Origin of the sequence: Flavobacterium sp., assembly GCF_027484705.1 — a bacterium.
In the GTDB taxonomy this organism is placed as follows: Bacteria; Bacteroidota; Bacteroidia; order Flavobacteriales; family Flavobacteriaceae; genus Flavobacterium.
Window position 1 is genome coordinate 461373 of the sequence record NZ_JAIXSL010000007.1, and the last position, 57671, is coordinate 519043.

52 protein-coding genes (2 of these 52 cut by a window edge) are annotated in these 57671 nt (G+C 41.4%); 17 read left to right on the forward strand and 35 right to left on the reverse strand.

The features are described from left to right. The 3 genes from Q0058_RS04095 to Q0058_RS04105 all read right to left on the reverse strand — a co-directional run. On the reverse strand, positions 1 to 341 hold the 5' portion of the coding sequence (locus tag Q0058_RS04095) for a PfkB family carbohydrate kinase (RefSeq protein WP_298221461.1). The gene continues 583 nt to the left of window position 1, outside the view; only the first 341 of its 924 coding nucleotides appear in the window; it begins with the start codon at positions 339 to 341; its stop codon lies beyond the left edge, outside the window. Between the two features lie 72 nt (positions 342 to 413). Further along, positions 414 to 893 (reverse strand): ribonuclease HI, encoded by a 480-nt coding sequence (rnhA, locus tag Q0058_RS04100; RefSeq protein WP_298221462.1) that lies wholly within the window; start codon positions 891 to 893, stop codon positions 414 to 416. 5 nt (positions 894 to 898) lie between these two features. Beyond that, a complete protein-coding gene (locus Q0058_RS04105) occupies positions 899 to 1468 on the reverse strand; it encodes a phosphoribosylglycinamide formyltransferase (protein ID WP_298221463.1) in 570 nt (189 codons plus the stop codon). 173 nt (positions 1469 to 1641) lie between these two features. On the opposite strand from Q0058_RS04105, the gene Q0058_RS04110 reads away from it, so the two are divergent. From Q0058_RS04110 to pyk, 5 genes are all read left to right on the forward strand, one after another. Continuing rightward, positions 1642 to 1878 (forward strand): acyl carrier protein, encoded by a 237-nt coding sequence (locus tag Q0058_RS04110; protein ID WP_007137004.1) that lies wholly within the window; start codon positions 1642 to 1644, stop codon positions 1876 to 1878. A gap of 173 nt (positions 1879 to 2051) precedes the next feature. Next, positions 2052 to 3305, forward strand: a complete 1254-nt coding sequence (gene fabF / locus Q0058_RS04115) for a beta-ketoacyl-ACP synthase II (protein WP_298221464.1) — start codon at positions 2052 to 2054, stop codon at positions 3303 to 3305. A gap of 2 nt (positions 3306 to 3307) precedes the next feature. After that, positions 3308 to 4051: a ribonuclease III gene (rnc, locus tag Q0058_RS04120; RefSeq protein ID WP_298221465.1), complete on the forward strand. Its 744-nt coding sequence runs from the start codon at positions 3308 to 3310 to the stop codon at positions 4049 to 4051. 115 nt (positions 4052 to 4166) lie between these two features. Next, positions 4167 to 4655, forward strand: a complete 489-nt coding sequence (locus Q0058_RS04125) for an IPExxxVDY family protein (protein ID WP_298221466.1) — start codon at positions 4167 to 4169, stop codon at positions 4653 to 4655. A gap of 5 nt (positions 4656 to 4660) precedes the next feature. Beyond that, positions 4661 to 6094 (forward strand): pyruvate kinase, encoded by a 1434-nt coding sequence (pyk, locus tag Q0058_RS04130; RefSeq protein ID WP_298221467.1) that lies wholly within the window; start codon positions 4661 to 4663, stop codon positions 6092 to 6094. Between the two features lie 55 nt (positions 6095 to 6149). On the opposite strand, the gene dinB is transcribed toward pyk, so the two are convergent. Then, on the reverse strand, positions 6150 to 7232 hold the full coding sequence (dinB, locus tag Q0058_RS04135; protein ID WP_298221468.1) for a DNA polymerase IV: 1083 nt from the start codon (positions 7230 to 7232) through the stop codon (positions 6150 to 6152). Between the two features lie 93 nt (positions 7233 to 7325). On the opposite strand from dinB, the gene Q0058_RS04140 reads away from it, so the two are divergent. Beyond that, positions 7326 to 7796, forward strand: a complete 471-nt coding sequence (locus Q0058_RS04140) for a CYTH domain-containing protein (protein ID WP_298221469.1) — start codon at positions 7326 to 7328, stop codon at positions 7794 to 7796. Here the strand turns inward: Q0058_RS04140 and Q0058_RS04145 are convergent, their stop codons facing one another. From Q0058_RS04145 to uvrC, 11 genes are all read right to left on the reverse strand, one after another. Then, entirely contained in the window at positions 7797 to 8309 is a 513-nt protein-coding gene (locus Q0058_RS04145; protein ID WP_298221470.1) for a septal ring lytic transglycosylase RlpA family protein, read from the reverse strand. It lies immediately after the preceding gene. Positions 8310 to 8383: 74 nt separating this feature from the next. Continuing rightward, positions 8384 to 8806, reverse strand: coding sequence for a hypothetical protein (locus Q0058_RS04150; protein WP_298221471.1), 423 nt, complete (start codon positions 8804 to 8806; stop codon positions 8384 to 8386). 78 nt (positions 8807 to 8884) lie between these two features. After that, positions 8885 to 10528 (reverse strand): glucose-6-phosphate isomerase, encoded by a 1644-nt coding sequence (gene pgi, locus Q0058_RS04155; RefSeq protein WP_298221472.1) that lies wholly within the window; start codon positions 10526 to 10528, stop codon positions 8885 to 8887. Between the two features lie 208 nt (positions 10529 to 10736). Continuing rightward, on the reverse strand, positions 10737 to 11966 hold the full coding sequence (locus Q0058_RS04160) for a peptidoglycan DD-metalloendopeptidase family protein (protein WP_298221473.1): 1230 nt from the start codon (positions 11964 to 11966) through the stop codon (positions 10737 to 10739). A 22-nt stretch (positions 11967 to 11988) separates the two neighbouring features. Continuing rightward, positions 11989 to 12918, reverse strand: coding sequence for a tryptophan 2,3-dioxygenase family protein (locus Q0058_RS04165; protein ID WP_298221474.1), 930 nt, complete (start codon positions 12916 to 12918; stop codon positions 11989 to 11991). After that, positions 12918 to 13694 (reverse strand): DUF3108 domain-containing protein, encoded by a 777-nt coding sequence (locus Q0058_RS04170; RefSeq protein WP_298221475.1) that lies wholly within the window; start codon positions 13692 to 13694, stop codon positions 12918 to 12920. The genes Q0058_RS04165 and Q0058_RS04170 overlap by 1 nt, the downstream gene beginning before the upstream one ends. Positions 13695 to 13989: 295 nt before the next feature. After that, on the reverse strand, positions 13990 to 15150 hold the full coding sequence (gene hppD / locus Q0058_RS04175; RefSeq protein ID WP_298221476.1) for a 4-hydroxyphenylpyruvate dioxygenase: 1161 nt from the start codon (positions 15148 to 15150) through the stop codon (positions 13990 to 13992). Positions 15151 to 15344: 194 nt separating this feature from the next. Next, positions 15345 to 16502: a homogentisate 1,2-dioxygenase gene (locus tag Q0058_RS04180; protein WP_298221477.1), complete on the reverse strand. Its 1158-nt coding sequence runs from the start codon at positions 16500 to 16502 to the stop codon at positions 15345 to 15347. A gap of 311 nt (positions 16503 to 16813) precedes the next feature. Further along, the gene (locus Q0058_RS04185; RefSeq protein ID WP_298221478.1) at positions 16814 to 18292 is read right to left on the reverse strand and encodes an amino acid permease; all 1479 of its coding nucleotides are present in this window, start codon (positions 18290 to 18292) and stop codon (positions 16814 to 16816) included. Between the two features lie 82 nt (positions 18293 to 18374). Beyond that, positions 18375 to 20585 carry a patatin-like phospholipase family protein gene (locus Q0058_RS04190; protein ID WP_298221479.1) on the reverse strand — a complete coding sequence of 737 codons (2211 nt, stop codon included), beginning with the start codon at positions 20583 to 20585 and terminating at the stop codon, positions 18375 to 18377. Positions 20586 to 20592: 7 nt separating this feature from the next. Next, positions 20593 to 22392, reverse strand: coding sequence for an excinuclease ABC subunit UvrC (gene uvrC, locus Q0058_RS04195; RefSeq protein ID WP_298221480.1), 1800 nt, complete (start codon positions 22390 to 22392; stop codon positions 20593 to 20595). Positions 22393 to 22489: 97 nt separating this feature from the next. Between uvrC and Q0058_RS04200 the strand changes: the two genes are divergently transcribed. Beyond that, complete coding sequence (locus Q0058_RS04200; protein WP_298221481.1) at positions 22490 to 23737, forward strand: pyridoxal-dependent decarboxylase; 1248 nt, start codon at positions 22490 to 22492, stop codon at positions 23735 to 23737. Beyond that, positions 23719 to 24282 carry a 5-formyltetrahydrofolate cyclo-ligase gene (locus Q0058_RS04205; RefSeq protein ID WP_298221482.1) on the forward strand — a complete coding sequence of 188 codons (564 nt, stop codon included), beginning with the start codon at positions 23719 to 23721 and terminating at the stop codon, positions 24280 to 24282. The genes Q0058_RS04200 and Q0058_RS04205 overlap by 19 nt, the downstream gene beginning before the upstream one ends. A 138-nt stretch (positions 24283 to 24420) precedes the next feature. Here the strand turns inward: Q0058_RS04205 and Q0058_RS04210 are convergent, their stop codons facing one another. The 9 genes from Q0058_RS04210 to gdhA form a co-directional block, all read right to left on the reverse strand. Continuing rightward, positions 24421 to 25017, reverse strand: a complete 597-nt coding sequence (locus Q0058_RS04210; protein WP_298221483.1) for a lipoprotein signal peptidase — start codon at positions 25015 to 25017, stop codon at positions 24421 to 24423. A gap of 85 nt (positions 25018 to 25102) precedes the next feature. Beyond that, on the reverse strand, positions 25103 to 25483 hold the full coding sequence (locus tag Q0058_RS04215; protein WP_298221484.1) for a TraR/DksA C4-type zinc finger protein: 381 nt from the start codon (positions 25481 to 25483) through the stop codon (positions 25103 to 25105). A gap of 7 nt (positions 25484 to 25490) precedes the next feature. Then, complete coding sequence (ileS, locus tag Q0058_RS04220) at positions 25491 to 28892, reverse strand: isoleucine--tRNA ligase (protein ID WP_298221485.1); 3402 nt, start codon at positions 28890 to 28892, stop codon at positions 25491 to 25493. Positions 28893 to 28972: 80 nt separating this feature from the next. Continuing rightward, the gene (locus tag Q0058_RS04225; protein WP_298221486.1) at positions 28973 to 30871 is read right to left on the reverse strand and encodes a DUF3857 domain-containing protein; all 1899 of its coding nucleotides are present in this window, start codon (positions 30869 to 30871) and stop codon (positions 28973 to 28975) included. Beyond that, complete coding sequence (locus tag Q0058_RS04230; protein ID WP_298221487.1) at positions 30868 to 32760, reverse strand: DUF3857 domain-containing protein; 1893 nt, start codon at positions 32758 to 32760, stop codon at positions 30868 to 30870. Before Q0058_RS04230 ends, Q0058_RS04225 begins: the two co-directional genes overlap by 4 nt. A 335-nt stretch (positions 32761 to 33095) precedes the next feature. Continuing rightward, complete coding sequence (locus Q0058_RS04235) at positions 33096 to 35765, reverse strand: T9SS type A sorting domain-containing protein (RefSeq protein WP_298221488.1); 2670 nt, start codon at positions 35763 to 35765, stop codon at positions 33096 to 33098. A 125-nt stretch (positions 35766 to 35890) separates the two neighbouring features. Next, positions 35891 to 36604 carry a DNA repair protein RecO gene (recO, locus tag Q0058_RS04240; RefSeq protein ID WP_298221489.1) on the reverse strand — a complete coding sequence of 238 codons (714 nt, stop codon included), beginning with the start codon at positions 36602 to 36604 and terminating at the stop codon, positions 35891 to 35893. A gap of 47 nt (positions 36605 to 36651) precedes the next feature. Then, on the reverse strand, positions 36652 to 38955 hold the full coding sequence (locus tag Q0058_RS04245) for a T9SS type A sorting domain-containing protein (protein ID WP_298221490.1): 2304 nt from the start codon (positions 38953 to 38955) through the stop codon (positions 36652 to 36654). 130 nt (positions 38956 to 39085) lie between these two features. Then, positions 39086 to 40429, reverse strand: a complete 1344-nt coding sequence (gene gdhA, locus Q0058_RS04250) for an NADP-specific glutamate dehydrogenase (RefSeq protein ID WP_298221491.1) — start codon at positions 40427 to 40429, stop codon at positions 39086 to 39088. A 267-nt stretch (positions 40430 to 40696) separates the two neighbouring features. Between gdhA and Q0058_RS04255 the strand changes: the two genes are divergently transcribed. Next, positions 40697 to 41479 (forward strand): glutamate dehydrogenase, encoded by a 783-nt coding sequence (locus Q0058_RS04255; protein WP_298221492.1) that lies wholly within the window; start codon positions 40697 to 40699, stop codon positions 41477 to 41479. A gap of 59 nt (positions 41480 to 41538) precedes the next feature. Here the strand turns inward: Q0058_RS04255 and Q0058_RS04260 are convergent, their stop codons facing one another. Both Q0058_RS04260 and Q0058_RS04265 read right to left on the reverse strand, forming a co-directional pair. Continuing rightward, complete coding sequence (locus Q0058_RS04260; protein ID WP_298221538.1) at positions 41539 to 42729, reverse strand: cystathionine gamma-synthase; 1191 nt, start codon at positions 42727 to 42729, stop codon at positions 41539 to 41541. 132 nt (positions 42730 to 42861) lie between these two features. After that, positions 42862 to 43317 (reverse strand): DinB family protein, encoded by a 456-nt coding sequence (locus tag Q0058_RS04265; protein ID WP_298221493.1) that lies wholly within the window; start codon positions 43315 to 43317, stop codon positions 42862 to 42864. A 66-nt stretch (positions 43318 to 43383) separates the two neighbouring features. Between Q0058_RS04265 and Q0058_RS04270 the strand changes: the two genes are divergently transcribed. From Q0058_RS04270 to Q0058_RS04300, 7 genes are all read left to right on the forward strand, one after another. Then, positions 43384 to 43734, forward strand: a complete 351-nt coding sequence (locus Q0058_RS04270) for an ArsC/Spx/MgsR family protein (protein WP_298221494.1) — start codon at positions 43384 to 43386, stop codon at positions 43732 to 43734. Then, complete coding sequence (locus tag Q0058_RS04275; RefSeq protein WP_298221495.1) at positions 43734 to 44630, forward strand: DMT family transporter; 897 nt, start codon at positions 43734 to 43736, stop codon at positions 44628 to 44630. Before Q0058_RS04270 ends, Q0058_RS04275 begins: the two co-directional genes overlap by 1 nt. 45 nt (positions 44631 to 44675) lie before the next feature. After that, entirely contained in the window at positions 44676 to 45536 is an 861-nt protein-coding gene (locus Q0058_RS04280; protein ID WP_298221496.1) for a YicC/YloC family endoribonuclease, read from the forward strand. A gap of 10 nt (positions 45537 to 45546) precedes the next feature. Next, positions 45547 to 46119, forward strand: a complete 573-nt coding sequence (gmk, locus tag Q0058_RS04285) for a guanylate kinase (RefSeq protein ID WP_298221497.1) — start codon at positions 45547 to 45549, stop codon at positions 46117 to 46119. A 4-nt stretch (positions 46120 to 46123) separates the two neighbouring features. Continuing rightward, positions 46124 to 46705, forward strand: coding sequence for a nicotinate (nicotinamide) nucleotide adenylyltransferase (gene nadD, locus Q0058_RS04290; protein WP_298221498.1), 582 nt, complete (start codon positions 46124 to 46126; stop codon positions 46703 to 46705). A 399-nt stretch (positions 46706 to 47104) separates the two neighbouring features. Continuing rightward, a complete protein-coding gene (locus Q0058_RS04295) occupies positions 47105 to 48100 on the forward strand; it encodes an NAD(P)H-dependent glycerol-3-phosphate dehydrogenase (protein ID WP_298221499.1) in 996 nt (331 codons plus the stop codon). 9 nt (positions 48101 to 48109) lie between these two features. After that, the gene (locus Q0058_RS04300) at positions 48110 to 48433 is read left to right on the forward strand and encodes a DUF3784 domain-containing protein (protein WP_298221500.1); all 324 of its coding nucleotides are present in this window, start codon (positions 48110 to 48112) and stop codon (positions 48431 to 48433) included. A gap of 1 nt (position 48434) precedes the next feature. Here Q0058_RS04300 and Q0058_RS04305 read toward each other — a convergent pair whose 3' ends face one another. The 3 genes from Q0058_RS04305 to Q0058_RS04315 all read right to left on the reverse strand — a co-directional run bounded on the left by Q0058_RS04305 (position 48435) and on the right by Q0058_RS04315 (position 50518). Then, on the reverse strand, positions 48435 to 48842 hold the full coding sequence (locus Q0058_RS04305; RefSeq protein ID WP_298221501.1) for a hypothetical protein: 408 nt from the start codon (positions 48840 to 48842) through the stop codon (positions 48435 to 48437). Between the two features lie 149 nt (positions 48843 to 48991). Beyond that, a complete protein-coding gene (pheS, locus tag Q0058_RS04310) occupies positions 48992 to 50011 on the reverse strand; it encodes a phenylalanine--tRNA ligase subunit alpha (protein WP_298221502.1) in 1020 nt (339 codons plus the stop codon). A gap of 150 nt (positions 50012 to 50161) precedes the next feature. Beyond that, positions 50162 to 50518 (reverse strand): hypothetical protein, encoded by a 357-nt coding sequence (locus tag Q0058_RS04315; RefSeq protein ID WP_298221503.1) that lies wholly within the window; start codon positions 50516 to 50518, stop codon positions 50162 to 50164. Between the two features lie 138 nt (positions 50519 to 50656). Here Q0058_RS04315 and Q0058_RS04320 point away from each other — a divergent pair, with 138 nt between their 5' ends. Next, on the forward strand, positions 50657 to 51193 hold the full coding sequence (locus Q0058_RS04320) for a CvpA family protein (RefSeq protein ID WP_298221504.1): 537 nt from the start codon (positions 50657 to 50659) through the stop codon (positions 51191 to 51193). On the opposite strand, the gene Q0058_RS04325 is transcribed toward Q0058_RS04320, so the two are convergent. The 6 genes in view from Q0058_RS04325 to Q0058_RS04350 are tightly spaced (at most 28 nt apart) and all read right to left on the reverse strand, a layout consistent with a single transcriptional unit that may run on beyond the window. Then, entirely contained in the window at positions 51194 to 51937 is a 744-nt protein-coding gene (locus Q0058_RS04325; protein WP_298221505.1) for a tetratricopeptide repeat protein, read from the reverse strand. It abuts the gene before it with no gap. Between the two features lie 11 nt (positions 51938 to 51948). Continuing rightward, positions 51949 to 53709: a BatD family protein gene (locus Q0058_RS04330; protein ID WP_298221506.1), complete on the reverse strand. Its 1761-nt coding sequence runs from the start codon at positions 53707 to 53709 to the stop codon at positions 51949 to 51951. A gap of 28 nt (positions 53710 to 53737) precedes the next feature. Continuing rightward, positions 53738 to 54484: a tetratricopeptide repeat protein gene (locus Q0058_RS04335; protein WP_298221507.1), complete on the reverse strand. Its 747-nt coding sequence runs from the start codon at positions 54482 to 54484 to the stop codon at positions 53738 to 53740. Continuing rightward, positions 54484 to 55521, reverse strand: a complete 1038-nt coding sequence (locus Q0058_RS04340) for a VWA domain-containing protein (RefSeq protein WP_298221508.1) — start codon at positions 55519 to 55521, stop codon at positions 54484 to 54486. Before Q0058_RS04340 ends, Q0058_RS04335 begins: the two co-directional genes overlap by 1 nt. Next, entirely contained in the window at positions 55521 to 56522 is a 1002-nt protein-coding gene (locus Q0058_RS04345; RefSeq protein WP_298221509.1) for a VWA domain-containing protein, read from the reverse strand. Before Q0058_RS04345 ends, Q0058_RS04340 begins: the two co-directional genes overlap by 1 nt. Further along, a protein-coding gene (locus Q0058_RS04350) for a hypothetical protein (protein ID WP_298221510.1) crosses the window boundary here: on the reverse strand, positions 56522 to 57671 show its 3' portion. Its footprint extends 485 nt past the window's final position; the window shows 1150 of its 1635 coding nt (coding positions 486–1635); its start codon lies off the right edge, out of view — the gene reads right to left on this strand; it ends in the stop codon at positions 56522 to 56524. Before Q0058_RS04350 ends, Q0058_RS04345 begins: the two co-directional genes overlap by 1 nt.

Genomic DNA, 57671 nt, shown 5'->3' on the forward strand with positions numbered 1-57671 from the left:
TTCTCTGGCACCTTAGGTTGGAAGTCTGCTAGTGTATTGAGCTCTGTTACGAGTGTATCGCGTGAATTCAAATCGTTATGGTATCTTCCGCTCCAGAAAAAGGTCTTTCCGCCTTTAACGATTTCAAGTCCCGAAATGTCAATATTTCTCGCGGTCAATAAATCCAAATATTCTTGAGGAAAATCATCTCCGACTACGGAAACAATCGCAGATTGTAAGTTGAAATGAGAGGCAGACAATCCGATAAAAGTACCGGCGCCACCTAATATTTTATCTGTTTTCCCAAATGGGGTTTCAATAGCGTCGAAAGCAACGGTTCCAACAATCAATAGTTTATTCATCTGATGCGTTTGAAATTAAGGCGCAAAGGTAGTTGATAAGTTGAAAGTTACAAAACGAATAAGTTCAATTTTTTATAAAAGTTTGGCTTCTTCTTTTTCGTAGAATTCATCAACGGAAAGCTGCTTTTGAAGGGAAGCCATGACGGCCAATTCATCACAACGTTCGTTCTGCCTATGATTGTTATGGCCTTTAATCCATTTGAAATCAACTTCATGCTTGCGGTAAATTTGTAAAAAACGTTTCCATAAATCCGGATTCTTCTTTCCTGCAAAACCTTTTTTCTCCCAACCGAAAACCCATTTTTTTTCAACAGGATCGACCACATATTTAGAATCGGAAATCACTAAAACTTTGGTGTTTGGGTTTTTCAGTTTCTCAAGTCCGACAATCACCGCCAACAATTCCATTCGGTTGTTGGTCGTCAATCGAAATCCTTCGGAAAACTCTTTCTGATAAGGTTTGCCAACCCATTCCATCACTACGCCGTAGCCTCCGTTTCCGGGATTTCCTTTGGCGGCACCATCGGTGTAAATATGTACTTGGTGAGACAATTGATTTAGGATTTAGGATTTAAGATTTTTTCGATGACGCTTGGAAAATGCTCCTGTTCTAATTGATGGATTTTTTCTGCTATAGCTTCCGGAGTTTGGCAATCTTCAATACCAACGGATTTCTGGAAGATGACGTTGCCTTCATCGTAATATTCGTTAACGTGATGAATGGTAATGCCGGTTTCAAGTTCTTTATTTTCTAAAACTGCAGCGTGTACATTCATACCATACATGCCTTTTCCTCCATACTTCGGAAGTAATGCAGGATGAATATTGATGATTCTATCAGGATATTTTCCGATGATTGATGTCGGAAACTGCAATAAAAACCCGGCCAATACAATCAAATCGGGATTGAATTCCTGTAATTTTTCGAGCACAAAACCGTCATGAAGCTCTGCCTTGGAGAAAACAACCGTGGGAACCTGCAGTTTTTGCGAACGCTCCAGTACTTTAGCATTGGGATTGTTCGAAAAAACCGCCACCACTTTTGCAGTCTGCATCTGATTGAAATACAAAATGATATTTTCAGCATTTGTTCCCGAACCCGAAGCAAACAGTACAATCCTTTTCATAAGTCTTATTTATTACGGCACAAAAAAAAGAATAATAAATGATAATTAGCCGATTTAGAATCCCTTTGTGAAATTATTTTTTTAAATTCGTAAGCACATTTATTAACTAAATCGTGGATTTAAAATAAAGTTTTTTATTTTTGCCAACAAATTAAATTCTAAAATTAAAGATTATGTCAGACATTGCATCAAGAGTTAAAGCGATTATCGTAGACAAATTAGGCGTTGACGAAAACGAAGTTGTAACAGAAGCTAGCTTCACAAATGATTTAGGAGCAGATTCATTAGATACTGTTGAGCTTATCATGGAGTTCGAAAAAGAATTTGATATCCAAATTCCAGACGACCAAGCGGAAAACATCGCTACTGTTGGTCAAGCTATTTCTTACATCGAAGAAGCTAAAAAATAATAACCATTTCACCCGTAAATTCGTTTTTGCGGGTGTTATTGTTTTTTAAAGTAATTTCCAGATTGAATTTCAATCGACAAAATATTCTTAATACCCGTGTCTCTTTTATGAATCATACATGAAGAAATATATGGGTATTATTTGTTTAAAATCAAATCAACAAAAACGATATTATGGTATTAAAACGAGTTGTAGTAACAGGTTTAGGCGCTCTTACTCCTATTGGGAACAACATCCAGGAATATTGGGATGCTCTTGTCAGTGGTAAAAGCGGTGCTGCCCCGATTACATATTACGATACCGAAAAACATAAAACGAAATTTGCGTGTGAAGTCAAAAACTTCAACATTGAAGATTTCATGGACCGCAAGGAAGCCCGCAGAATGGACAAATTTGCCCAGTATGCCGTGGCTGCCAGTGAAGAAGCCATACAGGATGCCGGAATTACCAATGATAACGTCAACAAACAACGTGTAGGTGTGATTTGGGGCGCAGGAATTGGCGGACTCGAAACCTTTCAGGAAGAAGTGATCAGCTATGCCAATGGCGACGGAACACCACGTTTCAATCCTTTCTTTATCCCGAAAATGATTGCCGATATTGCTCCGGCGCACATTTCAATGCGAAATGGGTTCATGGGTCCAAATTACACTACGGTTTCTGCCTGCGCTTCTTCAGCGAATGCTTTGATTGATGCGTTCAACTATATCCGTTTGGGTATGTGTGACGTAATCATTTCAGGTGGTTCGGAAGCTGCCGTAACTATTGCAGGAATGGGCGGTTTTAATTCGATGCAGGCTTTATCGACAAGAAACGATAGTCCGGAAACGGCTTCAAGACCTTTCGATGCAACCCGTGACGGATTTGTTTTGGGCGAAGGTGCTGGCGCATTGGTTCTAGAAGAATATGAACACGCTAAAGCTCGTGGCGCGAAAATCTATTGTGAAATCGGTGGCGGCGGAATGTCATCGGATGCTTACCATTTGACTGCACCGCATCCCGAAGGAATTGGGGTTATCGCCGTCATGGAAAATACATTACGCGATGCCGGAATGAAACCCGAAGAAGTCGATCATATCAACACGCACGGAACTTCAACACCGCTTGGAGATGTTGCTGAATTGAAAGCGATTAGCGCTGTTTTCGGAGATCATGCGAAAAATATCAACATCAACTCTACCAAATCAATGACGGGTCATTTGTTAGGCGCGGCCGGAGCTATTGAAGCGATTGCTTCTATTTTAGCGATGAAACACGGTATCGTTCCTCCGACAATCAATCATGAAGTTATAGATGAAAATATTGATCCGAGTTTGAATTTGACTTTGAATAAAGCCCAAAAAAGAGACGTTCGCGTTGCGATGAGCAATACCTTCGGATTTGGCGGACACAACGCTTGTGTCTTGTTTAAAAAATTAGAGAATTAATTTTGAAAAAACTGATTCATAAAATATTTAAAAACTCCCGTTCTCCTGAAGACGGGATTTTTTTTACTGCGCTTGAAAAAATACTGGGATTCAAGCCGCTCAATGTTTCGTTTTACAAAAAAGCATTTACGCATCGTTCTTCGAATAAGCTTGATGAAAAGGGAAATGCCGTCAATTATGAGCGCCTCGAATTTCTGGGCGACGCCATGCTAAGTTCCGTTATTGCTGCACATTTATTCAATGAAGTGCCGACCGGAGACGAAGGATACCTGACCAAGATGCGTTCTAAAATCGTAAGTCGCGAGCATTTGAACGAATTGGGTCGCGATTTAAACCTCATCGAATTCATTGAAAGTAAAGTGCCTGCTTCGCATTTTGGGGAAAATATCCACGGGAATGTTTTTGAAGCCTTAGTCGGCGCAATCTACCTTGATCAAGGTTATGAGTATTGTGAAAAATTCATTCAGAAAAGAGTCGTCGTTCCTTATGTAGATATTGCCAAGCTTGAAGGCAAAGTCATCAGCTACAAAAGCCTGCTCATAGAATGGTGCCAAAAAGAGAAAAAATCATTTTATTATGATGTTTTCGAAGATAATGGCATTACCGGCGAGCGGCTTTTTGGTGTAAAATTGAGCATTGACCAGAAAGTGATTGCAAAAGCCCGGGCAACTTCCAAAAAGAAGGCCGAAGAAAAGGCATCTCAACGCGCTTATTTTGCACTCCAGAATAAGATAGATTCTAAGTAATTGAAACTTTCTTAAAACTATAACGTTTTCGTTGCCAAATTATCGTTAACAAGTACTTTTTAAATCTTTTTTCTCAATAACATATCTTATATTTACGGCTTATTTAATTTGAAAAATGGCTGTCTTAAAGTTGCATCTTGACGAATTTGATGAAGTGGATTATGACCTTATTGCCATTCATTCTTCTTTAGAAGATTTCCGTTTAGCTTATTTTATCAATCAAAATTTACCCATTATCTTAAGCAAAAACAAGGAAGAAGTTGGCGTCGTCGTAAAAGAAGGGGAAGCTTTTTTTACGAAGTTTACTTTTGATGATGCTAAGAATGATATGCTTTGGAGCCTGATTCAAAACAAGAACGATATCATCACCCAGCAAAAAAGCACGAAACAAAATCTGTTTTTGGATACTAACCTAGAAACCCTTAGAAAAGTACATCTGATTTCGGAGTTGAAAAAAGTAGATTATTTTCTTAAAATAGAAAACAACAACGGTGTTTTTCTAATGGAAGACCTTGTCAGTAAACTCCATAAAATCGAACGAATTTCTGCTGTATATGCCGTCATTCCTGAAAAAATAAAATCAAAAAACAATTTAATTTTTTAAACCCAATGCCAACAAACAAAAAAACTAAAATTGTAGCCACACTAGGACCGGCTTGTAGTACGAGAGCTGTCTTAAAAGACATGATTGATGCCGGTGTCAACGTATTCCGAGTCAATTTTTCGCATGCTGATTACGAGGATATCAAAGAAAAAATCGGCTTGATCCGCGGACTCAATGAAGAGTTTGGTTATACCACAGCCATTTTGGGCGATTTACAAGGCCCTAAACTACGTGTAGGCGTGATGAAAGAAGATGTTGTGGTCAATGACGGAGATCTGATCACTTTCCAGACCGCAGAAGATGTTCCCGGAACTGCCCAACGCGTGTACATGAATTACAAGGAATTCCCTAAAGACGTCAATCCCGGAGAAAGAATCCTACTCGATGACGGAAAACTTATCTTCGAAGCCGTCGAGACCAACAAAAAAACAGAAGTGGTTTGCCGCGTTGTTCAGGGCGGTCCATTAAAATCAAAAAAAGGGGTAAACCTCCCAAACACCACGGTTTCCTTGCCGGCTTTAACCAAAAAAGACGTTAAGGACGCTATCTTCGCCATTGAACAAAAAGTCGATTGGATTGCGCTTTCCTTCGTAAGAACAGCTGAAGACTTAATGGAATTGCAGGAACTCATTGCCAAACATTCCGATCATAAAATTCCAATTATCGCCAAAATCGAAAAGCCTGAAGGCGTTGCTAACATCGACAAAATCGTAGCATTCTGCGACGGATTGATGGTGGCCCGAGGCGATTTGGGTGTAGAAGTTCCGGCTCATGAAGTTCCGTTGATTCAAAAGAAACTCGTCAACCGAGCCAAAACTGCTAGAATTCCGGTAATCATTGCTACCCAAATGATGGAAACGATGATCTCAAGCTTAACGCCAACTCGTGCGGAAGTGAATGATGTTGCGAATTCCGTAATGGATGGAGCCGATGCCGTGATGCTTTCAGGCGAAACATCCGTTGGGAATTATCCTGTTCAGGTCATCGAAAAAATGACACAGATTATTGAAGCGGTTGAAGATTCTCCGCTGATTCAGGTGCCTCAAAACACGCCACAAGTCAGAACCAAACGTTTCATCACCAAATCGATCTGCCACCACGCAGCGATGATGGCCAACGTAATCAAAGCAAAAGCAATCTGTACCTTAACCAACAGCGGATATACAGCATTCCAGATTTCGGCCTGGAGACCATCAGCACATATTTTGGTGTTCACCTCGAACAAAAGAATCCTGACGCAACTCAATTTGCTTTGGGGCGTGAAATCGTTTTACTACGACAAATATGTGAGCACGGATGATACGGTGACCGACATCAATCAAATGGCGCGCGACCGCGGTTTTGTGGACAAAGGCGATTTCTTAATCAACCTGGCCGCAATGCCTGTAGCCGATAAAGGAATGGTCAATACGCTAAGGGTTTCTGAAATAGAAAAATAGATTTTCAACATAAGACAAATTAAAACCTTCATTTTACGTGAAGGTTTTTTTATGGCTAAAAGTCAAATTTCAATTGGACGACTACGGTTTTCTTGACTTCCGTATTGAGATTGTTAAGTGAAATACCGAGCAACCGCACCGAATTTTTCATCCGTTCCTGAAACAGTAATTCTTTGGTCGTTTCGAATAATAGCGCTTTATCGGAAATGAAATAAGGCAAGGTTTTGCTTCGGGTCTGCAACGTAAAATCGCTGTATTTGATTTTTAAAGTCACTGTTTTTCCTGCAATCTTGTGCTTCTTTAAACGCCGTTCGAGTTCTGCTGCGATGATTTCGAGTTTTTCGAGCATGAAAATCTCGGAAGATAAATTTTCATTGAAAGTGTGTTCGGCGGCTACAGATTTGGCAACACGTTGGGCTTTGACTTCGCTGTTGTGAATGCCACGAACTACATTATAATAGAACCTTCCAGATTTTCCGAAATGCTTTTCCAAAAAATCCAACGGTTTGTTTTTTAAATCCAGACCGGTAAAAATTCCCAATTGATACATTTTTTCTGTAGTTACTTTTCCGACGCCGTAAAATTTACGAATCGGTAAATCTTCTAAGAACGGAATGACCTCATCCGGATTGACCGTTTTTTGTCCGTTGGGTTTGTTATAATCCGAAGCGATTTTAGCTACAAATTTATTCACCGAAATGCCTGCAGAAGCCGTAAGCCCGATTTCGTCAAAAATGCGCTTACGAATCTCCTGTGCGATTAGCGTGGCGCTTGGATTTCCTTTTTTGTTTTGCGTGACGTCGAGATAGGCTTCGTCTAAAGAAAGTGGCTCAACCAAATCGGTGTAATCATGAAATATTTTTCGGATTTTATTGGAGATTTCCTTGTAGCGATCAAATCGTGGGCGTACAAAAATGAGCTCGGGGCAATTTTTCTTCGCCAGATAGCCGCTCATCGCCGAACGAACACCAAATTTCCGGGCTTCATAACTCGCCGCTGAAACTACGCCACGGGTTTCCCCGCCACCAACTGCCAATGGCTTTCCACGTAAATCGGGATGGTCCATTTGCTCTACGGAAGCGTAAAAAGCGTCCATATCGACGTGAATGATTTTCCGGTTTGGGCGCAATTCTTCCATTCAACCTAATTAAAAAGCAGCTTCTGTGATTGTTTTTGAACCCATAAAGATAAATGTAATATCTTTGAAAATAAAGCCATTCAAAATTAAAAAATGATAGAAATAGAACGAAAATTTCTCGTGGTTTCCGAAGCGTTTAAATCGCTTGCACACTCGAAACATCTGATTGCGCAAGGCTATTTGAATTCCAACCCCGAACGTACGGTACGCGTGCGTATTTTAGGCGAGAGCGGCTTCCTGACCATCAAAGGAAAAGGCAACCAAACCGGCATGACCCGCTTTGAATGGGAAACGGAAATTTCATTGCTCGAAGCAAAGCCATTATTGGCGCTTTGTGAGCAAGGCGTCATCCATAAGACGCGTTATGAAGTGCATGTCGGAAAACACACTTATGAAGTGGATGTCTTTTCAGAAGACAATGAAGGTTTGATCATTGCTGAAATTGAATTGAATTCCGAAGATGAAGCCTTTGAAAAACCCGACTGGCTTGGGCTTGAAGTAACCAATGATCCTTGTTATTACAACGCTTATTTAAGTCAAAATCCTTTTAAAAGCTGGAAATAACTAATTCATCTGTTCAATCTTGACGATAAGGGCTCCGCTGTTCTTATTGTGGGCAATTTCCATGAAAGCCCTTTTGGAAAGGTCGATTTCCCTGCCACGAGAGAAAGGACCGCGATCGGTTACTTCAACCAAGACACATTGTCCGTTGGTTTCGTTGGTAATTCTCAAAATCGTTCCGAAGGGTAGTTTACGATGTGCGGCGGTATATTTGCTGTTGCTGAATCTTTTGCCACTGGCTGTTTTCTTACCGTTGAATTTATTGGCATAATACGAAGCGTGTGCCGATTTCTTGTAAAGACTGAATTTTCCGGTAACGGCTATAACCGTATCATTGAAAATGATTTCGGGCTGCACAATAGCTACTTTCTCCGGTGCTGTTTTTTCTGTTCCTGATTTTGTAACCGAGATGGTGTCTTTTAAAACCGTTTTTTTGGTCTTGCTTTTAGAAACGGATTGCGCGTTGGCCCATGTTCCTAGAAGCAATAACAATAATATAGGGATTATTTTTTTCATTTAAAATGTATTTGATGTACTGCTTTTCAGGCGCACCAATGGATGAAAAAAGTCCGTTGTAGACTTCTATACATTTAGAACCATAATGACCACGGAATTCTTGATAGGATCAATAATAATCCGAGCCCGTAGAAAAGCGCAATCGATTTGAATTTGGCCTGACTGTCGGCGGCTTTCTTATGTTTTGACCAACCAATAGTAATGAGCGCAATCGCTATGATATTGATCAATGGATGCTCAAGTGAAGTCAACCTTAAAGTCTTATCGCTCATCTGCCCGAAAGCAATGGAACCGTAAGGCGAAACGAAATACAGGATAAAACCAAATACTAATTGAATGTGGGTAGCAATCAGCGCCAGCAAAGCTAGCTTTCTGTCATGGGGCATGAACTCTTTCTGTGATGATCGTTTTATAAGAGCATTAGCGAATGCAATCAATAAAGAAATCAAGACTAAATAGGCCCAGCCCGAGTGTGCTTTCTGAATAATTTCGTACATGTTTTTTTGTTTTGGATTTCAAATATACACAAAAAGTATAAAAAAACCCTACATTGCTGTAAGGCTTTTTGTGTGTGTTTATTTGTTTTGTAAAAAATGTCTCAATAAAAATTCTGTTGAACTGTCGTGGGTTTTGACCGTTTTGGTGTGGATTTCTTCTAAAATAGAATTCGCTAGTTGTTTTCCGAGTTCGACGCCCCATTGGTCATAACTGAAGATATTCCAGATCACACCTTGCACAAATATTTTATGTTCGTATAAAGCAACTAATGAACCCAAAGTTTCAGGTGTAAGCTTTTGGATTAGGATTGTATTGGTTGGCTTGTTTCCCGCAAACACTTTGAACGGGCGCAGAAAATCAGCAGTTTCATGAACCATCTTTTGTTTGTCAAATTCTGCCTGAACCTGCTCTTGCGTTTTTCCATTAAGTAAAGCTTCTGTTTGTGCAAAAAAATTCGACATCAATTTGTCGTGATGATCCTGGTCGCCATAAAGCGACTCTACAAAGCCAATAAAATCTGTCGGAATCAGTTTGGTCCCTTGATGAATTAACTGGAAAAAAGCATGCTGCGAATTCGTTCCGGGTTCGCCCCAGATGATGGTTCCGGTTTGGTAATTGACCGGCTTTCCATCGCGCCCTACACTTTTTCCGTTACTTTCCATTATGCCTTGTTGTAAATAAGGCGCGAGTTTTTGGAGGTATTGCGTATAAGGAATCAACGCTTCACTTTCAGCACCAAAAAAGTTGTTGTACCAAATGCTCAGCAAAGCCAGAACAACAGGAATGTTCTTATCGAAATCTGCCGTTTTGAAATGCTCGTCCATTTGATGGGCGCCTTTCAATAGTTTGTCGAAATTGTCAAATCCGACCGCCAGACTGATTGACAAACCTACCGCACTCCAAAGGGAAAATCTTCCGCCAACCCAATCCCACATTGGGAACACATTATCGGCGTCAATTCCAAATGCCGTAACGTTTTTAAGGTTTGTAGAAACAGCCACGAAATGCTTCGCCACATCTTCTTGTTTCGTGGATTGTAAAAACCATTTTCGAATTGTTTCGGAATTGGTTAACGTTTCCTGTGTTGTAAATGTTTTGGAAACAATCACAAAAAGGGTAGTTTCAGGATTTAACTTTTTAATAATTTCATTCACATGATCGCCATCGACGTTGGAAACAAAATGCAGGTTGAGATGGTTTTTGTAGAATTGTAAAGCTTCTACAACCATTGCTGGCCCGAGATCAGAACCTCCAATTCCAATGTTCACAACATCGGTAAATGCTTTTCCGGTATATCCTTTTCTATCGCCATTGACGATTTCATGCGTGAATTTTTTGATCTTGTTTTTAACTTCAAAAACTTCGGGCATGACGTTGATTCCATCGACTTTTATGATGGCGGATTCCGGCGAACGTAAAGCGGTATGAAGTACAGCCCTGTTTTCGGTTTGGTTGATGCTGTCGCCACCAAAATATTTTGAAATCGCATCTTTAAGCTGGGCTTCATTGGCAAGTTCACCAAGCAATTGCATCGTTTCTGAAGTGATATTGTTTTTGGAAAAATCGACTAGGAAATCATTCCATTGGATGTGAAATTTTGAAGCCCTGTTATTGTCTTGCTCAAACATTTCTTTGATGCCATTGTCTTTCATGGATTCGAAATGCTTGGCTAAGTTTTGCCAGGATTTTGTTTGGGTTGGATTGGTATTTTGTAAAGCCATGCTGGTGTGATTTTATTTTGAAATTTTGAGTTGCAAAGATAATAAAGTTATGGAACGCGGAGGACACGGTTTATAAGGATTTACACAGATTTAATATCAATTCTATTTGGGTTGAGAAGCCCTAGCCCCGATAGAAGAGAAAATCCTTTTGTGCTGGGGTTCAGCACAAAAGATTGCAACGGATAGCGGGAACCAGCTCCTAAAAAAATTACTTCTTAAATTTCGAATGGGCTACACTGTCCAGTTCGCGCTTCAGGGGTTTCATTTGTGCTAAGAATCGAGGCAGGTTGCGCTTGTCCATCGGTTCAGAATTCGGAAGTTTTAGTTTGAGCGCATCGACCTGAACACCGTTTTTCCAGAAACGGTAACATACGTGTGGGCCAGTAGCCAGTCCGGTGCTTCCAACCTTTCCGATAATGTCGCCTTGGTTGACGTGTTGTCCGCGGCGCGCCAGAATTTTGGACATGTGCAAATATTGTGTCGAATACGTGCGGTCATGTTTTACCTTGACGAAGTTTCCGTTTCCGGCTGTAAACCCCGTTTGTTCAACGACTCCTGAGGCTGTAGTCATAATCGGAGTTCCTGTTGGAGCTGCGTAATCGGTGCCTTTGTGGGCTTTCCAGATCAGCTGTACCGGATGGAACCTGTTTTTGGTAAAGTGTGAAGTAATATTGACATATTTGAGCGGCGCTTTGAGGAAGAAATTTTTGAGTGCTTTTCCTTCGTCATCGAAATAATCGAGTTTGCCGGAACCTTCATTTTGTTCGAACGGAAAGGCGTAAATAGTTTTGCCTTTGTATTCGAAGAACGCGGCTTTAAGACTGTCGACGCCGTCGTAAATCGTGTCGTCAATAAAGCGTTCGGTGAAAGTAATGCCGAATTTATCACCTTTTTTAAGTTTGAAGAAGTCGATTGACCAAGCGTAAATCTTGGTAATTTTACTGGCTAAGGCAATATCAACACCTTCTTTTTGTATGGCTTCGGAAAGAGAGCCGTCGAGACTTCCGGCAATAGTTCTTTGCTTGATTCGTATTGGGCGGATTTTTTTGGAAACGTGAACGGAATCCCTGAAATCTATTACATAATAAGTTCCTCTGTCAGGCTGATAAACGAACGCTTGTAATTTCTTTTTGCGGTCTTTGGATCTGAAAAGCGTGAATGGTTTGCCGATACGCATTATTCTGACATCGAAACTGTCCTTGACTTTTTCGATGATGTCGTATACTTTTTGGTCTCCAAGATTTTGTTTGTCGAGGATGCTACCGAAAGTATCGCCGCTTTTGATGGTGTCGTTGGCAACATTGAAGTCGTTGTATTTGAATCCGAATTGTTCGACGATGGGAATGGGTTGGTTTTCAGCATATAGGATTTCATCTTCCTGATTTTTACAGGAAAACAATGCCAATAAAATGATAGTGACTGTGATTACTTTTTTCAAAGTTTTTTGATTTGTGCGATGATTATTCTGCTCCCCAGTTTTTGAGTTCTTCTTCGGTCCACAATTCGGGGAAGAAAATCCTGCGTTGGTATTTGGGGTGCATGTATTTTTTCCAGTCGCTTCCGCCGGTAGCTTCACCGCTGCCCTGCCCGCTTTCAATGTACTTTCTCGCGGCATTTAAATGGCCCATCACCCAAGTGATATTGACAGTATGGTCGTAATGTCGCATGGCTTTGATGAGTTCAGGATTTTTTTGATCGACTTCGGGAAGTTGTTTGAATTTCTGCCAAAGGTTGATGGTATTGTATTCTTCCATTTCCCTTAAAAACAAAGCTTTGTATTTGCGTTCGAACTCTAAGATCAGGAATGATTTTTCGCCTGTTTGATGGTCTTTGCCCGCGGCCTGCCAATACAGATGCTCGAAAGCATGTTCGTAGGGTGTATTTCTGTTAATAGTCGCTCTGAAACGATAATCAATAAGGTTGATCAGATCGGTGGACGCAAATTCGATGAGGCGGTATTGCGCGCTTTGGAAACCACTTGCCGGAGTCAGCGTATTTCTGAATTTCATGTATTGTTCTACTTCCATGCCGTCACCCATGATGTCAAAAGATTGCGTCAGCATATCGAAGTAACGGCTGATGCGCATGAGTCTTTCTGTAAAAAAATCTGTAGCCGGTTTTGGATTGTGTGATAATTGGTGAATTTCCCAAAGAATCATTTTGAATAGCAATTCATTAACCTGATGGTACATGATGAATACCATTTCGTCAGGTAACGTGGTTCTTTGGATTTGTAGATTTAGCAAGGCGTCGGTCTGGATGTAATCCCAATAAGTGATAGGTTTCGCCCAAAGTAAACCTTCAAGATGGGTTTCTGTTTTTTGGTTGATGGCTTGAAATTTATCTTCAAGATGTACTAAAATTTCATGAGTATTATTGGTGATCTCCATTAGGGTTTTACTTTTACTTTAAAAGAATATTTTAAACCTTTAAACGCATCCAAATCAGCTTTTATGGAACCAACTGCTAAGGCGGCCTTGATACGGATAGGTAGTTTATTGTCATCATTTGAAATCCAGACGGTCAAACTTTCCTCTTCTTTGAAAACTCGGCCAGATTGCACTAATGGTCTGAAAATCATCGTAGGCACAATACCAAATTTGGTGTCGAGGTCTTCGTATCCAAGGAATTTTAATTTGAATTTTGTGATTTCATCGTCGAAAAACATGTCAATGACAACAGATTCGCCGACTTTAAGTTTATCGATGTTGGGATGGTTTCTCAGATAATAAAACGTGGAAACCATATCCTGAATATTGTCGGTAACAACTATGGTTTTCTCAGTGTTGTTTTTATAATCCTTCACCAGAACTTTGTTACTGTTCTGATTGAAAAATCCTTCTTGGTCCTTTCTATAGCCGCCTTCGTCAATTTTTCTGACGAATTGGTATGGACTTCCGGTTTCTCTGTCAAAATAGCTTTCGTAAAGATCATCTACCTTGAAAAAAAACCGCGACATTCCTGTGGTATATCCTTTGCCAACCGCATGATAGACTTTTTTGTTGTTTCTGACCGCTTCGCCTACTTCGAGTGTTGCGTAACCAGCATTCACCAGTCCGTAATGGATTCTGAATTTAAACCATTCGCCGACATCAAACGCTCTTTCTTTTTGTGAACTAAAACCGAAAGTGGATATAATTAATACAAATGCTAGGATTCTTTTCATCTTTTTTTGAATTGATTTCTGCCGAGAACTCAATATCTGTTCCAAATGTATTAAAACAAAAAAACCCAGTCAAATTAATGACTGAGTTTTTATGCTATTAACCAACCAAAAACTATAAATTATAAAAAATTTATATAAAAAGATCCGGAAACCACTCCTTTGCTTTTTGTTGGTACAAAGATAGATTCATTTTTATTATATTCTTAATTAAAAATCAACTTTAACACGTTATACTTAAAAAACTCAGACGAACGACGCGCTGTTTTAATGAATTCTCAATTATTTCATATTTTTATTAAAGAGTCCCTCGTTTTTCCTGTTCTCTCTCAATAGATTCGAAAAGCGCTTTGAAATTTCCTGCTCCGAAACCTTTGGCACCCATTCTTTGAATGATTTCAAAAAATAATGTAGGTCTGTCTTCAACAGGTTTGGTGAAGATTTGCAACAGATATCCGTCTTCATCGGCATCAACCATAATGGCTAATTTTTCAATCTCGGCAATGTCTTCGTTCATCATTTTCATATGATCTCCCAAGCGATTAGGAATATCTTCATAATAAGCCTTTGGCGGAGCTGATAAAAATTCTATGCCACGTTGTCGCAATTTGGTTACGGTTGTGATGATATCGTCGGTGGCAATCGCAATGTGTTGTACGCCTGAACCTTCATAAAAATCCAAATATTCTTCGATTTGGGAGCGCTTGTTTCCTTTTGCAGGTTCGTTGATCGGGAATTTGATTCTACCGTTACCATTGCTCATCACTTTGCTCATCAAGGCTGAATATTCGGTATGGATTTGTTTGTCATCAAACGAAAGGAAATTTACGAATCCCATCACTTCCTCGTACCATTTTACCCAAACATTCATTTGGTTCCAGCCTACATTGCCTACCATATGATCGATATATTTCAATCCAATCGGCTCTGGATTATAATCTGATTTCCATTCCACATAACCCGGTAAAAAAGTACCTGTGTAGTTTTTGCGCTCTACGAACATATGCACGGTTTCGCCATAAGTGTAGATTCCGGCACGGACGACTTCTCCGAATTCGTCTTTTTCAACTATCGGTTCCATATAGACTTTGGCGCCGCGTTTTGTAGTTTCTTCAAATGATTTTCTGGCGTCTTCCACCCAAAGCGCAACCACTTTTACGCCATCTCCATGTTTTTTGACGTGTTCCCCGATTGGCGAATCGCTCGTTAACGCCGTGGTCAGTACCAATCGGATTTTGTCTTGTTTTAACACATAAGATGCTCTGTCTCTGACGCCAGTTTCCAACCCTGCATAGGCTAACGATTGGAATCCGAAGGCGGTTTTGTAGAAATGAGCCGCTTGCTTGGCATTCCCGACGTAGAATTCTACGTAATCGGTACCCATTAAAGGAAGGAAATCTTGTGCTCCTTCGAATATTTTTTCTAGTCCGTAATCGACGGAGGTGACTTGTTTTGACATGATTTTTATTTTTTTTATCGTAAACTGTTTGGGAACGCGGATGAAGCGGATTGGACAGGTTTACGCTGATTTTATATTTATTGTAAAAGTTGTTTTTGATACTATAGCCTAGCCCCGATAGCAGTGGAAATCCTTTTGTGGCGGGGTTCGCCATAAAAGATTGAGAACGTATAGCGGGAAATAGCTTCTAAAAACTATTCCGTCCAAGATTTGTAATACTTCCTGTCATCGATTCGCATGGCGTCTTCTGTAACCATTAACGGTCTGAATGTATCAACCATCACCGCCAACTCGTGGGTTTCGGTCTGACCGATGCTTCGCTCCATCGCGCCCGGTGCCGGTCCGTGTGGGATGCCTTTCGGATGCAGCGTGATGTGGCCTTGTTCAATATTATTTCTACTCATGAAGTCTCCGTCGACATAATATAAAACCTCATCGCTGTCGATATTGCTGTGGTTGTAAGGCGCGGGAATCGCTTTCGGGTGGTAATCGTAAAGCCTTGGACAGAACGAGCAAACTACAAAAGAGGCGGTTTCAAAAGTCTGGTGCACCGGTGGCGGTTGGTGCACGCGGCCTGTAATCGGTTCGAAATTGTGAATGCTGAACGCATAAGGGAAATTATAACCATCCCAACCCACAACATCAAATGGATGTGTAGCGTATACCATTTCGTGAATCATGCCTTCTTTTTTGACCTTGATCAGAAAATCGCCTTTCTCGTCATGGGTTTCGAGTTCAGTCGGCAATTTGAAATCACGTTCGCAAAATGGGGAATGTTCGAGATGTTGGCCCGATTCGTTTTTGTATCGTTTTGGCGTGTAGAAGGGCGTGAAAGATTCTACATAAAACAAACGGTTGTCGTTAGTTTCAAATTCAATCTGATAAATCATACCGCGCGGAATGATCAGGTAATCGCCATATTCGAATGGAATATTTCCGAGCATTGTGCGCAGTGTTCCTTTGCCTTTGTGGATGAAGATCATTTCATCGGCATCAGCGTTTTTATAAAAATAGGACGTTAATGATTGTTGCGGTGCGGCCAGTCCAATCGTGCAGTCTTTATTGACGAGCATGGGTTTTCGGCTGTCGAGGAAATCGGCCTGTGGTTGCACTTCAAATCCTTTAAGCAATAAAGATTTAATGTTTTTTCCGATGGCGATTTTAGGCTCTACGGAATAGGATTTAATAATTTCTTTGACTTGCGTCGGACGATGAACATGGTACAAAAGCGAAGAATGTCCGTGGAATCCTTCGGTTCCGAAAAGCTGTTCGTAATACAATCCGCCGTTTGGTTTTTCGAAGATCACGTGACGCTTTTGAGGGAAGTCTCCTAGTTTGTGATATATTGGCATAACTTTTTAATTAATAATGAATAATAAAAATATCTAATTCATAATTAAAAAATTCATTCAGGATTCCTTTTGATGAGGAATTTGAGGTGTGCTAATAAACCAATCCAGGTTGTTTTCATAGGTGTGAATGCTGTTTATTATAAGTCACGTTTGGCATCGCCCAATACTATAAAAATAAATTTCAAGGCGATTCTACAATAACAAATATCGTAAAAAATCATTTTGGAACAGCAGTTCTTGTGAAATATTTAAACGCAAAAAAGGCATTGATGTATAATTTTCAATGCCTTTTGATATTAAATAAATCCTGATTATTTATCGGGATGGTTGAGCCTGCTGCGTTTTCTACTGTAAGTAAAATAAATCACCAATCCGATGGCCAACCAAACAATAAGTCGCAACCAGTTGGTCCAGCCTAAACCGTAAATCATTGCCATACAAACGATGATGCCTAAAATTGGAACCAAAGGAACGAATGGTGTTTTGAATTCTCGTTTCATATCTGGCTCCGTTTTTCTCAATACAATCACTGAAAAACACACAAGAATAAAAGCGAAAAGCGTCCCAATACTAGTCATATCGCCGACAATATCTCCTGGAATAAAGGCTGCGAACAAACCAACAATAACCAAAATCACAAGGTTTGCTTTATAAGGTGTTTTGTATTTAGTATGCAAATCTCCGAAGGCTTTCGGTAGCAATCCGTCTTTACCCATAGAATAAAACACTCTTGATTGTCCTAATAACATTACTAGAATAACAGAAGTAAATCCGAATAAAATCGCAACGGTTACAAATTGTGCCAACCATTGGTATGAAGTTCCCATGGCTGAAGTGATGGCATTCGCTACAGAAGCTTCTTTTCCGCCGGTTCTGAAGAACTCCACCGATTCAAGCCCAGTCAGCACGTGTGCGAATAATATATATAAAACGGTACAAATAGCCAACGATCCTAATATTCCAATCGGCATATCGCGTTTTGGATTTTTGGTTTCCTGAGCCGCAGTACTTACCGCATCAAATCCAATAAAGGCAAAGAAAACGGTTCCGGCGGCGCCAAGGATTCCCATGATGCCTCCGAAATGGTGGCCGACGCCATGCTCATCCACAAAAACAGAATCCTGCGGAATGTATGGCGTATGGTTCGCCGGGTTGATGAATGACCAGCCCAAAACAATAATCAATACCACAATAGTCACTTTCACCACGACAATTAATCCGTTGACGAATGCAGATTCCTGAGTTCCTTTAATCAAGAGCAAACTAATCACCGCAACAATAAACAATGCCGGCAGATTGATCAAACCTTGTTCGCCTATAGCGGAAGTCTGGAAAGGCGAATGGCACAACGAATACGGAATCGGACTCGTATGCAGCACATTGACCAGCAGGTTGTTGAGATATTCACTCCACGCAATCCCAACCGTGGCTGCTCCTACGGCATATTCAAGGATCAAATCCCAACCGATAATCCAAGCGAGCAATTCGCCCATGGTTGCGTAAGTATAGGTATAGGCACTTCCGGAAATCGGAATAGACGAAGACAATTCAGCATAACACAATCCCGCCAAAGCACAACCGATCGCGGCTACGATAAAACCAAGTGTTACTGACGGCCCTGCATTTTGGGCGGCAGCAGTCGCGGTTCTTACAAAAAGACCGGCTCCGATAATAGCTCCGATTCCGAGCGCGATCAATGACCAAGCGGTCAGGGTTCGTTTCATTCCTTTTTCGGATTCCGAAGCTTCGCTTAATAATAGTGCTAGAGGTTTTTTCTTCCAAATTGACATGGTGATGCTTTTAATGGGTTATTGAAGCCAAATATATTATTTTTTCGACAACATCAAACATAAAATTTAGACTACCCAAGGCTTAGAACCAAAATCCGACGCTAAACCAGGCAAATCCTTTTTGCAATTCAGGCGACCATGAATATTTAAACTCAACTGGTCCGAGAATCGATTCCAATCCGTAACCCAAAGCGTAACCGCTGTATTTTACTTGGGAAATCCATTTTGAAGTTTCGAAAAGATGGTCTTCGATATTGGCGTAATTCGCAGCAAAATTGATGTGGTTTTTCTTGAAAATCTCGTAATCGAACGTAAAACTGCTCTTAATATAACTGTCGCCATTGAGGCTTAAAAAATCGTAGCCATAAAAAGGTCTGAAATTGTTGACAGGCGCAAATCCGTAGCCGCCTAAAGAAAAATCAAAAAAATGAACGCTTTCCTCGCCCAAAGCAAAACCCATTTCAGATTGTATTTTTAGGGTGGCTTTTTTGAATAAAGTCTGCGCCACGCCAATCTCGCCTTTGGCAATGGAAAATTGGTTGAATTGGTTGGTGTAATCCGACGAAAACAAATACGACTGGTAATCACCGAAAAAATACCAGCCTTTTTTGGGAAAATATTTATTGTCTAAAGCATCGTATTTTACATAACCAAAAACACTTCCGTAGTTGCTTTTCTCAAAATAAGGCGTCGCGCTGTCGAGCGTTTTCGACTTGATGCTCAGAAATTGATGCTCAATCCCGGCACCAATCAAAAACTTCTGAATAAAGATTGTCTGGACGTAAGCCTGATTGATGACATTCGAAAAATCGATATTGATGGAACGGATGCCAAGCTCGTCGAATAATGCGCCATCTTTAAAATCCGTGGACACATTGCGGTTGAATTTATTGAATTTAGAACGCAGACCGAAACTCCAGTAAAAACCATTATCGATATAATAATCCAGGTTATACCTTAGGTTATCGCCTAAAATCAGATCGAACGAAGTTACGTCATTTCTGAACAACGTCTTCTTTTGTGTGGCGTTGAGCAAAATCCCGCTTTTGTACAAGCCGTCGTAATGTATCGCAAATCTCAGGAAGGTTTTGTTTGGGTTTTCAGTAAGATTGAGCACCAAATCGTCCTTGTCGTTGTTCTTTTCCAAAGAATAATTGATCGTGCTGAAATTTTGTGTCGCCGCGATATTATCCATTCCGTTTTTGATGTCGTTGTATGTGATGTTCGAGTTTTGCTTAAACCTTAATTTCCCAATCACATAAGATCTAGTGTAATTTTTTAAAGTATTGATTGCGATGTTTTTGATTTTGAGACTATCTGCATTCACGGAATAAGGATGTTTGGGAACCACTCTTGTCGAATCGCCCAAAACCTTGATTTTTTCATACATTGCAAAAGCAGCTTCTTCACCTTTTTTGACGATTTCCTGACCTTCATTAAAAGAAATGACGCCATAATTGGAAATATCCGGTTTGATGTAAATGTCGGTTTCTTTCAATTTCTCCTTCATCTTCTCGATCATCTGCAAATTCGAAATCTGCACGAGAATCCGCGTCGCATCTTTAAGTGAATTTCGGTCTTTCAAATCGTCCTGCACATCTACACCAATGATGATATCGGCACCTAATTTCTTAATTTCATCCACCGGGAAATTATTCGTGACGCCGCCATCCACAAGCAATCTTCCGTTAATTTCCACCGGGAAAAACAAAGTCGGGAAAGCGCCACTGGCCGCCATCGCTTCAGCCAAATAACCTTTGTTAAGCAGCACTTCTTCGCCAGTTTCTATATCGGTAGCCATGCATAAAAACGGAATCGGAAGTTTGTTGAAATCGCGCACATGACGCACATTATAAGTTAAGCGGTTCAATAAATTGTAATTGTACATGCCTCGTGACAAAGCGGTTGGAATACCGATTTTCATTTTTTTGAACGGTAAAGTGAACGCGTAAATCTCATCGTTCTTTTTCTCGAAAAAAGTCTTGGAAGCTCTGGGCGTGTAATCACTCAGCAAAGCATCGAAATCAGTCGCGCGAAATATCGAATCAATCTGATGCGCATTATAACCCGAAGCATACAAACCGCCAACCACCGCGCCCATACTGGTTCCACCGATATAATCGATCTTGACGCCGGCCTGTTCTAATACTTTCAAAACGCCGATGTGCGCAAAACCTTTAGCCCCGCCGCCGCTGAGTACCAATCCGATTTTGGGTTTCTTTTTTGGCTGCTCCTGAGAGTAAGCTTGAAGTAAGGTGAAAAATGCCAGAATAAGCAATGCCAGTCTTTTCATGGAGCCTTTACGGGTTAGAAGTTTTGTAAAAGTCGGTAATTTTTTTTGCTTTTGAAACACCCACCACGGCAGAAATTTCGTTTTCGGTGGCCAATTTCAATCTTTTAACACTTTTGAAATGCTGAATTAACGTCAGCATTGTTTTCTCTCCGATGCCGGGAATACTTTCAATCGATGAATTTAGCGCCGATTTACTGCGTTTGTCACGGTGAAAAGTAATGCCAAAACGGTGCGCTTCGTTGCGCAAATACTGGATCACTTTTAGAGTTTCCGATTTTTTGTCGAGATATAACGGAGCCGAATCGCCCGGATAATACAGTTCCTCAAGGCGTTTCGCAATGCCTACAATTGCTATTTTTCCTCGCAATCCAAGCGCGTCGATACTTTTCAAAGCCGAAGACAATTGCCCTTTTCCACCGTCAATGATAATCAGTTGCGGCAAAGGTTCGTTTTCGTCAAGCATGCGTTTGTAACGGCGGAACACGACTTCTTCCATCGAGGCGAAATCATCAGGCCCGACAACGGTTTTAATGTTGAAATGACGGTAATCTTTCTTGCTCGGTTTGCCGTCTTTAAAAACCACGCAAGCGGCTACCGGATTGGTTCCTTGTATATTGGAGTTGTCAAAACATTCGATATGACGCGGCTCGACCGACAAGCGCAAATCTTTCTGCATCTGCGCCATAATGCGGTTCGTGTGACGGTCGGGATCAACAATTTGTAGTTGTTTCAATTGTTCAATCCTGTAAAATTTAGCGTTGCGCTCAGACAAATCGAGAATCTGTTTTTTATCGCCAAGCTGCGGAATCGTGACTTTAATATTTTCTCCAACAACAACCGCAAACGGAACTATGATTTCTTTCGATAACAAATGGAATCGCTCTCTCAATTCGACAATCGCGAGTTCCAAAAGCTCTTCGTCAGTTTCGTCGAGTTTTTTCTTGATTTCGAGTGTGTGTGAGCGAATGATCGAGCCGTGCGCAATCTGCAGGAAATTGACATAGGCGGCGCCTTCATCGGAAACAATCGAGAACACATCGATGTTCGTGATTTTCGGATTGATGATCGTCGAGCGCGATTGGTAATTCTCAAGCACTTCTATTTTCTCTTTGATTTTCTGTGCTTCCTCGAACTGCATATTCGCGGCATATTCGGTCATTTTCTTTTTGAAATCCTTAAGGCTTTCCTTGAAGTTTCCCTTAAGAATCTGTCGAATCGCATTGACTTGTTCGTCGTAGTTTTCTTTTGATTCAAATCCTTCGCACGGGCCTTTGCAGTTGCCGATATGGTATTCTAAACAAACTTTGAACTTGTGGTTTGCTATATTTTTTTCATTGAGATCATAATTGCAGGTGCGCAACGGATACAATTCCTTGATCAGGTCTAAAATCGTCCAGACGGTTTTGAAACTAGTATACGGGCCAAAATACTCCGAACCGTCCTTGATCATTCTTCTCGTAGAAAACACACGCGGGAAAGGTTCCTTCTTGATGCAAAGCCACGGATAGGTTTTGTCGTCACGCAACAATACATTATAACGCGGCTGGAGTTTTTTAATCAGATTATTCTCCAACAACAGCGCATCGGATTCGGTCGGCACCACAATGTGTTTGATGTTGACGATTTTCTTAACCAGCACGTTGGTTTTGGCGGTATCGTGTACTTTATTGAAATACGAGGAAACCCTTTTTTTGAGGTTTTTGGCTTTGCCCACATACAGAATCTTGTCTTCCTTATCGTAATACTGGTACACGCCCGGACCGTCGGGAAGCGATTGTATCTGGAGTTCAAGCGATGGGTTTTGCATGAAACAAAGTTAATTTTAAATGCATCAAAATACAAGCCTAACATTTGTCATGTTTTGTGTTGTCGAAACGATTTAGTTTTGACGAAAATTTAGCCTTATGTGGTATTGGAAAAAACTTTCGCAGGAAGAACGCAAAACGAGAATACAGGAAGCTTTGCTCGAAAACATCAATTTTATTGAAGACATTTCTTTGGGTTATCCGGCCTCAAAATTAGACGGACAAGTGTTTTACGACGCGCCGTTTTTGAAAGAAGCACCAACTTTGCAAACCTTTGTAGCGAACCCAAATCACATCGGTTGCCATACGCTCGGAGCTTCTGAAAATGTTTTTAGTGGTACACATGAACTCGAACGTGAAGTGTTGAATGTCTTAGCTGTAGATGTTTTCAAAGCCAAACCGCATTCTTTTGATGGTTACATTTCACCCGGCGGCACCGAAGCCAACATTCAGGCACTTTGGATGTACCGCAATTATTTCAGGTATAAAAAAGAAGCGGAATTGCATGAAATAGCCATCCTCGCTTCTGAAGACACGCATTACTCGATTCCGAAAGGCGCGAATCTTTTGCATCTCGATTGGATTAAAGTTCCGGTGGCAACCGACACAAGAGCCATCGACAAAAACGCTTTGGAAAAACTCGTGATCGAAGCGAAACAAAACGGCAAAAAATATTTCATTGTGGTTTCCAATTTAGGGACGACAATGTTTGGCTCGGTGGACCATCCTGAAGATTACATTTCGGTGTTGGAGAAACATCATTTAGATTACAAACTTCATATTGACGGTGCTTACGGCGGTTTTGTGTATCCTTTCAGCAACGAATCTTCTACAATCAATTTCAGCAATCCCAACATCAGTTCGATTACGATTGATGCGCACAAAATGCTGCAGGCGCCCTATGGAACCGGCGTTTTTATTTGCAGAAAAGGGCTTATTGAAAACGTGCTTACCAAAGAAGCAGCTTATGTAGAAGGCATGGATTTGACGTTATGTGGCAGTCGCTCCGGCGCCAATGCCATCGCAGTTTGGATGATCCTTTTTACTTACGGTCCGAATGGTTGGTTTGAAAAAGTGAGCGTGTTGCAAATGCGCACCCAGTTTTTGTGTAAGGAACTCGATCGTTTAGGCATTGTATATTTCCGCGAACCGCACATGAATATTGTGACTTTAGACGCTACTTATATTCCAAAATCGCTTGCGGCAAAATACCATCTGGTTCCTGAAAACCATCATGGCGACAATCTGTGGTATAAAATTGTGCTGATGCATCACGTGGAAGTGGAGCATTTGACTACTTTTATAGCAGATTTGAAAGCCGCACTTTTATGCTTAAAAACGAATTAAGGAAAAAATACCAACTGTTGCGTTCCCAACTTTCGGAACATGCTGTTGAGGAAATGAGCCTCGATATTGCGAACCAATTGGTGACATTGCCGCTTTGGGAATTGAAATACTTTCATGTTTTTCTGCCAATTTTAGAGAAGAAAGAAGTCGATACGGAGTTTATCCTGCATGTACTTGCCGGAAAAGACAAAGATATCGTAGTGTCTAAAAGCGATTTCAGCCGAATGGATATGACGCATTTCTTATTGACCGATTCGACGAAGTTTGCGAAAAACAGGTACGGTATATCGGAACCCGTTGATGGTTTGGAAGTTCCGGTGGCTAAAATCGATGTGGTTTTTGTGCCGCTGTTGGCTTTTGACAAACTCGGACACCGCGTAGGTTATGGCAAAGGTTTTTACGATACTTTCTTAATGGAATGCAAGCCGGAAACCCTCAAAATTGGTTTGTCGTTTTTTGAAGCGGAAGATTCAATTGAAGATGTTTGGGAAGGTGATCAGAAACTTGATTATTGCATTACACCTAAAACGGTCTATAAGTTCTAAAGCCCTAGCCCTGATAGCAATGAAAATCCTTTTGTGACGGCGTTCGGCACAAAAGATTGCAATGGATAGCAGGTTCCCGGCTACTGAAAACAAATAAAATGGAACACGGATGCCGCTGATTTGACTGATTAACGCAGATTAGTTTTTGTGAAATGCTTTTTTGTTGAAAACGATCAAAATTCCGACGCCTGTAGAAATGGCCATATCGGCGATGTTGAAAATCGCATTGAAAAACTTGAATTCCTTGCCGCCCCAGATTGGGAACCATTGTGGGAAATGCCCGTCAACTATTGGAAAATAGAGCATATCGACCACTTTGCCATGAAGCACCTGACCATAAGGTTTGTCTGAAAACAAAGTCGCCAAATGGTTGTGGCTGTTGTCGAAAATGATGCCGTAGAATACCGAATCGATGATGTTTCCGAAAGCGCCTGCGAGAATGAGTGCAATAGCTACAATCAAATATGTTGAGCTGTTTTTCTGTACGGAATCCCAGAGCCAATAACCGATTGCGGTAACTGCAACCAATCTAAAAAGCGTTAAAAACAATTTGCCATACGTTCCCGGAATTTCAGTTCCCCACGCCATGCCTTCGTTTTCGATGAACAGGATTTTGAACCAGCTGAACACACTAACTTCTTCTCCGAGAACAAAATTGGTTTTGATGTAAATCTTGCTGACCTGATCTACTAATAAAATAATGAAAATCAGGAAATAAGCGTTTCGTAATGACATTTTTATGTTTTTAATGCGCCAAAAATAATACTATTTCTAAAAAAAACGCTCCGGTTGGAGCGTTAATTATAAGGTAATTTTATGCTTATCGTTGCATGTTTTTGGCTTCGATGCTCATCGTCGCGTGCGGAACAATCATCAAGCGTTCTTTGCTGATGAGTTTTCCGGTTACTTTGCAGACGCCGTAAGTTTTATTTTCGACACGGAAAAGCGCGTTTTTTAAGTCGCGGATGAATTTTTCCTGACGGATCGCCAATTGAGAATTCGCTTCTTTAGACATCGTTTCGCTGCCTTCTTCGAAAGCCTTGAAGGTTGGCGAGGTATCGTCGGTTCCGTTGTTTAAGTCATTCATATAGGCGCTCTTGATCAGATCAAGATCTGCTTGGGCTTTGCTGATTTTTTTTAGGATTAGTTCTTTGAACTCCGCCAAGTCGCTGTCGGAGTATCTTGCAATTTCATCTACCATGGTCTTGTTATTTTGTAATTAGTATTCTTGTTTTAATGTCGTCGAATTCGATGTCGATTCCGTCTGTTATTGTGCCTTCAAAAACGAGCGTTTCGGTTAGTGTTTCAGATTTGATGTACGTTACGTTAGCGTGGACGGCTTTTTCGAGTTCGTCGTTGTTTTGCAGCTGCACTTTAATCTTGTCGGTCACTTCAAAACCGGAATCTTTTCTGATGTTCTGGATGCGGTTGACCAATTCTCTCGCGATTCCTTCCTGTTTCAATTCCTCGGATATCGTGATGTCAAGCGCTACGGTGATTCCGTTGGAATTCGCAACGAGCCAGCCTTCAATATCTTGGGAGGAAATCTCCACATCATCTTGTGATAAAGTTATAGTATTTCCTGAGATTTCAATATTTAGGATACCTAACGTATCAAGCTGGTTGATTTGCTCTTGTGTAAACTCTTGTATCTTCTTGGAAATCAAACCCATATCTTTTCCGAAACGCGGGCCTAAAGTCTTGAAATTCGGCTTGATTTGTTTCACTAAAATACCTGAACCGTCGTCTAAAATCTCGACTTCTTTAACGTTGACTTCCGCTTTTATGAGGTCTGAAATGGCCTCGATTTCAGCACGTTGATGTTTGTCAAGTACTGGTATCATTACCTTTTGCAACGGTTGACGTACCTTGATCATCTCTTTCTTTCTGAGCGATAAAACCAGTGAGGAAATGGTCTGTGCTTTCTGCATTTTACTCTCGAGAGATTTATCAACAAAGTTTTCAACGTATACGGGGAATTCCGCGAGGTGAACGCTGTCAAATTTTTCTGACTTTGTGTTTTGCGTCAGGTCTCGGTAAAGCTTGTCCATAAAGAACGGAGCGATTGGCGCGCCCAATTTACTGATCGTCAAAAGACACGTATACAAAGTTTGGTAAGCGGCAATCTTATCCTGCGCATAATCACCTTTCCAGAAACGGCGGCGGCACAAACGCACGTACCAGTTGCTCAGGTTTTCCTGAACAAAATCAGAAATCGCACGGGCGGCTTTTGTCGGTTCATAATCGGCGTAATAAGCATCGACGTCTTTAATTAACGTGTTGAGTTCTGAAATGATCCATTGGTCAATTTCCGGACGTTCGTGCAGCGGCACTTCGGCTTCTTCGTACTTGAATTGATCGATGTTTGCATACAACGCAAAGAATGAATACGTATTGTATAAAGTCCCGAAGAACTTGCGGCGCACCTCAGCAATGCCCTCGATGTCGAACTTGAGGTTGTCCCACGGGTTCGCATTGGAGATCATATACCAACGCGTCGCATCCGGGCCGTATTCTTCAATGGTTTTGAACGGATCTGTCGCGTTCCCCAAACGTTTGGACATTTTCTGTCCGTTCTTGTCGAGCACCAAACCATTCGAAACTACATTCTTATAAGCGATTTTATCGAAAACCAACGTTCCGATAGCGTGCAAAGTATAGAACCAACCGCGCGTCTGGTCTACACCTTCTGCGATAAAGTCGGCTGGAAAATCTTTGTTTTCGTCAATCTTGTCTTTGTTTTCAAACGGATAATGCCATTGTGCGTAAGGCATCGCGCCTGAATCGAACCAAACGTCGATTAAGTCAGATTCGCGTTTCATCGGTTTTCCTGAAGCGGAAACGAGCGTAATTTCATCGACTACATTTTTGTGTAAATCGACCAAATCGTAATTCGACTCTGCCATGTTTCCGATTTCGAATCCTTTGTACGGGTTTTCTTTTTGGAAACCTGCTTGAATTGATTTTTCGATTTCGGTGTAAAGTTCTTCTACCGAACCAATCAGTATTTCTTCTTTTTTATCCTCTGTTCTCCATATTGGCAAAGGAATTCCCCAATATCTGGAACGTGACAAATTCCAGTCGTTGGCATTTTTGAGCCAGTTTCCGAAACGGCCTTCGCCAGTGGCTTTGGGTTTCCAGTTGATGGTTTCATTGAGATCGAACATGCGGTCGCGCACTTCGGTGATTTTGATGAACCATGAATCGAGCGGATAATACAACAACGGCTCGTCGGTTCTCCAGCTATGTGGATAACTGTGTACGTATTTCTCTACTTTGAATGCTTTATTTTCTTCTTTAAGACGGATGGCGATTTCAACATCAACGGATCTTTCGGGCGCAGTGCCTTCATCGTAATATTCGTTTTTGACGTATTTGTCGGCAAACTCACCCATATGCGACGTGAATTTTCCTTGCAAATCTACCAAAGGAACTGGATTGCCATTGGCATCCAAGACCAACATCGGCGGGACTTCGGGAACAGCTTCTTTGGCTACTTTCGCATCATCGGCTCCGAATGTCGGGGCGGTGTGTACGATTCCGGTTCCGTCTTCTGTCGTAACGAAATCGCCTAAAATCACTCGAAAGGCGTTTTCAGGATTTTGGTATGGAAGTGTGTAAGGCAACAATTGCTCATACCGGATTCCAACCAAATCTTGTCCTTTACATTCAGCTAAAATTCTGTATGGGATTTTTTTATCACCGTCAGCAAAATTCTCGAAATCGGCATTATCATGGCTTTCGAAGAAGTTTTTCCCGAATTGTTTTCCCACTAAGTTTTTAGCGAGAACCACTTTAGCATGATGGAAAGTATATTGGTTGAAAGTTTCCACCAAAACGTAGTCGATTTTCGGACCAACGGTTAAAGCGGTATTTGACGGTAAAGTCCAAGGTGTGGTTGTCCATGCTAAAATGTGGATTTCACCAAAACCTTTTAAAAATTCAGGAAGTGTTTCGGATTTTGCTTTAAACTGCGCGACAATGGTCGTATCGGTTACATCGCGGTAACTTCCGGGCTGGTTGACTTCGTGCGAACTCAAACCTGTTCCTGCTTTGGGTGAATACGGTTGAATCGTGTAGCCTTTATACATTAAATCTTTATCGTAGATCTGTTTCAAAAGCCACCAGACACTTTCCATATATTTGGACTTATAAGTCACGTATGGATTTTCCATATCGACCCAATAACCCATTTTTTCCGTAAGATCGTTCCACACGTCGGTGTAACGCATGACGGTTCTTTTACAAGCTTCGTTGTATTCTTCAATCGAAATTTTGGTTCCGATGTCTTCTTTTGTAATTCCAAGTTCTTTTTCAGTGCCAAGTTCTACAGGCAAACCATGCGTATCCCAACCGGCTTTACGCTTCACCTGAAAGCCTTTCTGGGTTTTGTAACGGCAGAAAATATCTTTGATGGCGCGCGCCATGACGTGGTGAATTCCGGGCAAACCATTCGCTGATGGCGGGCCTTCAAAAAACACAAATGGGGTATTGCCTTCGCGCGTGGTGACGCTTTTTTCAAATATGTTTTCCTTTTTCCAAAAATCAAGAACTTCTGAGGCGACTGTAGGTAAGTCAAGTCCTTTGTATTCTGTAAACTTAGTGCTCATGGTATCCTTTTCTAAAATCGATTTGCGAAAGTAAGGAATTTTGGTTTATCCGCCACAAACTCCGCTTTTTTGCCTTAAAATCATTGTGGTGTTAAAATCAGTGAAGTCTTGTAGAAATCATACGACGCATTGATCAAATCGCGGTATTCGTTATATCGTTCCACTTCGAGATGGGTAAAATTGTAAAACTCAACAATGTCAATTTTGACCGCTTCGCCCTCAATGACTGCTGTCGACGAAAAACTGCCGATGACTTCGTTTTTATCGTTTTTGATTTCCTTTTTTATCGCCAGCGCATTGAGGTTCTTGACCGCATAACCCTTTGGAATTTTAAATGTAATGCTGTGACTATATTTATTCGGATAAGAAATATCGATCGGATGTTTTCGGTTGGTTTCCTGATACAAATCGGTTTGCTTTCCTAACACTCGACCGATGGAAATCAAGTAATTCTTGCCCGCATTTTCAATCCATGATTCGTTGATCTGCGCTTCGGTTTCAATCGTAAACGGCATTTGGTTGTCGTAATTGTACTTGTATTCCTTGTTGAGAAAATTAGATTTTTTAAGATCGACATCAAGCTCATTATAAACCATATTCTTGACAAATTCAGGGATTTTGTCTTCGGCGATATACTTCAGGTAACTTCTGTAATAATAAGAACGATAGCCTGTGAATTCGCTTTTCTTATTTACGGTTACTTTTTCCATAGCCTCATCGATGCTGATTTCGCTGGTAGTTTTTACGATGTTATCGTCCATGGAAACGCCATCGATTTTTAGAAACGAAACATTGATGTTTTTTTTGCTGACTTCAAAATAGGCGGCATCATTGTTAACGCAAACAGAATTCGGCGGGCCGTAAGGCATCCAGTAATAAAACGGCGACACGTATTTTTTGGTTTCAGGAATGTAGATCAGGATTTCTGTCAGCATCGCCGGAACGACATTATCCTTGTCGAGATGGTTGTCAAACTTGTCCGTTGAAGCTAAGAATTGATATGGGATTTTGAGATAATCCAAGACATCTTTATAGAGATAAAGCACCATTCTTGGCGTAATTTTTTTCTCGTCGAAGATTTTTTTATAATTGTAGAAGCCGCCTTGGTCTGCAATCTCAATGTTTTCTTTGAGGTAAATATCCATTTTTTTGAGCCGCTCATCTAACGGAATCGAAACATCGTTGAGCTCTTGATCTTCAATGAATCTTTTGACCATCGATTTGGCGTTCGCGCCGTCGGCAAACGTATTGAGTTCGCGATAGTAGGATTCGTAATTGTAATTGCTGCTAACATCAACATAGTAATACACTTTTGCAATATCGGCTAAATTGGTGGCGCTCATCTCTTCCTTATAGGCCGGCAGATTGCTAACCGTAAATATTTTTTGTTTGCGGACGCTTTCGTCTTTCATGCCGTTGTAACCAAAAACATAAGTCGTGGCCGAACTCACGTTGGCGTTGATTTGGAACTTCCCTTCCAAAACCGGAATATCCCTTTGAAAATATTCCACACCGTTGAAATCGGGAAAGTCTTTGATGACATAATAATACTCGATGATATCGCCTTTCTCGACGCCTCCAAACACGAATTGTTTTTCATCAGTTTGGTCTTTCTCGATGATTTTTTCTTTGGGCAATTCTTCTATTTTTCCGTTAGCTTTAATCACTCGTGCTTTCAAATCGCGGTAATCGCGTACATATTTTTTGTTGATGCTTACTTTGTTATAATCGTTGATACCATCATCCGTGAGTATTTTTATGGCGCGGTGCATCACCACAAATGCTTTGTAAGTGTATTGGCCAACGCGGTTGTCGTAAAGCCTGTAATCTTTGAGCACCACGGCCGGATAGCCTTTAAATTCCACGGGGATTTCCTTGAATTTTGGAACCGCTTCCCACTCGTAATTCTTGACTTCTTCCTGTTGTGAAAAAAGCAATTGACCAATAAGTAAGGTAAGGAACAGCAATACTCTTTTCATGATTTTGTCAGGATTATATTTTGATTGTATTGTTTTGTGATGCTTTTGATGGCCGTATTCCAGGATTCGAACTGATCTTTTTCGACTAACAGCGTGTTGAGTTCCATTTTTTGGCTCACGAGAATTTTATTGCCTGCAGCGGTATATTTGATGTTGACTTTGAGCATGTTGTTGGAAAAATTAAAATCATCCGGCTTATAACTCAATTGGTAGCCTTCAGGAAGCAAGACTTCATATTCAAAATTAAAAGCTTTCTTAAAATCGTAAGTAATCGGCGCTTTTCTTTTCTCGATATCGATGCGCGAATCGGCGTAAGGGAAAAACAATATCGGTTTAAAAACCAATTCATTTTCCACTGATTTGACCCATTTTTCCAAACCAAACTGGTACTGGATCTGCAACGGATTTTGCGTTAAATCATCATTTTTGACTTCAATATTGGAAGTGCTGATACTGCCGATAAAGCGCGACAAATAACTCTTGAGCATGTCTTCTTTTTCTGCGGTGGCTTTGTAATAAGCGATGAATTGCGTTTTTAAAAACCCTGTGAGCTCGAAATCGGCTTTGCCTGTCAGTTTGTTGCCTTCAATCTGAAAACGGATTTTTCCCGCGGTATTGTTTTGGACGGCATCTACCACAGGAACAGGAACGATTTTATAGTTCTGTTCATCAATTTTAAGCAAAGCTTGCTTTCCTTGAATGAATGGCGTAAAACCCGGAAATAGCGTATACTGCCCGGTAGCGTCAAGGAAATAATATTGTCCGGAGATTTTAGCCACAGCAATCATGTGGTTGTCTACAATCGGCGTCGGTACTTTTTCGTAAGTGTAATTGTTTTGGCGCGTTCCGATCCAGGCGGTGTAGGATTCTATGTTCGCAACATGAAGCATTTCATTGAGTAGGTTCGCCATATCCTTGCAGTCACCATACTTTTTCTGGAACACATCGGCCGCTTCTCTGGGAATATAACCGCCCATGCCATCCTCGAAAGCGACGTAATGCACTTTGGTTTGAACGAAATCGAAAATGGCTTTGGTTTTTTCGAGTTCGGTCGTCAATCCTTTGATGAGTTCCTGCGTTTGGGTTTTCAGTGAAGACTGATCCGTTTTATTAATGTCTTTAATAGTTTGATAATAAAATTTATAAAGATTGTCGACCGAACCCACGACGTTTTGTGTTCCCGAATCGTTTCTGTAATTTTTGATATAGTAAATCAGATGCGGCGAATAATAGGATAAGCTTGGAGCCGATTCAAAAACTTCTTCCTTGTCGCTGTCGGTCAATTGCCACGAATAGATGTTGAAATCACCTTCCTTTTGCGTTGTAAACTGCACTTTCTCGGTGTCGTTGCCCAGTAAAACATAACCAATATCGATTGTATTAGCAACCTTTAAAGTGATTTTGGCGTCTTTACACTCTAAACCGTCTTTAAAATAAAACGGGTCTAAAAACTGGGGTTTCCGAAATTGTTTTTTATAGGAAGAATAGGTTTCAGAACCTTCCTTAAGGTTGGAGAAATAGTAATATTTGAACTTCTGGTCGTGGTAAAAGATATTTTCGATCTCGCGGTCTTCGGTAATGATGTTTCTGACTTTCTCTTTTTTCTTTTCCGGGGAAAGGCTGTAGGCTTCAATATCGCTGACTTCTTCAAACGAATCGGAATAGTCAATACGGTTGCCTATGACTTCGCGGTTGTCTTTGTCGCCGACCCATTTTCTTTCTTCGGAAAACAAAGTCACTGAAGGCGCATTGCTTTTGACATCGAGCGTATAGTAATCCGATTTGCTGATGATATAGGATTTCGGTTTCGAAACCTGCGCCATTGTAGCAAAGGTGGCACTGCAGAAAACCAGGAGAATACCGATATATTTGAATGGGATGTTGCTCATCTTGATGCCGTTTTTAGCTTCTCATTTGGTCGTAATGGCGTCATTCCAGAATCAGGAAAGACGCTTCGTTTTTAAAATTAGGCTTTTAGAATGGAAGTGAAATGGCTCATTTCTAAAAAAAGCCTTGCGAAAGTAATAAATAGTTGTGAGTTATAAGTGGTTCGGCGGCAAGTTTTTGCGTGAGTGATCGCGCGTTTGTCTGAGCTCTTTTTTAGGGCCGGGGTTCGGCCCTAAAAAAAGCGAGTCGCAAGAGCACGGCCCTTTTCGGGACACGCCCCACAAAAAAAGAGGATGCTTGTGACAGACATCCTCCTGATTTGAATTCTTGAATCCGATTATTCCTTGGTGATTTTTACGACACCGGTTTTGTCTTTTGAGTACATTTTTACGAAATAGTTTCCGGCCGCGAGCTGGCTTAAATCGATTTTGTTGTCGATCAATTGGGCGCTTTGCAGCAACCTGCCGTGAAGGTCAAAAATTTCAACTTTCTGGATAGGTTTGTCATTTTGAATGTTCAAGATGTTTTTAACAGGATTCGGATATACTTTGAAATTTGACATGTCAAATTGTTGGTTCGCCAAAGCATTTCCTACAACGGTTTGTGTTTCGTTAGTCTGGATTGGGAAATTATAATCAAAGTAAATATCCGCTTGATTTCTCAGGACATCATTGAGCAACACGGTCGGTTTGGTTTTGATTTTAAACACGACATAACCGTCATTATTGGCATCATCAAAAGGCAGGTTGATGTTTTCAAAAATGAATTCCACTTTGTTGGTGTCGGAGATTTTGGTCACGCACGAATGCGACGCATGGGTCATTTGCAAAGAATTGACATCAAACATAGTAGTGTCGATCATATCTTTTACGACGATATTTTGCGCAGCATAATTTCCGGTATTTTCAAAACGTATTTTATAATGAATGTATTTTCCAACCATCGCCGGACTGATTCGGTTGCCTTCAAGACAGGTTTTGTCGTTCGGGTCGAAAGAATTCAGCACAAATTGTGGCAATACAAATTGGTTGTCCGCTAAAGTTTCGTCACCGGCAGTCGGAGTAATGGAAGCGGTGAAAGTAATTAAGTCATTTCCATTCAAAGGAGGCGTTTCCATGGGCGTGTTAAGATTTATGATAAAATCTATCGTACGCGACTCGAAAGGCTGTAAGTTGGTATAATCCCAAACCAATGAATTTAAGGCTTGAGTGGTTATTGTCGGATTGGCCGAGACCAAATCTATCACATCATCCTGAAAATCGAGCGTTATTTGTCCGTTAGCGGTTTGATTTCCTTTGTTTTTGTAGACCAATCTGTATCTTACATTAAATCCAGGTCTTGGTGTATCCAATGCCAGCAACACGATTTCCAGATCCGGATGGGCTCCGTTGGGCGCAACACAGAAGTTTTGAGTGAACGGGCTCGCAATCGTTGGGAAGTCAACCTGAATGCTCGCGGGCGATATGGTGAAATACGTTGGATTTTCAAGTACCGGAGTAACCGTATGCAAACCAGCACTTACCGGCAAACTGAAGTTCCCCGAAGTATCTGCTACAATAGTTCCCGCTGTTGTTCCGCTGGCGATATTGTATTTTAAATTAGCGTAACCTAAATCACCGGCATCACAACCATTGGCGTTAGCATCTAATTTTGTAGTTCCTTCAATGGTATAAAAAACACCGCCGGGGGTAAACGAACAGTAAGAATTCACCTCACAATTATTGTAGCCATACTGGGTGACCTTCTGTTGCATGCTGGCCATTTCACCTTCATCGGCACAGATGTAGAGTAATATAGGGTTGTTGTAAAAATTAAAACTGACGTTGCCGAAATTATCATTCCCTTCGAACTTTCCGTTTTTCATAAAAATCGAAAGCAACTGGTTGTTGGCGCAATTCACGCCCGAGATACTGACGCACTCGGAAATGTCTAAGGAAAGTAACTGGTTATTATCACAATACAAAGAACTTAAATTTGACAATCCGGACAAATTAAGCGATAATAACTGGTTTGAAGAACACGAAAGGTTCGTCAGGTTCGTCAAGCCCGAAACATCAAGATTGCTTAACTGATTGGTGCTGCAGTCAATCCAGTTTAGGTTTGTGAGCCCCAATACATTTAGTGAATTCAGTTGATTGTGCGCGCAAGTCAAATAACTCAGGCTGCTCAATCCTGAAACGTTTAAACTCGTCAGGGAGGTTTCAGTGATGGAGAGCGTCTGTAAACTCGTGCAACCAGACATATTCAGCGTTTGTATGTTATAATCCGAATAAATGCTGAGCCATGTTAAAGCGCTACAGCCTGAAAAATTTAAAACGGTTGCCGGAGCATAATAGATATTAATTGATGCCAAACTAGTGCAATTGGAAAAATTAACATTCGACAGCACTGACCCGCCAATAGAATTGGGAATGTTAACCAAGCTAGTACAACCCGAAACGTTTAAAGTCTGCAATAAGTTGGTAGCAAAGCTTAACGTTTGCAAATTCGTGAGGTTTGACGTATTCAGGTTTGCAATCGCCGTTTGGTTGCAATCCACATATTCCAAGGTGTTGAGCCCTGAAAAATTAATGGCCGTCAAGTTGTCGTTCTTAAAACAATCCAGACGTTTTAAAGCAGTGCCTACAATAATTAATGAAGTCAAATTATTTTCGTAGCAATACAATTCCTGCAGTTGAGATAAGGCCGATACGTCTAGGCCGGTAATCGTATTGCTGAAACAACTCAAGACCTTCATATTGGTGAAACTTGAGATTCCCGTCATGCTGCTGATACTCGAAAAATTGACATACAAAGCACTCACTTGTTGGGCTTCGGTCACCTGAATCTGCCCGTCGTTGTTGGCATCAATTTTAAACCATAGCCCCGTGAGGTTTTTGGCGATTTGAATTCCGTTGTCGGCCTGCAGTAATTTCGCTTTAAAATTAGCATCCGGAATCGTTACGATTTGTGCCGTCAGTTGCATCGAGCCCAGAACAGCCAGAAGGAAAAATAGTTTTGCTTTCATGATTTCGCGTTTTATTGAGTTAACGTAAATGTAAATAAAATATCTCCAGCCCACTACGCTACAATTAGAATTCGGCGGTTCTCAATAAGAATTCGATAATGATTTTAAAGGAATTCTACCGTCAGTTAGGAAAAAACTGCGGCCAGCACTTCAAGCGATTTTGGTTTTTTGAATCCGTCGAGGTGCATGCTGTAATAGTCTATCAGGATTTTGAGCAGCAGTTTTCGCTCGGTCACATGAAACGTTTTCTTGTCATTGTCAAATTTCAGATCGATGAGTTTTTTGAACAGTTGCGTTTCGTGTTCGTTGAGGGAATTCAAAGCCGGCAGTGGAGAAAAAACGCCTTCTTTCATTTCAAAAAAAGGAAACTCTACCTCAGAAGTATCGGGATAAAAACCGAGATGTTTGGTGATTTCCAACAATAAGATCAAATGGAAATTGGCGATGTCGTCGTGATGGTCGAGCCAGTGCAACGCGGTTTCTAAAATGTTGAACAGCGCTTCGTTTTTTTCTTCTTCATGAATGGAATGCTGGAGCATTTCGGACAAAAACATGACCATCGTGCTTTTGAAAATATCCGAATGAATGGATTGGAACGGCGTTTCGATCTTGATTTCCTTAAGCTGCTCTAAAGTGCCTTTGTTTTTGTGAACCGCTTCAATTTCGAGAATAGACAAGGGTTGGAAATAGGCAATTTTCTGGTTCGATTTCCGCGACGAGAAAGCATCGCGCACAAAATAGGACTTGAGACCATCCGACAATGTAAAGCATTTTACAATCAGGCTTTTCTCCTGAAACTTGAGCGATGAAATGACGATGGCTTTGGTTTTGACTAGCATAAAAATTTTCAGTCAACGGTTTGCCTGACTGGTAGCCGACAATTATTTTAACGGATAATCATCACTTTTTTGACCTTGGTTTCGGCGCCGTCTTCTGAAGAAATGAAAATCATATACACCCCGGAAGCCACTTTATATTTGCCGAAAGCGGTCGTGTCCCATTCGATGGTTCCGCCTTCTGAAATCGTTTCGTAAACCAGATTTCCTTCGATATCGGCAATCTTCACGTGTACTTTATCCATGAGGCCGCTAACTTTTACGGTTCCTGTATATTCAGGACGCACCGGATTCGGATACACATAAGCGTTATTGAGATCTTCATTAGCAGATGTTGAAATGCCTCTGAAAGACACCATGCCTTTGGTCGTGGCGAAAAAAACTTCACCCGTAGCTCCATTGACCTCAATATCGTTGATGGTGTTGCTCGGCAGCGGTGAATTCTCTGAAGTGAAGTGGTAAATGGTTTTCTGCCCGTCGGAAGAAACATAAAAAACGCCCGCATCAACGGTTCCAATCCATTTGTTGTTGGCTCCGTCTACAAAGATATCACTGATGGATTGCTCGTAAAGTAACTCCTGAGCCAAATTGTCCTCGATAATAATGATGGCGTTGGTTTTTAAGGTTTCATTGGATAAAAAACTGTCGATACTTGGCAATACCCTGAGTCCGGCTAAAGTGCCTATCCACAACTGATTCCTGTTGTCAATAGCTATGGCGCGAGCATCAAAAGACGGGAGATTTCCGTCTTCTGGTTTGTCACTAATGACTTTAAAACGGTTGTTATAATTTTCGTTAAAGCCGATGACACCATCCCTCCACGTCGCCATCCATTTGGTTCCGTTTTTATCGATGATCATCCTTCCAAACTTCAGGTTAGCCACTGACGCAGCTACATTTTGCATATCGTATGATTGCCATTGCCCATTGGTTTTTAATACTTTCAAGCCTTTCCTGATATAACCGTTGGTGACCCATAAATTGCCCGTTTTATCGAAAACAGCTCCATTGACCCTGATATCATCCGGAACCTCACCTGGAATCGTTTGCAATCCGTCACTACCTGTATTTGAAGTGTTGTATAAGGTCGTCGGGATATCATTTTCCAGTTTTAATAACCCTGAATAAAAGGAACTCAGATAAACCTGTTTTTCATTATTGGGGTTGACGGTAATTCTTGACAATGCTTTTGCTCCAAGAAGCGATTCATAAGGAATGCTGTACCAACCGTTTTTATCGTATTTGCTGACCCCAAATTTAGCAAGCCCTGTTGGTGTAAAAGCATAAGGATTATAATCGAGATCATATCCTCCAAAAACGGTCCATAGGGCTGAAGGCGTGCTGTTGATGGCAAAGACATTGTTTCGCAATGGCCCTTCAGGTGTTTTGTTTTCGAAAACAGCTCCGTTAAGTTCTTTACTGAAAATACCGTGTTCTTCAGTCCCGAAAAAAACTTCAGAACCAAGAATGGTAGCGCACGTAAATTCAACGGTAAAATCAGGAATCTGGTTGCTGTTGATATCGGCAATCTGACTCAAAGCCGTATTGTAAAGATACACATGCTTTTTAGTAGTAACCAGCAGATAGGCACCACTGGTTCGGATATCGTTTGCCGTTTCGGGAAGTTGTGCTATGGCTACGAAAGCAGTTCCGTTCCATCTTTGCAAACTACCCGATGTGGTCACTGCGACTAATTTATCATCGACCTTTTCGATTCCTGACCAGCCAAATCCCGCAACAGTGATCCATTGGTTGTAATCATTAAGGTTCGGATTAGTAAGTTCGCCCACTAAAATACCGTTGGTTTTGGATGCGGCACAAAGTCTTCCGTTGAAAATAGCGGTTTGCTGAATATTGATCTGGGATCCGTTTGGACCAATAAAATAAGTGTCGCCGAATTGCAGCGTATTCAAATTGTATTGCACAATGCCAAAATCACAGGAAACATAAATCATCCCGTTGTGATCCATAAAATGGTTGACCTTCTTTACGTTCTGAGGAATCGATTTGTTGATGATGTCCACCACATTCAGAATCGATCCATCCGCTTCATTATATACTATGATTAAACCGTTTTCATAACCGATAATGGTTTTTCTGAGCGTCTGGCTGTGATAGACTGCTGTAATGGTAAGCCCTGATAATCCGTCGACTGTGTTGATTATTTTAATGTCTCCAGAGGCAACGTCCTCGGAAAAAATCGCATTTTCAGTAGCGGCAAAAATCTTCGTTTGATTTTGCGAAATGTCATTGATCTGGTTGTATGAAAAATAACCTTTCCAGGATTTGTTGTTTTGCGACTGGCAACAAAGCATGGCGAGCATTGAAAATACGGTAAGGAAAAATACTTTCATTAAAATAAATCTAGATTGAAGCACAAATATAGTGTAAAACGAAAAAAATCGACTTTTAATATCAGATGCAAAAAAAAGCCTTTTTACTATGACTAGCAGAAAGGCTTTTTAAATGACTTATAAAGCGGGTTTACACCACACCTTGACCCAACATAGCGTCTGCTACTTTTACGAATCCGGCGATGTTCGCGCCTTTTACGTAATCTACATAACCGTTTCCGTCTGCGCCGTATTTCACGCAGGCTGAATGGATGTTAAGCATAATATTGTGTAATCTCTCGTCTACTTCAGCAGAAGTCCAGCTCAAACGCAACGAGTTTTGTGACATTTCCAAACCTGAAGTAGCCACACCGCCGGCATTCGATGCTTTTCCTGGAGCAAATAAGATTTTCGCTTTTTGGAACACCTCAACCGCTTCCGGAGTCGATGGCATGTTCGCGCCTTCAGCCACACAGATACAACCGTTGGCTACTAAAGTTTTTGCTTCGGCATCATTGAGTTCGTTTTGCGTAGCACATGGCAAAGCCACATCACATTTTACTTCCCAAGGGCGTTTTCCGGCAACGTATTTTGCGTTTGGGTATTTTTTCACGTATTCAGAAATACGGGCGTAATCCACATTTTTGATTTGCATCACGTGCGCCAATTTTTCAGCATCGATTCCGTCTGCATCGTAAATATATCCTGCAGAATCTGACATCGTCACTACTTTTCCACCCAATTCTGTTGCTTTTTCAGCAGCATACTGAGCCACATTACCTGAACCTGATACTACAACAGTTTTGCCTTTGAAGCTGTCACCTTTGGTTTCAAGCATCGCCTGTGCAAAATAAACGTCACCATAACCTGTAGCTTCCGGACGGATTAATGAACCTCCGAAAGAAATTCCTTTTCCGGTCAAGACGCCTGTAAATTCATTTCTTAATCTTTTGTATTGGCCAAACATATAACCTACTTCTCTTCCGCCAACACCGATATCTCCGGCAGGAACGTCAGTATCCGCTCCGATGTGTTTAGACAATTCGGTCATGAAAGCCTGGCAAAAACGCATGATTTCATTATCCGATTTTCCTTTTGGATCGAAATCAGCTCCACCTTTTCCACCGCCCATTGGCAATGTGGTCAAACTGTTTTTGAAAGTCTGCTCGAAAGCAAGGAATTTCAAAATGCTCAAGTTCACTGATGGGTGGAAACGGATTCCTCCTTTGTAAGGCCCGATCGCAGAGTTCATCTGGATTCTGTAACCTCTGTTCACCTGAGTGTTTCCTGCGTCGTCCATCCAAACTACACGGAACATGATGACGCGTTCTGCTTCGACCATTCGCTCGAGAAGCATTTTGTTTTGGTATTTTTTATTTTCTTCAATAAAAGGAATTACAGTTTCAGCAACTTCCTTTACAGCCTGCATAAATTCCGGCTCGTTTGGGTTTCTTTTTGAAACTGCGTCAATAAAATTGTTGATGCTTTGTGACATGATTAATAGATTATTAGCGTTTAAGAAAACGTTTTCGTTAATTGTCGGCAAATATACATTTTTATGAAAAGATGCGTAAACTTTTTTTAGATTATCCATTCAATTAATTTCATTCTTTCTCCTTGGCCTTAAAACTCGCCTGAAACAAAGCATTTTATACCAATTCACGAGATTTAACGTTTAATAAAAGGTATTTTTTTTATTTTATTTTAGAAGTGAATGATGTTTTTATATATTTGTCGAGAATTGATTTAATCCTATATGCAAATGCCCAAGTATTTTATCCTAATCTTCTTGTTTATATTTGGTTACTCTGCCAAAACCAATGCGCAATTCGGTTTTTCTCATGAAGTAGGAATCATTGCAGGGCCTGTTGCTTTTCAATCGGATTATGGTGAAAGACATGATTACAACACCAATGCGGGAAATACCGGCTATGGAATTGGATTGATACACTACCTTAATTTCGCCTACAAAGCAGATTGTAATTGTTATAATCCTGAAACTTATTTCAACGACCACTTCAAACTCAGAAGTGAGTTGTCCTACAACAAAACCAACCTAAGACATTACGGAGAATATACCGATGGAGATAGAAAAAAATTGTTCAACCGCCAGCTCAGAGCAATGCGTGGAAGTACCGCGGTGACCAATATAGGAATGCAATTGGAATATTTCCCTTTGAGTATCCGTGATTTTACCGCTACTGTTGGTGCTTTTGCTCCTTTTGTAAGTCTCGGTGGTCAATTTAGTTTCTACGACCCGAGTGCTTCTTCCACATTAGGAAGGCTAAATACGCCAGCAACTACTCCGGTTAAATATTACAACGCTACCCAAAACGGAAGCGGAACAGTTTGGTCTGTCGTAGGAAGTGTCGGTTCGCGTTATAAATTGGCGCCTTCTTCAGATTTAATGGTTGACTTACGCCTTCAATATTATTTCTCGAACTGGGTAGACGGTTTGAATCCGAATCCGGATCTTTATCCTGAGAACAAAGCCAATGATTGGTTGGTTTGGTTTAACGTCGGTTACATTTACTACATCCAATAAGACAAAATAAAATTTATAAAAAAACCAGTACGATTTGTACTGGTTTTTTTATTGGTGATTTATTGTAACGCTTGTTTCAAATCTTCAATTAAATCATCAGCGTCTTCAATGCCTACGCTCAACCGAACCAAATCATCGGTGATTCCGATTTCTTTTCGTTTGTCTTCAGGAATCGATGCGTGCGTCATCAAGGCCGGATGGTTCGCCAAAGATTCTACACCGCCTAAGGATTCCGCTAAAGTAAATACTTTCAGTTTTTCCAAGAAGGTAATGGCGTCTTGTTTTGCGCCTGAAACGAACGAAAACGAAACCATGCCGCCGAAACCGCTCATTTGCTTTTTGGCGATCTCATGATACGGATGACTTGGCAAGCCCGGATAATAAACCGTTTTGATTTTCGGATGGCTGTTTAAGAACGCTACGATTTTCTCACCGTTTTCACAATGTCTTTGCACTCTCAAATGCAAAGTTTTGATGCCGCGCAAAACCAGAAAACTATCCATTGGTCCTAAGGTTGCTCCAGTGGCGAATTGTTGAAAATGCAGTTGTTCGCCGAGCGCTTCGTCTTTCATGATCAAGGCTCCGGCAATCACATCCGAATGGCCGCCAAGATATTTGGTCGCGGAATGCATGACAATATCAGCTCCTAAGTCTAATGGGCGTTGCAAGTATGGCGTTGCAAAAGTATTATCGACGGCGAAAAGGATATTTTTAGCTTTGGTGATTTTAGCGATTTCGGCAATATCAGCCAATTTCATCAGCGGATTGGTAGGCGTTTCAACCCAAACCAATTTAGTGTTTTCATTGATTAACGATTGGAATTTTGCAATATCATTCATATCCACAAAGTGGAATTTGATGCCCGAATCTTTGTATATGCGCGTGAACATTCTATAGGTTCCGCCATACAAATCGTCCATAGCAATGACTTCGTCGCCGGCTTTGAACGAACGCAACAGACAATCAGTAGCTGCCAAACCAGATGAAAACGCCAAAGCCCGCGAACCGTTTTCGATGCTCGCCAAAGCATGCTCTAACGCCGTTCTTGTAGGATTGGCCGCGCGGCTGTATTCGTAATCTGGATTTACGGGTTGCCCCGGACTATTTTGAACAAAAGTAGAAGTTTGGTATACCGGCGGCATCACTGCTCCGGTGCTTGGGTCGTGGTGTTGGCCACCGTGAATGGTTTTGGTGTTGAATTTCATCTGTCTTTTATATTGTTTTTTATAGGTTTTATTTTTGCCAAATATATGAAGTTTGTTTTTTGCCACGAAAGCGCGAAGTCATAAAGTTGTGTTATAGCCCCGATAGAAGCGGCATCCTTTTGTGGCGGCGTTCGACACAAAAGATAAAGTGTATAGCGGGAAATAGCTCCTAAAAAACTAAACAAATTTCCGAAGGCTCATCATCATCCCGATGTGCATCGCTTCGTGGTAATAATTGAAGGCCATAGCGTCTTCTGCATTGCGCATCGTGAAGCCCGACAGGCTCGTGAATTCGTTATAGGTCTTGAAAATATTAGCATTGAAATCAGCTTTGGTTTGGTTAATCGTTTCAAATAACAACGATTGAATTTCGTCGACTTCGGCTTGTGAAACTTCACTTTCCGGTTTTGTGCCTCTTTTGTATTTCTCGAGCATTTCGTTTGAAACCATCATCGGCAAACCTGACAATTTGTATACTAACATTTGCTGTACGACGATAATGTGCCCGATGTTCCAGATGAGGTTGTTGTTGAAGCCTTCAGGCACTTTGTTGAGCTGTTCGAGCGAGTAATTTTCTAAAAAGCCAGCCAATACTTTTCTGCTCGTGCGCGTGATTTCGAATACTTGGTGCATGTTTATTTTTTTGCTAAAAATACTTATTTTAAAAGTCAAATGGATTTCCTTTGTAAAAAGATTTTTATGAATACGATCTATTATCTCGCTTCCTGCGATACGTGCCGGAAGATCATCAAATCATTGCCGAAAAACGATTCGCTGGTGTTTCACGACATCAAACAAAATCCGATTACGCCTGCCGAATTGGAGGTCATGCACGGACTCGCCGGCAGTTATGAAGCGTTGTTCAGCCGGAAAGCGCAACTCTATAAATCGCTTGATCTCAAAAACAAAGCGCTTACGGAAACCGATTACCGAAACTACATTTTGGAGCATTATACGTTTTTGAGCCGTCCGGTTTTTATCATCGAGGGTAAAATCTATATCGGTAATAACCAGAAAGTCATCGCGGAAGTGATCAAAGCATTAAGTTAATGTCAAAACGAAATTTAGCTTTAATCGCCGCCACTTTGGTTTCGGTCATTTACGGTCTGACTTTCACCGTGGCCAAAGACGTGATGCCGGAATTCGTCAAACCGTTCGGATTCATTCTGATGCGTGTCGGCGGTTCGGTACTGTTGTTTTGGGCGATTGCTTTTCTTGGGCCGAAAGAAAAAATTGCGTGGGAAGATTTCCCGAGAATCATCGCGGCGGCTTTGTTTGGCGTGGCGGTCAACATGCTGACATTCTTCAAAGGTTTGAGCATGACTTCTCCGATTTCCGCTTCTGTGATTATGGTCACGACGCCGATTATTGTGTTGGTTTTGTCTTCGATTATCATCAAGGAAAAAATGAAGCCTCGCAAAATCTTCGGCATCTTTTTAGGCTTGGTCGGCACTATTTTTCTGATTCTTTTCGGGAAGTCAATTGGGAATGCACCGAATGCCGGACTAGGAAATTTATTGGTATTCATCAATGCGGTTTCTTACGGATTTTATCTGATCGTCGTGAAGAAACTGATGGACAAATACAACGCTTTCACTTTCGTCAAATGGATTTATACCTTCGGATTTCTGATGGTGTTGCCTTTTGGCTGGAATGAATTTCAGGCAATCGGGTGGCATCAAATCCCAACTGCAATCTATTGGGAAATCGGCTTCGTGATTTTCTTCTCCACGTTCTGCACGTATTTGCTGAATTTACTTTCAATGCGCGAATTAAACCCGACAACCGTCGCCGTTTTCATTTATCTGCAACCTTTGTTTGCCGCGATTATTGCCATTAGTTTAGGAAAAGACCAACTCAATCTAGTCAAGATTGTTGCAGCGGTTTTGATATTCACAGGCGTATATCTGGTCACTCAAAAAAAACCGGCTACCAACAACGGATAACAATCCACCATTTTAATTATCTTTGAATTCTTTTTAGCAAAAATTATGATACAATCCATGACCGGTTTCGGCAAAGCCACTTTACAATTGCCTTCCAAAAAAATTACCGTTGAAGTCAAATCCTTAAACAGCAAAGGTTTGGATTTGAATGTGCGGATGCCTTCGGTTTACCGCGAACTCGAACTCGGATTGCGCAACGAAATTGCCTTGCAGCTCGAACGCGGGAAGATTGATTTTTCAATTTACGTCGAGATGACCGGCGAACAGACTTCCACCAAAATCAATGTGCCGATTGTGAAGTCTTACATCAGCCAAATGAAAGCAGTGATCGCCGATGCCGATGAAACCGAACTCATGAAAATGGCGGTGCGCATGCCCGACGCGACGAAAACCGAACGCGACGAAATTGACGAAAATGATTGGGCTGAAATCCAGAAAGTGATTAAAGAAGCCTTACAAAATATTGCGAATTTCCGTCTCGATGAAGGCAAATCATTAGAGCAGGAATTTCTTTTGAGAATCGGCAACATCCGCCAATACATGACCGACGCGCTGGCTTTGGATCCCGAAAGAGTGCAAGCCATCAAAGACCGTTTGCAGACCGCTATTGAGGAACTCAAAGTCAATGTTGATGAAAACCGTTTTGAACAGGAACTCATTTATTACCTTGAAAAGCTCGATATTACTGAAGAAAAAGTGCGTCTGACGACGCATCTCGATTATTTCATAGAAACCATCAAAGGCAAAGAAGCCAACGGCAGAAAATTAGGGTTCATCACGCAGGAAATGGGACGCGAAATCAATACGATGGGTTCAAAAGCCAACCATGCGCAGATGCAGAAACTCGTCGTGATGATGAAAGACGAACTCGAAAAAATCAAGGAACAAGTGCTTAATGTCCTTTAATATTTGAAATATGAATAAAGGAAAATTATTAGTGTTCTCCGCTCCTTCCGGCTCCGGAAAAACGACCATCGTGCGTCATTTGCTCGCGCAACCGGATCTGAATTTGGAGTTTTCCATTTCGGCTACTTCGCGCGAACCGCGTGGCGAGGAAGTGCATGGCAAGGATTATTATTTCATTTCGCTTGAGGATTTTAAAAAACACATCAAAGCGCAGGATTTCCTCGAATGGGAAGAAGTGTACCGTGATAATTTCTACGGTACTTTAAAAAGTGAAATCGAGCGCATCTGGGCACAAGGCAAAAACGTCATTTTCGATATCGATGTGGCTGGTGGATTGCGCATCAAATCGAAATTTCCTGAAGAAACCTTAGCTGTTTTTGTAAAACCGCCAAGCATTGACGAACTAAAAATACGTCTTAAAAAGCGTTCGACAGAAAGCGAGGACAAAATCAACATGCGCATCGCGAAAGCTTCTGTGGAACTGGCTACGGCGCCACAATTTGATAAAATCATCAAAAATTACGACCTCGATATCGCCAAAGAAGAAGCCTATCAATTGGTTAAAGCATTTTTAAAAGCATAAGTCCATGAAAATCGGATTGTATTTCGGAACGTTTAATCCCATCCACGTCGGGCACCTGATCATCGCCAACCACATGGCCGAATATTCCGGCTTAGATCAGGTTTGGATGGTCGTCACGCCGCACAATCCACTCAAAAAGAAAGAAACTTTGCTAGACGATTACCAACGGTTGCAGCTGGTTTTTTTAGCGACCGAAGATTACCCGAAAATCAAGCCTTCCGATTTCGAATTCAAGTTGGCGCAACCCAATTACACCGTCAATACTTTGGCGCATTTGCAGGATAAGTTCCCGCAGCACGAATTTTCACTGATTATGGGTGAAGACAACCTGCGTACTTTCCACAAATGGAAAAACTACGAGGTGATTTTAGAGTTACATGATATTTATGTTTATCCGCGCATTTCTTCTGAATCTGAAAACCACGAATTCAAGAACCATCCTAAAATCCATATGATTGATGCGCCGGTAGTTGAAATCTCATCAACATTCATCCGCGAGAACATCAAAAATAAAAAAAATGTGCAACCGCTTTTGCCTTCAAAAGTCTGGGATTACATCGACCACAATAATTTTTATAAGAAGTAATTTTCCGCTGGGTAAACGTATAAAATTCAAAAGGCGTTCAAAGTTGAACTTTTGAACGCCTTTCTCAACATTAAAACAAAACGTAACTAACCCGTAGATCGAGTACGGTAAAAATGCCTCGCACTTCCAATACGGATAACGCAACAAATTTAAGAGTATTGTATTGAATATCAAAATAATACAATAATTTTATTTTCAAACCCTTAGCGGTTACGCATACTTATGCTCTATTTTATAATTTTTTGGTTACTTTTGAAACCCTATAGATTTTCTTTTTTGAGAAGCTATTTCCCGCTATACGCAGTATCTTTTTTGGTTCTTGAAGTCTTGATTCAAAATAAAAAATGGTTCAACCAAAAAAGGATACTTGCTGCTATCGGGGCTAAACCATAAAGTCCAATGACAGAATATCCAAAATTTGCCGTAATCGGTGGCGGAAGCTGGGCCACGGCCATTGCCAAAATGTTGTGCGTCAACCTTCCTGAAATTGCCTGGTATATGCGCAACGAAGAAGCCATCGACCACATCAAAAAGCACCACCACAATCCGAATTACCTGAGTTCGGTAGAATTCCATATCGAAAAACTCAAACTCACGAGCAACATCAACGAAGCGGTCGCTTATGCTGATTATATCATCTTTGCGATTCCATCAGCGTTCCTGAGTTCAGAATTATCGAAGCTTACCGAAAGTCTTGAAGGCAAAGTCATCTTTTCGGCGATCAAAGGAATCGTTCCGGAAACGAGTTTGATTGTAGGGGAACATTTCAATAAAGTTTATAATATTCCTTTTGAAAATATTGGCGTGATTACCGGTCCTTGCCACGCTGAGGAAGTCGCGCTCGAACGTTTGTCTTATCTCACCATTGCCTGTGGCGACGCGAATAAAGCCAAAATTGTAGCCAAATGTTTGTCCGGAAATTACATCAAAGCCAAAATCAGCGACGACATCATCGGAACCGAATATGCCGCGATGCTCAAAAACATTTACGCAATTGCCGCCGGAATTGCGCATGGCATCGGTTATGGCGACAACTTCCAGTCGGTATTGATGAGCAATGGCATTCGCGAGATGAAGAAGTTTATCCGCAAAGTGCATAAAATGAAACGCAACATCAACAATTCTGCTTATCTCGGCGATTTGTTGGTTACGGGTTATTCCGTGTTTTCGAGAAACCGCATGTTCGGGAATATGATCGGAAAAGGCTATACGGTAAAAAGCGCGATGATGGAAATGAGCATGGTCGCTGAAGGCTATTACGCTACGAAAAGCGCTTGGGAACTCAACCAGAATTACGGTGCCAAAACGCCGATTATCGATGCGGTATACGCCATTTTATACGAAGGCAAAGACGCGAAGAAAGTATTTAAGAAATTGACCGAAAAGTTGGATTAATCGTATATTATGATTGGAATTCCTATACTATTTATCATCCTTGGAATTTTAATTAAATACGGAAAACTGTATTTTTTGATTGCAGGCTACAATACGATGTCCAAAGAAGAACAAACGAAAGTTGACATCGCGGGCATTGCAACGGTTTTCAGAAATGCGATGTTCGGAATGGCTTTTCTTATGATTGCAGGATTTTGTATTGCTGCCAAACTCAACAATCCGATGGTTGAAACAGCTTCGTTTTTTGGAGCGATACTGATTGGAATTCCTTATTTGTTGGTCAAGGCCAATTCGAAAAAGTTTGTCTTAAAAGAAACGGATAAAAGCCAATAAACTACCTAACAATTACGCCATCTACGAATAAGATGGGCACTTCCTCTACATTGCTTTCGTTGATTGCGTTCGCTTTGAACGTATATTTCTTATCGTATAAAGTGTTGCCGATAAAGAATGTCAGCATGAATTCGTTATTGAGCGCCAAAACACTGTTCTCAACCATTTCAACTTTCACGACCGATACAGCCGGAATTTCCACGAATGCGTGGCGTAATAAAGAGGTTTTTTTCATCTCACCGTTAATAGTTCCAAACGCTTTGGAAACGACCATCACGTCGTGAATGTCATTGTCGCTGTCATTCACAAGATAAACATACCAGACTTTTTCCATGAAGTCGTCGCTCCATTCTTGAACAGCGGCGAGGAAAACGTTTTCTACTTCGGGGATGATGATGTCTTTTTTCATGGGACGGTAAGATTTGTTCTTCGTAAATCAGTTGTCCTAGCCCGGATAGCAGCGGTTATCCTTTTGTTCTGGCGTTCAGAACAAAAGATAGTAGCGAATAGCCGGAATAAGCTCCTGAAAATTAATAACGCTGAAAATGTGGTGCTTATTTATATACTCGATTTGAATTGCTCCAAGAAACGCACATCGTTTTCGTAGAACATGCGGATGTCGCCGATTTGATACAACAACATTGCAATTCTTTCGATGCCCATTCCGAACGCAAATCCGTTGTATTCGTCGGGGTTGATGCCGCAGTTTTTAAGTACGTTCGGGTCGACCATACCACAACCCATGATTTCTAACCAACCTGTGCCTTTGGTGATTCTGTAATCGGTTTCGGTTTTGAGTCCCCAATAGATATCGACCTCAGCGCTTGGCTCTGTAAACGGGAAATACGATGGGCGTAAACGGATTTTCGATTTGCCGAACATTTCTTTGGTGAAATATAAAAGCGTCTGCTTTAAGTCAGCAAACGAAACGTCTTTGTCGATATACAACCCTTCAACCTGGTGGAAAATGCAGTGCGAACGGGACGAAACGGCTTCATTTCGGAACACACGTCCCGGTGAAATGGTACGAATCGGCGGTTTGTTGTTTTCCATGTAACGCACTTGTACGGATGAAGTATGCGTACGCAGCAAAATATCGGGATTGGTCTGGATGAAAAAAGTGTCCTGCATGTCGCGAGCCGGGTGGTATTCCGGAAGATTCAATGCAGTAAAATTGTGCCAGTCATCCTCAATTTCCGGACCTTCGGATACGTTGAAACCGATGTTCGAAAAGATGTCGATGATCTGGTTTTTGACCAATGATATCGGGTGACGCGAGCCAATCGTAACCGGTTCGCTCGGACGTGTCAAATCGCCGTAAAAGCCTTTGGTTTCTTCTTTGCTTTCGAGCGCTTCCTGAATCGATTTTACTTTTTCTTCGGCAGTCGTTTTGAGCAAATTAATCACTTGCCCGAATGCTGCCTTCTGTTCGTTGGGAACGTTCTTGAATTCGGCGAAAAAGTCTTTCAAAAGGCCTTTGCTTCCCAAATACTGGATTCGGAATGCTTCGAGCTCTTCTTTGTTTTGGGTGTTGAAAGCTTGTGCTTCGGCGATATGGGCTTTAATCTTGTCTATCATGGTCGTGCAATAAATGGAAGCGCAAATTTATGGATTTAACTCTAAAGTTTACAAGGTTTTTCGTTTTGCTTGAACATTTTTATGGAACGCTAATCACGCAGATTTTACGGGTTTTCGCGGATCAATTCATAAAAATAGAAGCCAAAATCTTTATTCAATAACTTGTCTTTCCAGGAAGTAATTGACGATGGCTTCTTTCATGAGCACCGATTGTTCTCCGGCTTTGAGCGGCGGCAATTCTTCCTTAACGGTGTAATGCGGCCAGCCCTCGGTGTCGAAGTAATCGAATTCGTAATAACCGTAAGGCTCTAACAGGCGGCAAATGGCGATGTGCATCAGGTTGAGTTTTTCGTCTTTTTTGAATTTCTGGTGCACTTTTCCGAGTTCCTGCACGCCGATTAAATAAATGATCGCATCGAGATCTAAATCTTCGCCTTGCGAGAATTGATTCGAGAGTATGTTGACGAGCTGTTCCCAGCGCTGTTTGAGTTGTTGGTCTCTTGACATTTTTTGAATTATGAATTTTGAATTATGAATTTTGAATTCATAAAGCATAAAAATTATCGGCAAAGATAAGAAGTTGAAATTTGGCATCCGATGCTGCACAATTCTTTTATATTTGTGCTTGAATTTAACTTTGCACGGATGAATGTTCTCGATTTTTTTATTGGACTTTTTTTGGTAATCGGTATTGTCAAAGGTTTCCGTAACGGCTTTTTTGTCGAGCTGGCTTCGTTGATTTCGATACTGCTCGGGATTTTCATCGCGATTAAATTTTCGTACCTGACCAAATCCTATCTAGAACATCATGGTTCGTGGAATCCGAAGACGATTCAAGTTGTGGCTTTCGCAATCACGTTCATCCTTGTGATCGTTGGCGTTTCGATGCTCGCCAAAGTTTTCACTGCCATCGCCAACTTTGCTTTTCTGGGTTTGGCGAATTCGATTTTGGGCGGCATCGTCGGTTTGTTTCGAACAGTTTTGGTGATGAGCATACTGTTGAATCTGTTTCAAAAAATCAATGCCGACAATGCGATCCTTTCAAAAGAAACCAAAGAAAAATCGATGTTGTTTTTGCCCGTTCAGGAAATCTCAAAGACAATTTATCCTTCCATTTCAGAATGGTTCGAAGCGTTTAAATCGAATGGTTTTGAATTTGAAAACGACAAAAAGGAATCGTAGTTATTTCACTTCTTTAATCGAACTGCTTTCTATCCAGCCTTCGGAACCGTCGGTGAGTTCTACTTTGCGCCAATCCTCGAGCGATTCTTTGACGTAGAGTTTCGTGCCTTCATGCAACACAAACACATCGGAACCTGAAGTTTTGGGTTCGCTTTTAACTTGTGCTACTTCCGCAAAAACAATCGCCGGACGTTCGTTCGCGTAATGGTCTTTCTCAAAAATAGCTGATAATACGCTGATCAGAATTAGGAACACCAACACAAACATGCCGATGAAAAAGATGCGTTTCGAAAGCGTAATCTGTGAGAAATAATAACCCACAAAGAACAGCAGAAACAAAGTAGATAATGAAACGGCAATCCAAGCCCAAGAGTCGTAATGAAATATTGCTGTGAAATCGCGTAGCAGTTTCGCAAAACCGACTTTCGGCACTTCCTTGATTTCGTCGATGGTCATTTTCTGGGCGAACTTGAGGTTGTTTTTGATTTCACTGTCGTTCGGATTGAGCACCAGCGCTTTTTCATAATTGTAAATCGCCGGTGCCACTTTATTGAGTTTGTAATAGCTGTTGGCTAAATTGAAATAAACTTCCGCCGATTGCTGCTTGCCATTCAAAACACTTTCGTAAGCCGAAATCGCAGCTTCGTATTGGCCTTTTTGATACAATGCGTTTCCTTTTTCAAAGCCGTTCTGGGCAAAGAAAATTTGGGTGGTTAATAGTAATATATAAACTAAATTTTTCATGTTCCGCTTCATTATGAAATCTGTTTTTCCAAATCGGAAATAATCGTTACCGCTTTGTCATAATCGTGCTGAATCGCTACACTTGATGCCGGCGCATATCTCGCAAACTCACAGTTTTCGGTCAAAGCAATAAACGATTGGACGGTTTCGGGTTGCGCTTTTCTCGACAACAGAATTTCGCGAATTTTATCCTTACTCATTTCCGAAGTCTCGATGTTGAGTTTGGCTTTGAGGAAATTGTGCATCGCTTTTTCCAGGGCGATATAAAACGGCTCTTTGTTGTTGATTTGATTCTTCGCTTCCGACAAATATTTCTTCGCGAGTTTGTTCGATAATCTGATTTTATTGCCGACAACGTCGCCGTCAATGGCTTCTTTTTTCTTTTTCAACAAAACGATGATTGGGATGATTCCCAAAGGCAAAAACAACAAAACATAAAACAACGTCGATCCGAGGAAATCCGTGTGGTGCATTTTCTCCAAGTTTGTTTTAAGTTTGATGTAATGGAACTGTTCGCCTGCCATCACTTTCATCTTCGACGCACCCGAATTGTGTTCAGCAACCGCTTCATTACCCGCCGTCGGGCCATCCATTACGGTAATCATAATTTCGGGCGAGGTGATGGTTTTATATTTTCCGGTGCTCAAATCGAAATACGTAAACGCCATCGGTTTGATCGGATATTTCCCTTTGAATTGCGGGATGATCGTATATGAATCTGAAATGCGTCCGTTCATTCCTGAAAGTGGCGTCTGCACTTGTTCGCTGTGAACGGGATCGTACATTTCTAATGAATTCGGCACCACCGGTTTTGGAAGCGTAAACAGTTTTAAGTTTCCTGTTCCCGAAGCGACGACTTTCAAATCGAGCGATTCTCCGTTTTTAAGGTTGGTTTTGGAAGGCGTTACCGAAAAGTTGAATTTCCCTACAGCGCCAGAAAAATCGATTGGTTTTCCGGCTTCAGGCAAAGGTTTTACCGTAATGGTTTTGCTTCCTGCCGATACGCGTTTGTTGTCGTCCACGACTTGCACGCGTCCGAAAAAGTCGCGTCGGTTGGTCGGCACCTGCACATCGATATCCAGCGATAAAGGTTCGATTTCAAGCTTTCCTGATTTTTGCGGATACAAAACGGTTTTTCTCAAAACAACGCAACGGTATTTTTCGCCATTGTATTTGCCTTCTTCCGCGACGAGTTGTTTGATATCAATATTCTGGCTCCAGAAGTCGTTGTATTTGGGTTTGTTGAGTTCGCGCCAGTTCGTGATGCCGATGTTGTAACTGAAATAGAGTTTATAAACCACGGTAATCGGCTCATTGACGTAAGGATTGCCTTTCGAGATTTCAGCGACCAAATGAATGGCATCATTGGCAGAAACCTGAGGTTCATCGTTCGGATCGCGCGGTTGCGGCACGGCAGCGGTCACGTTGATTTTTATCGGATTGGTTTTATAAATCTGTCCGTTGATTTCAACAGCCGCCTGTTTGATCGTTAGCGTTCCTTTTTGCGTCGGCAACAAGAAATACGAATACGATTTGTTGAACGAACTTCTGCCGTTGATCCACGATTGGCTGACTTGTTGGCTTGGTCCGGCCACGATTCTAAAACCTTCGAATGATGGCGGTGAGAAATTGTCACCGTCGGCGTTCATCGTAAAATCGATGCGCAACCTTTCGTTGAGTCCGAGCGTGTTTTTGCTGACTTTGGCCTCGAATTGTACCTGAGCCCAAAGTCCGTGGAAACTAATCAAAAACAGTATTAAAAATTTCTTCATTTTTATGAAAATCTATCGATCTTAAAATCTACCAATCTTTCTCCGCTTGTACTGGTTTGCCTTTTGTTTTCTTCGCATTGACTTTATCCTGCACTTTCTTTTCTTCGTTGTTCACGGCGTCTAGCAGGTTCTGCAAACGTTCCTTAGAAATTCCTCCGGGCTTTGGCTTTGGCTGATTTTGTTGGTCTTTGTTGCCCTGGTCGTCCTTCTTGTCTTGATCGCCTTCTTTATTTTTGTCCTTGTCTTTTTCCTTATCCTGGTCTTTCTTGTCGTCTTTCTTGTCTTTATCCTTATCCTTTTTGTCGTCCTTCTTATCTTTTTTCTTGTCTTTCTTGTCGTCTTTGGGCGGATTTTCCTTCAGCATTTTTTTGGCTAAAGCGAAATTGTATCGCGATTCTTCATCATTCGGATCATTGCGCAACGCATTTTTATACGCTTCAACGGCTTGGGTATAGTTTTTCTCTTTCATGAAAACGTTGCCCAAGTTATGAAAAGCCTGGTGTTTCTGCGTTTTGTCTTTGGCGTTTTCAATGGCTTTTAAATACGGGAACTTAGCCTCGCCAGCTTGGTTTTGTCGGTAAATGGAATTGCCTAAATTGTACGAAGCAATCGCGTTTTTTCGCGTTTTTGACAAGGAAATTCTGTAATCAGCTTCAGCGTCATTGTATTTTTTCGCTTCGAATTCGTCGTTCGCTTTGGGCAAATGCTTATCGGTTTCCTGAGCCGTTGCCGCCAAAGAAAGAAAAAATAAACTATATAGCAGGAGTTGCTTCATTATTCTTTTTCGTTAAATAAGTTCAACTTCTTGATCCAGGCGGTGCTGCGGTCGAGCAGGAAAACATCGGCAAACAATAGCAGAAACGCAATGCCCAAAAACCACTGGAACTGCGACTGGAAATCGGCCATCTCAGTAGCCTCAAATTCCGTTTTCTGGATGTTGTCGAGCGCTTTTTTGATGTACGCTAAAACTTCTTTCGTATTGCTTCCGTTGACGTAACCGCCTTTGGTTTCTTTGGCGATTTCTTTCAAACTTTCGGGATTCAATTTCGTGATGACGACTTCATTGTTGTTGTCGCGTTTGAAACTTTGCACGACGCCATTTTCCTTAATCGGAATTGGTCCGCCTTTTTCAGTTCCGACACCAATGGTGATGATTTTCATGCCGTTTTTGTTGGCTTCCGCGGCAGCTTCTGATGCGCCTTCGGAGTGGTCTTCGCCATCGGAAATCATGATGACCAGTTTGCTTGTTTTGTTGCTTTTGTCGAAATAGGTTGAGGATAATTTTATCGCTTCATCGAGTGACGTTCCTTGTGAAGAAACCATCGAAGTATTCATACTTTGCAAAAACATTTTCGATACCGCATAATCGGTTGTAATCGGCAAAACCGGGAACGCACTTCCGGCATAAGCTACGATTCCGATGCGGTCATTGCCTAATTGGTTGATGATTTGCGACACGAGTTGTTTGCTTTTTTCCAATCGGTTAGGCGCGACATCTTCGGCGAGCATACTTTTGGAAACGTCCATCGCAAATACAATATCGATACCTTCGCGTTTGATGGTTTCCATTTTGGTTCCGATTTTCGGATTGACCAAGCCAAATATCAACCCAACCAATGCAATGAGCATCAGAATGAATTTCAACGCAGGTTTAAATACCGAACGTTCCGGACTCAGTTTTCTGACGAGATCGATATCGCCGAATTCGCGTTGTTTTTTTCTTTTCCATAACTGCACGTACAAGAAAAGCAGCGCCAATACGGGAATGACGGCGAGCAGATATAAATAGCCTTTTTCTTCTAATTCGTACATTATATAAAACTTCTAAAAATCGTGTTTCGTAAACTTATCTCAAGCAATAACAGTATTCCGGCAATCCAAACCAACGGACGGTATTTTTCATCGTAATCGTAAAATCTTAACTCTTCGATTTCGGTCGTTTCAAGTTTGTTGATCTCGTTGTAAATCTGCGCCAGTTTTGAATTGCTCGTCGCGCGGAAATATTTTCCACCGGTTTTTCTAGCAATACTTTGCATCAGTTTTTCGTCGATTTCAACCTGCATCATGCGGAATAAAAACTGTCCGTTGGGCGCAATCGCATACGGGAATTCTGCCATGCCGTTGGTTCCGATTCCAATGGTGTACACTTTGATTCCGTATTGTTCGGCAATATCCGAAGCGGTTTCGGGTTCGATAAATCCGGCGTTGTTGACTCCGTCAGTTAACAAAATAATGACTTTGCTTTTGGCTTTGCTGTCTTTTAATCGGTTCACGGCGGTGGTTAAACCCATTCCGATTCCGGTTCCGTCTTGCAGCGTATTGTCGTATTTGATGCTGTTGATGGCGTCCTCAATCACAGCTTTATCGCTCGTTACAGGCGTTTTGGTATAAGCTTCCGCGGCGTAAACCACGAGTCCAATTCTGTCGTTGGGACGTTCTTCCACAAAATTTGTAGCCACTCTTTTGAGCGCTTCCATTCTATTCGGTTTCAAATCTTTAGCAAGCATACTGCCCGAAACATCGACGGCAATCACGATATCGATTCCTTTGGTCGTTTTGGTTTTGTTGCTGATGTCAACAGTTCTTGGTCTTGCCATCGCTATGATTAAAGCACTTAAGGCTAGCAATCGCATCACAAATAACAGCGGTTGCAGTTTTGCTAAAAATGATGTTTTGGTCTGAAATCCTTTGAGCGAACTGATCTTCAAAGTCGGTGCCTGTTGTCTGCGTTTCCACAAATACCAGCCTATCGCCAACGGAAGCAGCGCGAACAGCCAGAAAAACTGCGGATTCAAAAAAGTCACTTCTTTCATTATTGTCCGAGTTGTTTAAGTTCCACTGAATTTAAGATGCGTTCCATAATTTTATTGGCATAGGTGTCGCCTTCTTCGTGCATCAATATGAGCTGCTGCAATCCGCCTTCCTGATTGAATAAGATAATCTCATAATAAATTTTCGTACTGCTTTTGGTAATCGTGTTGATTCTTGAGAAAGTACCGAAAGCCCTCATGCCTTTGACGCCCTGCTTAGTGTCAAATTCTTCTTGCTTCACAATCATGTTTTGGGCGCCTGTGGATTCTAACATTTGCACCGATCCGTCGATAGATTTGGACAAATCGAGTTCGCCTGCCTGCTTGTATTTAAATGTCGAGACCATCAGTTGAAAATCATCGAGCATGCCTCCATAGCGGAACGACTGCATTTCTTTAATTAAAGCCATACCTTCTTTGGGCACAAGCTTCGTCATGTCAATTCTTTTAAGTACTTGCGGCGTTTCGATGATGACAGCCGGATTGCCGTATTCGCTATACACCCATTCGCCTTCGAGCAATTCTTTCGAGTCGTTTCCGAACAGCGTATCTTTCACGTAGGTGAAGCCTTTAGTCACAATAAAGAATGTCAGTGTCGCAACCACAATTCCAATCACAACAGCCGATGCGGTAATAATACGCGACCTTCTCTTTTTCTTGAGTTGAATGCGCAGTTGTTCCTGGCGTTGCATTTCGTTGAGCAGCGATTCTTCTTTATCTTCAACAACTACCGGAATCGATTTGTCTAAGATTACAATCGCGCTTTCTATTTTTTTACGATCTTCGGTAATTTCGAAATCCAGTGGTTTTGATTTAGCGAACTTGACTAAATCGGCTTGTTTTAAAACGCGTTCGAGGTTTTCTATGGTTTCCTGCGACAGTTTCATATTCTTCTTCTGCGAGGCTTTGCGCAAGCCTTCAATGAGTTCGGAAGTCGTGCTTTCCATCGCGGGGATTTCTATGGCTTCCTCGATGTAATTTCTGGCGATATCAGTTAATTCACTGTAATATGCTTTAATTTCGCCTTTCTGCCAAAGTTGTTTTTTCTCTAGTGAATTCAGCAAACTGGTTGCTTTTTCAATCGGTGTTTTATAAAGATCTTCTTCGATTTTTTTGGTTTGTCGGACCTTGAGATACCAATAAATAAAAGCT

Excerpts from the sequence above, each read along its gene's own strand:
- uvrC (WP_298221480.1), bottom strand. The coding sequence starts at position 22,392 with ATGCAAAACCCATCGCTTGAACTCCAGATACAATCGCTTCCCGACGGT.
- recO (WP_298221489.1), bottom strand. The coding sequence starts at position 36,604 with ATGCTAGTCAAAACCAAAGCCATCGTCATTTCATCGCTCAAGTTTCAG.
- Q0058_RS04215 (WP_298221484.1), bottom strand. The coding sequence starts at position 25,483 with ATGGTAGATGAAATTGCAAGATACTCCGACAGCGACTTGGCGGAGTTC.
- dinB (WP_298221468.1), bottom strand. The coding sequence starts at position 7,232 with ATGGAAGAATTGCGCCCAAACCGGAAAATCATTCACGTCGATATGGAC.
- pgi (WP_298221472.1), bottom strand. The coding sequence starts at position 10,528 with ATGGCTTTACAAAATACCAATCCAACCCAAACAAAATCCTGGCAAAAC.
- Q0058_RS04145 (WP_298221470.1), bottom strand. The coding sequence starts at position 8,309 with ATGAAAAAAATAATCCCTATATTATTGTTATTGCTTCTAGGAACATGG.
- Q0058_RS04185 (WP_298221478.1), bottom strand. The coding sequence starts at position 18,292 with ATGTCAATTTGGAAGAAAAAACCTCTAGCACTATTATTAAGCGAAGCT.
- Q0058_RS04315 (WP_298221503.1), bottom strand. The coding sequence starts at position 50,518 with ATGTCAAGAGACCAACAACTCAAACAGCGCTGGGAACAGCTCGTCAAC.
- Q0058_RS04340 (WP_298221508.1), bottom strand. The coding sequence starts at position 55,521 with ATGTACGAATTAGAAGAAAAAGGCTATTTATATCTGCTCGCCGTCATT.
- Q0058_RS04320 (WP_298221504.1), top strand. The coding sequence starts at position 50,657 with ATGAATGTTCTCGATTTTTTTATTGGACTTTTTTTGGTAATCGGTATT.
- Q0058_RS04150 (WP_298221471.1), bottom strand. The coding sequence starts at position 8,806 with ATGTACGAAATTATTCAGAAAGCACACTCGGGCTGGGCCTATTTAGTC.
- nadD (WP_298221498.1), top strand. The coding sequence starts at position 46,124 with ATGAAAATCGGATTGTATTTCGGAACGTTTAATCCCATCCACGTCGGG.
- Q0058_RS04305 (WP_298221501.1), bottom strand. The coding sequence starts at position 48,842 with ATGAAAAAAGACATCATCATCCCCGAAGTAGAAAACGTTTTCCTCGCC.
- Q0058_RS04325 (WP_298221505.1), bottom strand. The coding sequence starts at position 51,937 with ATGAAAAATTTAGTTTATATATTACTATTAACCACCCAAATTTTCTTT.
- Q0058_RS04345 (WP_298221509.1), bottom strand. The coding sequence starts at position 56,522 with ATGAAAGAAGTGACTTTTTTGAATCCGCAGTTTTTCTGGCTGTTCGCG.
- Q0058_RS04275 (WP_298221495.1), top strand. The coding sequence starts at position 43,734 with ATGTCAAAACGAAATTTAGCTTTAATCGCCGCCACTTTGGTTTCGGTC.
- Q0058_RS04300 (WP_298221500.1), top strand. The coding sequence starts at position 48,110 with ATGATTGGAATTCCTATACTATTTATCATCCTTGGAATTTTAATTAAA.
- Q0058_RS04180 (WP_298221477.1), bottom strand. The coding sequence starts at position 16,502 with ATGCCAATATATCACAAACTAGGAGACTTCCCTCAAAAGCGTCACGTG.
- Q0058_RS04235 (WP_298221488.1), bottom strand. The coding sequence starts at position 35,765 with ATGAAAGCAAAACTATTTTTCCTTCTGGCTGTTCTGGGCTCGATGCAA.
- Q0058_RS04205 (WP_298221482.1), top strand. The coding sequence starts at position 23,719 with ATGCTTAAAAACGAATTAAGGAAAAAATACCAACTGTTGCGTTCCCAA.
- Q0058_RS04270 (WP_298221494.1), top strand. The coding sequence starts at position 43,384 with ATGAATACGATCTATTATCTCGCTTCCTGCGATACGTGCCGGAAGATC.
- Q0058_RS04170 (WP_298221475.1), bottom strand. The coding sequence starts at position 13,694 with ATGAAAAGAATCCTAGCATTTGTATTAATTATATCCACTTTCGGTTTT.
- hppD (WP_298221476.1), bottom strand. The coding sequence starts at position 15,150 with ATGTCAAAACAAGTCACCTCCGTCGATTACGGACTAGAAAAAATATTC.
- Q0058_RS04265 (WP_298221493.1), bottom strand. The coding sequence starts at position 43,317 with ATGCACCAAGTATTCGAAATCACGCGCACGAGCAGAAAAGTATTGGCT.
- Q0058_RS04225 (WP_298221486.1), bottom strand. The coding sequence starts at position 30,871 with ATGAAAAGAGTATTGCTGTTCCTTACCTTACTTATTGGTCAATTGCTT.
- Q0058_RS04255 (WP_298221492.1), top strand. The coding sequence starts at position 40,697 with ATGCCCAAGTATTTTATCCTAATCTTCTTGTTTATATTTGGTTACTCT.
- Q0058_RS04210 (WP_298221483.1), bottom strand. The coding sequence starts at position 25,017 with ATGTCATTACGAAACGCTTATTTCCTGATTTTCATTATTTTATTAGTA.
- Q0058_RS04280 (WP_298221496.1), top strand. The coding sequence starts at position 44,676 with ATGATACAATCCATGACCGGTTTCGGCAAAGCCACTTTACAATTGCCT.
- Q0058_RS04165 (WP_298221474.1), bottom strand. The coding sequence starts at position 12,918 with ATGGAGATCACCAATAATACTCATGAAATTTTAGTACATCTTGAAGAT.
- Q0058_RS04335 (WP_298221507.1), bottom strand. The coding sequence starts at position 54,484 with ATGAAGCAACTCCTGCTATATAGTTTATTTTTTCTTTCTTTGGCGGCA.
- Q0058_RS04190 (WP_298221479.1), bottom strand. The coding sequence starts at position 20,585 with ATGAAAAGACTGGCATTGCTTATTCTGGCATTTTTCACCTTACTTCAA.
- pheS (WP_298221502.1), bottom strand. The coding sequence starts at position 50,011 with ATGATAGACAAGATTAAAGCCCATATCGCCGAAGCACAAGCTTTCAAC.
- Q0058_RS04245 (WP_298221490.1), bottom strand. The coding sequence starts at position 38,955 with ATGAAAGTATTTTTCCTTACCGTATTTTCAATGCTCGCCATGCTTTGT.
- pyk (WP_298221467.1), top strand. The coding sequence starts at position 4,661 with ATGCCAACAAACAAAAAAACTAAAATTGTAGCCACACTAGGACCGGCT.
- Q0058_RS04330 (WP_298221506.1), bottom strand. The coding sequence starts at position 53,709 with ATGAAGAAATTTTTAATACTGTTTTTGATTAGTTTCCACGGACTTTGG.
- Q0058_RS04295 (WP_298221499.1), top strand. The coding sequence starts at position 47,105 with ATGACAGAATATCCAAAATTTGCCGTAATCGGTGGCGGAAGCTGGGCC.
- Q0058_RS04200 (WP_298221481.1), top strand. The coding sequence starts at position 22,490 with ATGTGGTATTGGAAAAAACTTTCGCAGGAAGAACGCAAAACGAGAATA.
- fabF (WP_298221464.1), top strand. The coding sequence starts at position 2,052 with ATGGTATTAAAACGAGTTGTAGTAACAGGTTTAGGCGCTCTTACTCCT.
- Q0058_RS04125 (WP_298221466.1), top strand. The coding sequence starts at position 4,167 with ATGGCTGTCTTAAAGTTGCATCTTGACGAATTTGATGAAGTGGATTAT.
- gmk (WP_298221497.1), top strand. The coding sequence starts at position 45,547 with ATGAATAAAGGAAAATTATTAGTGTTCTCCGCTCCTTCCGGCTCCGGA.
- Q0058_RS04110 (WP_007137004.1), top strand. The coding sequence starts at position 1,642 with ATGTCAGACATTGCATCAAGAGTTAAAGCGATTATCGTAGACAAATTA.
- Q0058_RS04230 (WP_298221487.1), bottom strand. The coding sequence starts at position 32,760 with ATGAGCAACATCCCATTCAAATATATCGGTATTCTCCTGGTTTTCTGC.
- Q0058_RS04140 (WP_298221469.1), top strand. The coding sequence starts at position 7,326 with ATGATAGAAATAGAACGAAAATTTCTCGTGGTTTCCGAAGCGTTTAAA.
- Q0058_RS04105 (WP_298221463.1), bottom strand. The coding sequence starts at position 1,468 with ATGAAAAGGATTGTACTGTTTGCTTCGGGTTCGGGAACAAATGCTGAA.
- ileS (WP_298221485.1), bottom strand. The coding sequence starts at position 28,892 with ATGAGCACTAAGTTTACAGAATACAAAGGACTTGACTTACCTACAGTC.
- gdhA (WP_298221491.1), bottom strand. The coding sequence starts at position 40,429 with ATGTCACAAAGCATCAACAATTTTATTGACGCAGTTTCAAAAAGAAAC.